The organism is Blautia argi (assembly GCF_003287895.1).
GTDB lineage: Bacteria > Bacillota > Clostridia > Lachnospirales > Lachnospiraceae > Blautia > Blautia argi.
Genome location: NZ_CP030280.1, coordinates 2,592,793 through 2,648,187, shown reverse-complemented (window position 1 = coordinate 2,648,187; position 55,395 = coordinate 2,592,793). Strand labels below are relative to the sequence as shown.

Sequence of the window (55,395 nt, the reverse complement as noted above, 5' to 3'; positions counted from 1 at the left end):
TTTATTAAGAAAATCTACGGTACTGTGGTAAAATCTTTGTGCTTCTCCATAGGTTGAACACATGATTTTAAAATCATCAGCGTAACGTACAATAAAACCGCTTTTCAGTTTGGTATATTTCTTTGCGTATTGAAGCCACCCATTTTTACTGCGGTTCTTCGGCTGGAATGTTTCCCACTGACTGCTTACCCACCAGTCTAATTCATTAAGGACTATGAGGGAGAGCAGTGGACTTAACAGACCGCCTTGTGGCGTTCCTTTTTCTGGGACACCCTCGCCGTCAATTTCGGCTTTCAGCATTTTGCTGATAATGCAAATCAATCTTTTATCCCGAATACCAAGTGTCCAGATTTGTTTTAATAGTTTTCCATGATTGACATTATCGAAAAATCCTTTAATGTCTACGTCAACACAGTAATGATATTTTGATAAATTTATCAGTGTCGTTACTCTGCTGACTGCATGGTGGGCACTTCGATTCGCACGGAATCCATAGGAATGATTATGGAACTTTGGTTCGCATATCGGCTCTAGGACTTGCAGGATACATTGTTGTACCAGCCTGTCCCAGATACACGGAATCCCCAATGGACGCATTTTATCGCTCCCAGCTTTTGGAATGAAAACACGTCTGACTGATTTGGGGCGGTAGTTGCTAAGGCTTTCCCGAACGGTAGCAACAATCTCAGCATTGCTGAGTTGTTTTATATCGTCTATCGTCATTCCATCCGTTCCAGCCGTTTTACTGCCACTGTTTGATTTCAGATTACGGTAAGCTAAACAAATATTTTGTTCCGAACCAATAATTTCAAGTAACTTATAAAAGTTATTACCGTTCTTGCTCTGTGCGTATAACTCGTCATAAATATGTTGCATATCATAATACTCGTTATAGCGGAGCTTGTTTTTCTTTAGCATGGTCTGTACCCTCCTTGTTTGCAGGAGCAAGTACATCTCTTAGTCTTACTCGAACCCATACCATTTTTCTTAGTAATTCTATTCTTCATATGACTAGTGGCTATCCCTCCACCGCTTGTTATCACGGTTTCATAGGTACTGTGCCACCACTCTCACTGACATTAACACACCTTATATCATTGCTAATCTCACAATAACTTTCTGATGTGAACACTTCACAGACAGTAAAATCTCCATGTTGTCAGCTTTCAACGTTCCAAACACACTATCTGTACATATATCCTTAGGTTTCCTCTATAAGCCTGCTACCTTGATAACGCCTTTAACGTTATATGGATTTTCATAAATGCGGAGTCTTACTCACCCACAGTAGCGACACTGTTTGTGTCACTGGACATTTCTATCCAGCCCCGATATAGACCTGTACATTCAAGGATTCGTCAGTAGACCTCTCATCTACATTCTAACCATAGATATTTTATAGACTTCCGGCATATAGGACACAACGCCCACCTCTGGGAATCTTTCGTCAGCATTATCTGTTACGGTGTCTGTCTGCCGACTTCACCGAGCTTCTGACAGAGCCTTGTTTACTCAAGTTTCTGCCAGTCGGAGTATTAAAGTAGCCTTTCAGGGCGTTACCCCGTCATTCGACTATTCGTGTGTTTAGTTCTCCAACACACATTAAATATTGATTTAATGAAGTGCTGTGCCTACTCTTTTCAAGTAGGAACGTTTCGCACCTGATTTTGGGTCTAAGATAACCGCTTGTCCCCCAAAAAGAACCGAATAATACACCAGAAGATTGTTGCAGAACGACTTCCCACCGCCAAGCGAACCGACAAAAGCAGACGCAAGGGCGTTGGTAACTGTACCTTTTATACCTTGACTGGCAAGGGACGGTTGCAGGTACACATTTCTTCCCGTATCAACGGAATAGCCTATATAGATACCCGTAGTTTCCCCTAACTGCTGGGTCGCACCAAAGCCAAGCCCTGCCAAGAAGTCTGATTTTACATACTGCACATAGTCATTGATATATCGCTTGCTGGCAGGAAGAAATTCAGAATGAAGCCCCAGCATATCCCCAGCAGGACGCACCAGCTTTACATTGAGGTCGTCGTAAAAGTCCTTGACTTCATCACAACGGCGTTTCAGCTCGTCAAGATCGGGTGCAGACACCCGTATCACGTAGCTTAACTTATACATACTTTCTTTGCTCTGGTCTAAGTCCGTTTCCAGCTCGTCCACGCTGTCTAATGCGTCCACCACATTTGAGCTTGTTTCACTTCCTGCTTGATAAGCGTGATTGTCAAGGTCTTTCAATTCCTTTTTCTTGTTGCGGACGGTTGTTAATGCTTTACGGTTCTCCACGATTTCTACATTCATACTCGTATCAACTGGGAATGTGAATTGCTGTTGCTGGAAATAGAAGATTTCACTTGACGGAAAATCAAGCTCGCCTACAATCGCATTGACGGTAAAATAGGACACATAGCTTTCCTTGTCCTCATGTTCCAAGCGTAAATACCGCTGGCTTTCTTCAATCACACATCTTGTCGGACGGATAAGGTCGTAGTATTTTATCAGCGTTTCTTTCTTCAATTTCTTCTTTGGTAACTGGTACTCATAATCTTCATAGGCGATACCGTCCCTGCCGTAAAGATGTTCCATGAGATACCCAAAATCGTCGATTTCCAAGCGACGCACCTTGAAACGACGTGAGATTTTATTTTCCAGTAACTTTTCCATTTTCATGTAGCGGTTGATTTCATCATTCGGCATGGAAACAAAGTCATTCATCAGCGTGTGGTTCACTTCATGGAGAAATTCCGTGAGCGTCAGCCACGCCGATTTTTTGATGTTCTTCAGATTGAGCTGTTCTTCCGTAACCATGAGCTTAAAGCCAAGAAAAAAGCGGTAGTCCACTTGATTGTCCCCAATCATAGATACTAACGCTTCGGTCTGTTCGTCTATCTTCTGGCAGGCAACTTCCTTTAATTTTCCCGTTACCAGTTTCTTTGACTGTTCCTGCATACTGCGGATTGAGCTTTCCGTCGCTATCTGCAAGGCATGAATTTTACCCTCACGGGACTGTGCGATAAGCTGTCGGAAACTGTCATGCACGATAAATTTCTGCTCTGCGGATAAGAAAGAATAGTTGTACGGTATCAATTCATAGTAAGCAAACACCTCATTGTCCTTGTTCCAGACAAGGTTATTGTCAATATATTTTATCGGGAACATAATTCACACTCCTTACTGCCGTGATTGTTTCATTCAATATCTGCTTATGCAGTTTTACGGCTTTTCCTGCATAAGTGATTTTCGGTCTTATCGCATAGGTTATCTGTGATTTCAAAAAGCTGTACGGCTTCTTTCCGTCAAAGGTCTTTTGCGACATAAACCAAGTGAGAGCAACGGGAATACCAAAGTATTTGAGAAATGCTCCCTCAATCATGGAAAGTGGGGGAATATCCCCAAACAGAATGATGATAAATTCCGTAATCACAAACCATGTAATCTGTGTAAAAGTAACGGGAAAGGGTAAGTTAAAGTCATTGATTGCATACAAGACTTTTTCCACGTTCCAGATACCCGTGTAGCTTTTAATCTTTTTCAAGTTCTTTCAGCTCCTTTCGTAAATTTCTAAATGGAAAAGGACAGCCATTTTCAGACTGTCCCTTAAAAGAGAAATATGCTGTCAGTAGCAACAATGCTTGTCGCTGATCTTCCAGCGTTAGTATGGTATCTCGCACATACCTCGGCTTGTTTCAATGAAGCAACCGCCCATATCCAAATCTCGCCCGTAGGCTTCATAGTCAATGTAGTTCTGCAAGCTGGGTGGAATATCCCCTAGTGCCTGCAATTCGTCTATGTAGTAGTAGGCAACATCTGTCATGGTTTCACAGTCGGGATAATAATAAATATCGTCCTTGTGTTCCACGACTTCTTCCAGCGTCCCAAAGTGGCTGATAAATTCGTCCAGACACTCTACGATATAGTCGGGAAGTTCCTCTATCATTTCATACATATCATTGAGTTCTTCAATGGAAACATACTCGCCAATCGCAATCGGGAAGTTGTCGGTATCATGGATTGCGTATTCCTCATACTGTTCATTTAAGCCGATTTTTTCTTTTACATCTTCCTCGTCAATGGGGAACGTGAACCAAGCACCGACTAAATAGCCCTCATTGTATTTGCCAAGATTAGCAATGTAAACCGCCATATCATCAATCATAAGCACCACCTCATTTCCTACTCTGACAGTTCAAAGATACCGTGTTCCGTTACTAAAAATTTCCCGTGTTCCTGCAAGTGAGAAGCATAGGCTTCAAAGTCAAAATAGTATTCTTGACAGTCCTCGGATAAATGTTTGAACGTCGGGTCATTCATCAGCTTTTGCCTTGCAACATCTATCATGCTTTTGCAGTCGGGATAAACCGTAATCACGTTCCTGCAAATATAAAGTGCTTCTAAATTTTCATACACCGCAAGAAGTGCTGTATATTCTTCCTGCATATCGCTTGAAAGCTGGCGGTACATAAAATCGAATTCGTTGAGCTGGTACACGCTTGTATGTTCGTGAACTTCATCAGCAAAAGGCAACCCCTTTTCGATAATACGGTAATCTTGACTTTCTGCACCGACACCTAGCTTTTCTTCAAACTCGGCAACGTCTATCGGCAGTTCAAACCAGTATGATACTGTTTCTTCGCCAGTTGTTCTTCCCGTTTCCACCAGCACCCTTGTTTCCTGCATTGTTCCTCACGTCCTTTCTGTTGTTTCATCACATCTTTTAAGGTCTGGTACGACATACCAAACACATACTTTGAAAAATCTTCTAACTGTCTTTCTTCATAGTCGGCAGGGTTCAGTCGTTTCATTTCATGCCACACCTTACGCTTGTAAGAGGGCAGGTCGGAAATGTATTCACAGCCGACGTTTGCCTGCATATCCTTAAAAATATCGTTCATTTCATCACTCCAATCTGAAATTTTAGGTAAGAAAAAAGCAGTCAATCCTAAGACTAACTGCTTTGTGTGTATAGATATAATTTGATTAAGTTTTAAAACCAGCTTATTTTTTCATCTCTAAATTGAGGGCTATCGCTGTGCTGATATGGATTGTAGTTATTCAAATTGCAACCATATTCTTTTAATGATTTGATTTTGTTATCTTCTGTCCATTCAATTAAGGAAATACCGTCAAATTCTTCAACACTTCCCGTATTCATTTCATTTTTAAAATACCATTCTACGACAGTTTGATTTTCTTTATGAAAGAACTGTTTAATATCCCAAATAATGACTTTACCACGAGTATTCCATTCATTAAACCAATGTTTTACTGTTTTAAGATTTTTATATTTAGGACACCAACTTTCCGTATAAACAACATCTTCTGTAAAAATTTTATCCATTCCTAAATCTTGCTGTTTAAGCCACATATCGAACCATAAGCGAATGATTTTTTCTCTCTCATTCATAATAAAACACCTCAATCCTAAGACCAATTACTTTGTAAATAATGAAGTTGAAAATTTATTTTATAGAATTTTTGCCATATAAAACTCATCAACAAAGGAACCAGCAACAAACATTGATTTTTTTCTTATTCCTTCAATTTTAAAACCATTTTTTTCATACAAATTTTTTGCAGTATTATTACAACATTCAACTGTCAGTTCCAAACGGACAATATTATTTGTTTTAGCCCATAAATCTAAATTATTAAAAAAAGTAGTTCCAATACCTTTTCCTCTATATTTTTTTAAGATACCTATAACAATATATGCAGTATGAAAATTTCTTTCAAATTTTCCTCTTTCTGCTCTAATATAACCAACTATTTTGTCATTTTCTGTTGCCACTTGCAAAAAATCAAAACCTTGAATTACATTGTCTTGAATATCTAATTTTAATTCTTGAATAGTAGTTTTCGCTTTTCTTTCATTTGGTTCGTACATCATGTAATCTGTTTCAGTATCTAAACGATTTAATAACTCCCAAAAATCTTTTATTCTATTGATTTCCAATTTGCTATAAATAATCATATTTTCAACCTCAAATCGTATTCACTTTATTTCATATTCTAAATTATACCATTCTCATATCAGCACAACAATAAAATTTTATGCACCGATAATCTTATTGAACAGCTCTAACAGTACATCTTTCACACCGCCAGCGTTGAATACCAAACCAACAGCAATCAAGGCAACTACCAAGAAGCCGATAAGTTTGGAAAACTCACGCTTGAACCCTAAGTAGATACCGATAACCACGATTGCCATAAGCACTAAGCTCTGTGCGTTTGATAAAAACCATTGATATAAATTTTGTCCGAAATTCATTTAATTGTCCTCACTTTCTTTTAATTGTTTCATTTCACAGTCAGCTTCTTTGCCGACATTCAAAATACACATCAAGACTACGCCGATACCCATTCCCATAGATACCAGCAGGAAGTCTTTTAATAATACCCACATTTTTTATCACTCCTAACTTTCTACTAAATCTTTTGCAGGGGTCGTCTGCTGTTTGATTATCATTTCATGCTTTTCTGTGAGCTTTGCCTGCTGTTCGATTGTTTCCATGTAATCTGTACCGTTTCCTTTATCAATCTTTTTCAGCATTTTCAAGGTCGGTGCTACCTGCCTTTGTACCCACCGCAATGTGCGGTCTAAGGTATAAGGCTCTGGCTTTGTCGTCAGCTTCAAACTCTGTCTGTTATCGCCGATAAACCAAGCCCAGCGGTCATTGAGTTTCCAGTCATTTTTTCGCTTGTCTGGTTCTTCATCAACAAACCGCACATACTGGTTGATGATAGAAAAGGCGGTCTGCTCTGCGTCATAATAGGTCAGCAAATCTCGTACTGCATAGTAAGCACGTTCATTGCGAAGCCGTATCTCAAAACGGTTGATAATGTCGGCTTCATCAAGTGGTGTCCCTAACTTGACATACTGCTCATAGTCCTTTTCATAGATACAGAAATACACATCTGATTTCAGCGAACCAAGATAAAGGGTACGTCCCATATATTCTCTGTCGTCCTCTCTGTGCTTGATAAGCTCGCCCGACTGATAAAACTTATAGCTTCTGGACTTTCCGATATATTCCCGTTTCCTGCATTTTTCCGCAAGCTCTGGAATATCCAAAATGCCCGTATGGTCGTTGATAGCAAGGTCAATACGCTTCATCACGCCACCGTCTATGAGTGCGTCCATGAGGAAGTCATACCAGCTTCTTTGCTGTGCCAGCAGGTAACTTTCAAACTGCCTGCAACCACGCCCCTTTAATTCTAAAAGGACACCTTTTTCTTCGTCAGCCGACGTATAGATAAAGATGTCCCCTAAAGAATAATGCTCCGTATAACTGTAATGTCCGTAATCTTCATGGAGCATATAATTGATATTCAGTTTTAATATATCTTTGATGATGTGCTGTATATCCAGCGTGGGAAAACGAATTTTCACATAATCAAACAGCATGGTAAGCGGTGCTTCTGGATTGAACCTTGCCAGTTCCTTATTCAAAGTTTCCAGAAGTTCTTTTGACGGCTTCATTTTTCCGCTTTCTATCTTGTTAAGATATTCTCTTGTGATACCAGAAACCACCGCCAGCCTGCCTTGTGAGATACCGTAAGCAATCCGTTTCTCCCGTAATTCTTTTATCCATTGTTCTTCATTCAGAACCATACCCCCAATCTGTAAAGTGTGAAGTTTTTTAAGACGACTTCACAGTCGATTTTTGCTAGGAAACCATGCCAGAAGCCTTATGTTTCCTATGTTTTTTGTCTTTTGTCCATTTGCAAACGTACCCCTCTGTTAGATACCGAGGGGTTTTACCTGCTGGCGTGGCTTACGCCACACCAGCAACGGCTAGTCCGTGCCGTCGCCTTTCGCTTCGCACGTCGCCGTCCCGTCCTGCCTTGCTTGTGCAAGAGAGCCGATAGTCTGCAAAAAATCATGTCCTTTCGGGACTAAAGGCGTGTAAAACTCACTGATAACGCTTGTTCCCACATCACAGTAGCCACGCCCCTTGATACGCTTCTGGAAAAACTGCTTTTTCACATCTGAACCGAACAGCATACCGTAGCCTAATTCGCTGATACGACCAAGCCCCACACGGAAATTGAAGTTATCTCTGATACCGTCCGAGAAATACTTTGCGTCTGGACGCTGGCAGGCAACGATAAGGAAATAACCTGCTTGTCGTCCTAACATAACGATTTTCTTTAACTGGCTAAGTAAGCCCACGCTTTCTTTCGTTCCCAGCATTTCAAAAAACGCCACATATTCATCAAAGATAAGAAAGCAGGGTGGCAGTCCCAGATAGGCGTAGTTTTCGCCCGTCTTATAGTCTGGGTGTCGCTTCATTTCCTCACTTCGCTGTATCATGCCCTCATAAAAAGCATTGACGCAATCAATCATTTCTTCTTTGGTGTGATACACATTTCCCATAACTGTCCCCAAGTCCGCAAGGTCAGCGTTCTTCGGGTCTAAGATGTAAAGGACAGCGTTGGTATGTAGTAAGGCTTCAATGAGCGTCAGCAGAAAATAGGTTTTACCGCCACCAGTTCCACCAGCAATCAGAGCGTGAGGGAGTGCGTCATATTCCCAGACAAGATTTTTCATCAGTCTAAGACAGCCGTTTTCTGCCCGTACTTCATCAATGGTAATGCGGTTCGCTATCATATCATAAAGCAGGGTATATTCGATATAGCCGTCATGCAGGGTCTTGTCGGTTAGCTCACAATACAAGCCACTTTCCAATTTATCCTCTAACCGTAAAAGCTGGTCTTGATATTTCCCCAGTGTAATTTCACAGCGGATATGAAGCAAGCCTTTTTCCATTTGATAGTAAATCTTTGGAAACCAGACGATTTTTTCCCTTGATCTGCTTTGCAGGTCAGTAAAAAAACCGCTGTCTTGTACGGTATCGGCTTCATACCACTTATTTTCCAGTATCATTCTTGCCAGCTTTTGACGGTGCAGGAGCTTCTTGAAATTGTCATAACAGAAGCGGTAATACAGAAAAGCGACCAATACACAAGCACCAGTCGCTATCAATATGGTTATGAAATTGTAAGGGGAGAGCGTGAAGCCGTTTTCTAACAAGCTGAAATGCTCCCAATCGGTACGCATGAGCTGTTTGCTATTCAGTAGCAGGAGAACCGCCACAAATACAAACAGAAGCGTCCCTATGGAAAAGTGGTAGACAAGGTGCTTGTCGCTGGCTCTGATACGGTGTCCTTTGTTCCAAATCATACGCATAAATAAATCACTCCTTTCTGGGTACTAAAAAAGCAGTCAATCCTAAGACTAACTGCTCACTTTATTATCATTTATTTAAAATCTTCAGAGTCTAACACTTTATATCCAGCCTTAATTAAAGCCTGTGCAAATAGACCTTGACCTTTTATCAATCTTCCCGTAAAACTTCCATCATAAATATTCTTTACTGCACAAGTTGGGCTTCTTGATTGCAGAATAACTAAATCTATTTGCATATTTCTTATTTCATTTAGAGCCAACTGTACTGCATGACGGTATTCATTATCAACAATATTTCCATTTGTGTCCACAACAACACCATTTACTATTTCTGCACTAGGACGTGGTGTAGGCATGTTTGCTAATAACTCTGGACAAATTTCGATAACCTCTTTATCTTTTAAAAACTCGACAACTTTTGTATTAAGATTATTCCCACCGTTGTATTTACAGTTTTTTCCCGTAATACATGAACTCACTAATACTTTCATAATATAAGCACCTCACAATTTATAAGAATTATATCATTCCGCTATATACCCCCACAACACTCAAAAATCATTTAACCCGAAGCCTAACTTCCTTGTATATACGGCTATGAAATTGTAAAACTGAAATTCATCATAATTTCTCCCCTAAAGCAAACTACCTTTTAACCCTTTTTTGAAAACCAATACAGCTCTTTCTGTCCCTAAAAATGACATAGTTATAAGCCGATAACTTTCTTTTTCCATTTCTGATATTTTTTTATTTATTTTATCAGTAACATTTTCAACGGTAATTTCTTCAATCAGTTCTGTTTTATACATCATGCTTCTGCCTCCATAAACTCAAGATTTATCTTATCTCATGTCTATATTATAGCAGTTACATATATCTGCTACAATGAAATTCTAAAGTGTTTGCGTCAATTCTTCGCCTGTCCCTGCGGGGCATGGTTCTATGGATTGACAAGCTCCATTTAATATGATTATTCATATTTTTTTCCAACGATATAGGTTACAACTAACAGTCCTATCAGTAGAATGACTATAGCTGGATATTTTACAGTATCCCATAATGAAACACCGCCAATTAAAAAACTGATATAGCAGATAATAGGGTATAGAATAGCAATCCCCAATGTAAATACTCTAAATACTGTTAATACATATCCCCAGTTTGCATTATTAAAGGATAACCCTGCCATGTGTATTCTAAAAATTCCTTGTGATACAAAATTAACTTTATCTGTATCATAATATGTTGGTAATAATTCTTTTGCAAAAATGCAAAGCCAACTTGCAAACAAAAGCATTAACAAAGATATATACAAACTATCTCCCATTTGTTCTATGGAAATTCCAGAAACGGTTAATAATATTGCTTCTACAATTACCACACCGATTGAGATAAGAAATGCAAATATCCAATTCTTTTTTCGTTGGCGAATTGTATTACGCAAAGATAAGTCTAACGAATTTACAACAAGGTTTTCCACTTCATCACTATTCAGTGTCTTTTCTTCTCTTAATTTTTCTCCTTTCAAGAGTTCTGTCACTGTTATTCCAAGCACATCAGCAATAGGAATAAGTAGTGTAACATTAGGCATACTGTTTCCGGTTTCCCTTAGTTAAAAATATTACTCTTGTTGATTACTCAACTTTTCCAATAAATCGGTAATATATCTCAATTTCCTGTATTCTTTCGTTATCCTCATTCGTTGTTGCTTCATGTATGAGGATTTTTTCTATCATGGCATTTAATAATGGTGCTGTCAGTTCCTTTGGTACGGAATATTCCTTGATTAACTCAATCCACTTTTCAGCACCTATCATATCCTGTTCCATTTTACTTAGTTCTTCTCTTAGGCTTGTTATCTGCTGTTCCAGTTCTATCTGTTCTTTTTGGTACTTGCTGGACAACATCACAAAATTTCGCTCTGTTATCTTCTCACAGGCTCTATCTTCATACATTTTCGCAAATAAACGGTCAATCTCATTTTGTCTGTTCTCGGCTTTCTTCAATGTACTTGCCTTTTTCTTCTTTTCCCGTATTCTCTCTGCATTGCCAGCTTTCTGTATCTTGTTCAATACCTTTTCTTCGTCCTGCTGTACTGCCTTAGCCCAATACTGCAAGCGTTCCAATACGGCTTGATACAGCACATCATAACGAATGTAGTGCATAGAACAATTACCTTTGCCAAACTGCCCGTAGTAACTGCAAGCATAATAACTGTAAGGCGTTTTATTTGTCTTATTCGTTCCAAATCTCATAGACCAACCACAATCCGCACACTTGACAAGCCCTGCAAAAATCGGCGTTGCCTTTTCCTTTGTCTGTCTGCGTCTTGATTTTATCTGCTCCTGCACACGATAGAACACTTCCTTGTCAATAATCGGCTCGTGAGTGTTTTCTACTCGAAACCATTCACTTTCGGGCTTACGCACTTTCTTTTTGCTCTTGAACGATACCGTAGACTGCATATTGTGAACACTGTTTCCGATATAAACCTCACTTTTCAATATCGCCTTGACATGAGCAATCGTCCACTCATAACGCTTACTTTCGGGTTTTCCCTCAAAGATATGTGCAAAAGTACCGTATCTTGTAAAATTTAGCCATGACGCTGTCGGAACTTTTTCTGCTCTTAACTGCTTTGTGATTTTTGCACTTCCGTAACCTTGATAGGCTAGGGAAAAGATTTTTTCAATAATCCATTTTGTTTCATCATCAACCAACAGTTTTCCTTTGATGTCAGGGTGTTTCTTATATCCTAACGGAGCATAAGCACCGTAATGAGCCCCCTCCGCAAACTTTGTCTTAAATGCTGATTTGACTTTACGGCTTGTATCTCTTGCCACCCATTCATTGATGATGTTCTTAAATGGTGCAATCTCACTTTCGCCTTTTTCGCTGTCTACACCGTCATCAATCGCTATGTAGCGGACATTATGACTAGGGAAATACAATTCTGTATATTGTCCTGTCATAATATAATTTCTGCCAAGACGGGAAAGGTCTTTCGTTACAACACAGTTGATTTTTCCTGCCTCTATATCCTCAATCATTCTTTGAAAACTCGGTCTGTCAAAATTTGTTCCCGACCAGCCGTCATCAATATATTCATCAATGACATTCAAATGATGTTCTTTTGCATATAAACGCAACATACTTCTCTGTGTGGTAATGCTGGAACTTTCGCCCTGTAATTCATCATCTCGGCTTAACCTAAGATAAAGTGCAGTATTGTAAATCTGTTGTTTCATTGTCAGTTATCCTCCTTTATAACTAACCCGTGTTTACAATACCTGCTTGCAAGTAAAGTATAACACGGGTACTTTTTGTCATTCAATCTATTTCTTACAACTGCACCGATTTTATGCGATTGTCTGCTTTGCTTTTTCCAGCATGACATCAGTTAGAAGTTCTTCCATTGTTTTGCCCTTTTCGGAAAAATGCTCTTTTACTACAATCTTTGTCTTTCCTCTGTTGCCAATGCCACACTTGCCATTTTTCTTTTGAATTGTTTTTACAGCATTATCAATAACACATACCCCCTTTCTGTAAAATCTTTCTAAGCAATTCAACGGCTTTTGTCATAGCCCACAGGAGTTCCACCTCTGCATAGTTCTTATGTAGCCGTACCCATTGCGTGCGACGCTCTTAATGCTCAAGCTGTGGCTGTACGGGAGTATCATTATCTGACAGTACAGGTCATGGCGATAAAAGAGGACAAATCTTTTACAAGAACACAAATAGGTTTTCGCTCGCTCTTGCAGGGGAAAGGTCGTGGCGTATTTGTTTCAACGGCTAGCTGTCTGTCAAACGTATTGAATTACTTTATTCAGTTGTCAAAGAACGATTGAAAGAAAAAAATCGTCTTTCCTATATATCGCGTTGGAAAAGAGGAGAAACGTAACCAAAATCCAAAACTTTTTCCATTATTAGTACAAATGGAACGGTTCATTTTGGCAATCAACGGTTGATTTTCTCCTTTTTCACTACTATCTGTACAGCAAACGTCCATTTGCTAAGTTTAAATGGAAAAATTTTAACTTCTTTTCATGCACCATATAGGGATAGAAAATGTCATTTTGCTAAGTTGATGATGAAAAAAGAATATTTTCCTTTTCACACCCTAACTACCCAAACCATACCGTTACTGCCAACAATAGAATGAAATATTTTCTTTGCACCATATAGGGAACGGAAACCTTAAATTGTTAAGTTGAGAACAAAGTATTTTCATCTTTTCACATCAACACTCAACTGCTAATGCCTGTTTGAATACAAAATGATGATGTTTTTCCTCTTTTCACAGAAGACTGTCCACTAATCACGAATTTCCGTCATTTTTTCAAAACTTTTTTCTTCTTTCACTTCATATAGGGACAGCAAGCCCCGATTTAATGACCTATTTTCAAAAAAAGTTTAGATTTCCTTTTCTCGCACCATATCTGTACGCAAGTAGCCATTTTGTTGCAGATTTAATAAAAAATTTATTTTTCTTCTTTCACTTCACATAGGGAATGAAAACAGCTCTTTGCTGACTAAATCTGAAATTTTTCAATTACATTAAAAAATACCGTCATTCTCTTGTGGAACAGCGGTATCTATACGTTCTTCTATGGTTGATTTCTCTAATTGTAATAAATGTTTATGCTTGTCTTTTAGTTCTGCCTGCTCAATCATATCTTTCAGTATCGTTGTACGATTTTCTCTGTCTAATGCCTGTACCATTTTTATGGTTGGTGCGACTTGTCTTTGTAGCCAATGCAACGCTTTTTGTAAAGTGTAAGGCTCTGGCTTTGTGGTTAAGCGTATCGGCTCTCTGTTTTCCCCTACAAACCATGCCCAATCATCATTTGTTATCCATTGACTTTTTGGCTTGTCGTCCTCTCTGTCAACAAAGCGGACATAATGATTGATGATAGAAAAAGCGGTGCGTTCAGCGTCCCGATAGGTCAGTAAATCTACAACCGCATAATAGGCTCGTTCGTTCTTCATGCGTATTTCAAAACGGTTCTTAATCTCCGTATCTTCAATTTCTGTGCCATTCTTGACATACTGCTCATAATTTTTCTGATAAGCACACATATATAATTCGCTACTTGTTGAACCGAGATATAAGGTTTCTCCTGTATTCTTTGGTAAATCGCTACCGCATTTTTCTGTACCGCTGTAATCTTTCTGCATACGGAAGTAGGAGATACATTCGCCAGCCTTGTATTTTTCCTTTAACTTTGGAATATCCAATATTCCTGCTTTATCATTGATAGCCAAATCAAGCCGTTTCATCACACCACCAGCCGTCATACAATCCAGCATGAAGTCATACCATGAGCGTTCCTGTGCCAGTAGATAACATTCCATTTGCCGACAGCCTTTGCCTTTCAGTTCCAATAAAACACCTAAATGCTCCTGCATGGAACACATGATATTGATGTCGCCAAGTACATATTTGCTTTCATATCCGTATTTTCCATAATCTTCATAAAGCATGTAATTAGATTTCAGTTGTAATACATCACGGATAATCGCCAATGCGTCCGTAGTAGGAAAGCGGACACGAAAGTAATCAATCAATAAGAATAGTGGTTCTTGCGGATTGAAACGCTCAATCTGTTTTTCTATGATTTCTCTTAATTCGTCATTCAATGGCTGTTTTCCTTTTTCAATGCGGTTGTAATATTCACGGCTGATACCACAGGCAACAGCAAGCCTTGTTTGTGTTACTCCGTATTCCTCACGCTTTTGTCTTAGTTCTTCAATAAAGTTTTTATCATTCATTCTTCAATTCCTCCAATCAAAAAAGGCAACTACCATAATTGATAATTGCCTGTCATTAAAAATCTGTATAGAAAAAGCAGTCAATCCTAAGACTAACTGCTTTGTGTGTATGGATATAAAATTGCTTCTAATCTTGAATAGGTATCCAAATTTCAATAACTGAATTATCACTATTCCAATGAAAACGATAATCGTATTTTTCAAAGTGTAGGATAATATCTTTTATAGGAATATACGATGTACTAGGAATAATTTCTTCATAAATCTTGCCATAAGTTTCATATATTTTATCCATAGCACCAATATGCTCCACAACCAAATATTTATAAGACGGTATTTCTTTATACAGAAAGCCCTCTGGGGTAATGGTTCTTTGGGGAATAGAACAGAAATAATAAAGTTTTCCATTTCTTCTTTCCATAAAAGCATATTTTACCCAATTTCCTGATTGTGAAAGATACGCTTTTTTCAAACTACTGTTAAACTTTCTCCAAAACTGTGTACTAATCTGAATATTCTTTTTTTGATAATTAGTCAGTTCTACTTCCTGCCCAATAACTGCAAATGCGTTTAATTCCTTTATAGAAAAATTTATCATTTTACCTTGTGAGAAGTGATAACGGTATAACTGTACGCATTTACCGTTATAATACAATTATCAATCGTTATATACCAGTTTTTTCCTTTTCTTGTGATTTCCGCATTAGAAAGGCTAATTTTTTCTTTGCACCATTCAATTACATTTTCTACATTCAAAGATAAGTTCTTTTTAATTCTAATAACGCCAAGTTCAGTTGTGTGAAGTCTTCCTAAGTTTTCCAGTAATTCATTTTCCATATTTTGATACCTCATTTTTCAGCAAATTTATTTGTATGTTTTATACCCCAATTATAACATTCTCATATCAGCACTACAATAAAAATAATTAAGCACCAATAATCTTATTGAACATCTCCAACCGTAAATCTTTCACACCATCAGTGATAAACACTGAGCTGACAGCAATTACGACAACTACCATAATTGCCTGCACTTAAATTTCTGCAAAAGAAAACGACAATCAATTTCTTATTTTTTGAAATCAACTGTCTTTCTCATATTTACTATTCAATTTTCATAGTGATATAGGTACAATTTATATCACTACTGTAAAAATGGGGTTTTGCCTTATAAATACAGCGTTTTCCGCTTGTTAGTGTATAGTGTTTCTTGTTTTTTGTGCCCCCCTTGTTAGATAACGGGGGCTTTGAACGGCTCGCAAGCTCGCCGAACCGCCGAAGCGAACCGCCCCCTTGCAAGCATGGCGGAAAAATCTTAAGGATTTTCCCGCCAACGTGGTCGGATCGCTCCGTCGGTTTAACAGCTTTTCTGTTTCTCTCTAGTTATCTACGCATATAAATCAAATCGGTTATTCCGTTATAAGTCTGTGTTTTACAAAGCCTTAACTTTATTTCCCTGTCTATGTTGCCCAAAAGACGAACCCCATTTCCTAACAGAGTAGGAATAACAGAAATGTAATATTTATCAATCATATTTTTGCTTACCAACTGCTGAACAAGATTTGCTCCGCCACAAATCCAAATATCCTTTCCTGCTTCTTGTTTTAGCCGTTCCAATAATAAAACAGGATTTTCACTTGTAAAATGAATTTGTTGGGAAGAATTGCACTCTTTATGTGTTAATACATAAGTTGTAAATTTATTATATACCCATTCTTGCGGAGAAAGTTCAGTAACAACCTGATGAGAAGTATTCCACCCCATTAAGACAGTATCTATATCTTTGGTAAATTCTGTATAAGTGTCGATGTTTTCATTGTCATTTCCATGACCATTTAGCCAAGCTACTCCACCATTACCGTCCGCAATATATCCGTCAAGGCTCATGGCAATAAATAAAACTACTTTTCTCATTTTTTCTCTTTTATAAATACAAACAGGAATTTATTTCTCTTTTTTACTCATAAGGGAACAACTGATTGCTACAAATAAACCCATTAAAATCCATGGAAATGCTGCTCTTATAAAATCACTAACCATACTTTATTCCTCCTTAAATTCCAATTTCCTTAGTTCTACAAACTGAAATTTTTGCCTATGAATGTATCTTGTTCTTTATACGCAAACAGGCTTCTGTGTGCATAATCCAATGTCTTGAAAACGGCATTTGAATTAGTCCACAAATATCTTTATTACACCAATAATCAATCAGCCAAATTGCTTTTTCATTGTCGTTTACTACATTCAACGATTCTAAGTATCCTTTTCTTTCTTTCGGTATTTTTCTTTTCAATTCATCATAAGATAACCGTTCAAGCATTTTCTCAGTGCTTTCCCATACTTCGAAAATATATAAATATAATTCTTCCAGATTAAGCTGTTTTGAAAAGTCTGCAATCTGCTGTTTCATGAGTTCATTTCCTGTTGTAATGATAGGTGAATTGATACGCTCTTGATAATTGCCTGCAAAAAATACTTGTTCATCTTCATTTATCACTGTATGCACAACTATATCTTCAATGCGGAAAATATGCCAAATAGAATAAGCAATCGTCTTACTATGATAACCATCAGCGTTTATGAAGGGGATTGAGTTAAAATCTTCTCTGCATAATTCTTCTTTGAAAGATACTAAGGTTTGTATTAACTGACTTCGTAAAGTAAGTAAAGTATCAATACCCCTCTTATAAGTATCTTTCTTTTTTATTTGTGCCTGCATTGTTTTATTAAGTTCAGACCATTCCTTATTCATATTCAATACTCTCTCAAATTCTGATTTTATCGCCCCATACAAATTATTTCGTAAACAATCGGCGTCAGGACAGAGGAAAAAGCAGACTACATTTAGAATGTATCTGCCCATTCCTCTGGACTGCACACCGATTTTTACCAATTGAACCAAATCGCTGCGCCACAGCCTTGGCAGGCCATCGCGCAGCGATTTGGTTCAACTGGAATTTGTCTTACAACAATTTATATATGCATAAAAAGCAATATATTTATGAAAACACCCTAAATCCAAAATTTACTCAATTCATTTTTTCCTTACATAAAATGTTCTCGTATATTTCACTTCCTCACCAAGTGTTTCCCCTATCAAAACTTCAAAATCATTGATATCAAATTCTGGAAAGAATGTATCTCCATCTTCAATATTTAAATCTACTTCTGTGATATACATTTTATCTACTATTTGCAAAGCTTCCTTAAATAGTCCATATCCACCAGATATGTATACATCTCGTCCTTTAGCCAATAATAATGCATCTTCTAATGATTTAACTGAAACTAAATTATCTCCTTGATACTCTGTTGTGGTGGAAACAACAATATTCATTCTATTAGGCAACGGATGACCGATTTCTTCATAAGACTTTCGCCCCATAATAACCACATTACCCGTTGTTAACTCTCTAAATTGCTTTTGTTCTCCCTTTATTTTCCATGGTATATTACCATTCTTGCCTATAACATTATTCTTTGACCTCGCAACAATCAAACCTATCATCTATTTCATCCTCCATAATATGATGTCGTACCTGTGATTCCATCAAGTGCACCACATCTTAACAAACTCAAAATTATCTCGAACTAACCAGCTCGACAAATTCCTTTTTTGTCTTCATCTGCATTATATCATATTGTTATAAGCATTGCCATTTCTTTTCTGCTTTTGAAAAGTTACTTATCAGCCTATGTTTTGTAAAGGGTGATATTCAGCATTTCTCACGCAACAAGCCCTTGACAAACCATAGACTAATAAGTTTTAAGGTAATCAAGCAGAAATGAAATAGTCTGCTGTTTCACGGCAACAAAAAAGAGATACCAACACACTTATGTAGTATCTCTTAGTCTAGTAGCAATATTCTTTTGTTTGCAAGCAGGTAAACATGGGCTGTTTCTTAATATCTTTTTGTTTGGGAAACACCACGCTCCCATTTACTAACCGTTTTATCGGAAACAAACAGCTTCTCAGCCAATTCCTTTTGTGTCATTTGTTTTTCTTTTCGTATCTCGGCTAAAAATTGTCCGAACTTTTCATTATTGATTTGATACATTTGTTGCCACCTCCTAGGCTTATTTTAACCATTTACGATAAGGTAGGCAATCTACTAACAGGAGAGTCCAGTTATTTCTCTAACCTTTGAGGAGAATTTTTATTTTTTCGGCTGTCCCTGCGGTGCATGGTTCTGTGGATTGCCTGCGTTTTGATTGCTTTTATTCTTCAACATAATATCCTCTGCCTTTACATACCAGTCCACATCTGCACCCGTATAGGTTTTTCGTGATACCGTATCGGCTACTGGATTGACAAGCTCCACGACTGCATTGTACTGAAATTCCCTTAACGGTACTTCTGGCGGTACAGATACGGGGATAATTCCACCGTGTAGACTGCACTTCAAATCATAGATACGCTTTTTAAGCTGGGTACTCGGTGTCCCGTCCTCATTCTGCAAGAACACATCACGCACCGCTGTAAATTTTAATTCTCCAAATGTTTTCTCTTTGTCAATAACAAAACCGTTTGATAATCTCATAAATTCTTCACTCCTTTACTTTTCTTCAACTGCTACAATATCGTTAGCAACTAACACATAATCGGTATGTCCCATATCCCCGATTGCGTAACCTCTGCCGTATAATTTCGGATTGACAAGTTTTACTTTCTGCTCATACTTGAAATGCTTTTCGCCAGCCTGCACGGGAATTTCTATCACAACATTTTCGCCTTTCTGTACGTCAGAATAAAGGTTATAGCTTCGTCTGGCTAAAACCCTGCGGTTATTTTTATCTCTTTCAAAGACTGGCTCGCTTTCGCCTGCAAATTCAAGAGTTCCAAAAGACTGTGCCATATCTGGCACGACATATTTCATTTCCATAGTGTTTTACCTCGTTTCTTTCTATTTTTGATAAGTTTATTGATTGTGATTTCTTATTCTGGCGGTTGGGTAAATACCAGCAATCCCCCAGATAGTAAAGGGTAAAATCAATGCATACGCACCCTTGACTATCTGTGTTCTTGCAGGTAAGTAGCAGACAAGCCAGAATAAGCAAAAGTCTGCCGTTTGACAGCTTCGGCGGAGAGCGTGATTTTTCTTTCATCATACCGTTACCGCCTTATGATTTCTTCATTTTACGGCGTTTATAGAAGAAGATACCTGCCAGCCCAGCACCAGAAGTCACAAGAAGTGCAAGCAGTCCGTAAAGGTTGGTGTTATCGCCCGTTTTGGGACTGTCGCTAGGTCTATTTGGCTTCTCTGGTGTCTGTGGTGTTTCGGGTTTCTCTGGGACTTCTGGCTTTTCCTTAAAAATAATCGTCTGTCCCTCGTCCTCAATGTCCTTATGTTCGGTAACTTTCTTCGGCTCGTCTGGATTGCTCAAATCATATAATTCTTCAAAAGTTACAAGCTGTTTGCCGTCAAGAGAAGTAGCGTCAAAGGTAAAGGCAACTTCCACTTTCATAGTTTCGCTGTCAGCGGTAAACATATAATCACTTTCCACACGCTTTCCATTGATAAGAAGCTCTGCATTTTCTTCTTTCAACATCTGCCAGCCCACAAGTTTGTACTGTGTACCGACTTCTAAGCCCTCTAAGGTTACGGTATCAATGATTGTAACGTCTTTTTCAGCTTCAATCTCTTTGTTGCCGTCCTTATCGGTAGCGGTAGTATGTATCTTGATGATACGCTCTGTGATAAGTACCGTTTGCCCGTCGTCCTCAATGTCCTTATGTTCTGCAACTTTCACGGGTTCGTCTGGATTGCTTAAATCATACAATTCTTCAAAGGTAACAAGGGTTTTGCCACCTAAAGCAGACGCATTGAATGTATAGGAAATTTCCACTTTCATTTCCTCATCATCAGCGACAAAGGTATAATCGTTTTCTACACGTTTCCCGTCAATGATAAGCTCGGCATTTTCTTCTTTTAACATCTGCCAACCTTTCAACTGATACTTTGTACCTTTTGTAAGTCCGTCTAATTTTACAGTATCAACGATTGTAACCTCTTTTCCTGCAAGGATAGTCTTTTCGCCGTCCTTGCTGGTCGCTGTGGTATGGATAGAAATTTCTTTTTCGTATTCATCAGTCAGCGTTCCTAAATCAATCACAAGGTTATTTCTTGATACCACGATTTCAAAAGGTGGGATAAGTTCAAAGCCTTTGTTGCTTTCAGAGCGTAATTCCTCGATGATGTAGGTATCATAAGGTAACGCACCCTTGCTGTCGTCTGGTTCAGAAGTCCCAAACCACACACCGTCCTCGCTGGTCTTGCCTGCGTTGGTATTATGCTTATGTGAAGCCCATTCAGCAGAAGTGGAGAACTGCCCGTTATCATCAGTTACCACTACATGATTTTCGCCCGTCGTCTTGCTTGTGATCCTAAACGGAACATCAGCAAGACGCTTGTGTGTGCCTGCACCGATTTTTACACCCTCAATATCCCCTCGCTTAATCTGATTGTAGATAGAATGGGCTTCGTCGGTTAAGTCCACGATTTTTCCATTTTCTGTGATTGTAAAATCAATCGTTTTTGCACCGTCAGTTAAGTAACCGTCGGGAGCTTCACTTTCAACGATACGGAATTTTCCATAAGGTAAGAGGTCAGCAGAAGTAGAAGCGACACCCTCAATATCTGTACGAATTGTCTTTACCACTTCATTTTTCTTGTATAGCTTTCCCTCAACTAAAACAGAATTATCATTTAAGGAAATGATGTCAAAGGCAGTATCTTTCAAAGTGGCACTTCCTTGTGGCTTTGTATCGCCCGTTTCTAAATCTCGTTTCTGAATTTTGACACCGCCACGGATAACCTTGTCTGATACGGAAAACTGGTTACTTCCAGATAGTACGGCAAGGTCGCCGTCCTCGGTAATCTGTGTTACATATAAGCCCTTAATCTGTTCGGACTTATCGCCAGCCTGCATATATGCACCGTCTAACAAGTAGCCGTTTGGAGCTTTTGTTTCTTCAACGGTTAGTGTCCCAAGTGGAAGAACCGCTTTACCGTCCTGCATATAGAAGCTGTCGCCAGATACCTTGTATGCGTCCGCTAATTTTGTGATGTAGTGGGTTGTCCCGTCGCTGTCTGTTTCAGCGATTGTCTTTGTAACCCATGTACGAGTAGTTTCGGCAGGAAGATTGTCTTTAGTATAGAAGCCTGCATAATACTTCCATGTAAATTCCGCACCTGCTAGAGAAGCGTTCCCTTGCGGATTGTCTTTCTGTGTTTCCATATCAATCTTGAAAAGCTCAATCAAAGTGTCTGTTACTTTCGGTGTATCTGATACTTTCAAGGTAGCTGTCTTTCCAGCTTCAACCTTTAAGGAATATACAGTTTTATCTACTTTATATCCTGCTGGTGCGGATAATTCCTTGATATAGACTGTGCCAGCTTTTACCTCTGCAACATCTGTATTGCCGTTTTCATCAGTCGTAAGGGTGGCAAGCTGTTTCGTGCAGTCCTTATATCAGAAAAGACACCATAGGTTGCACCTGCAATAGAGTAATTCCCGTTACTGTCTGTAATGCTGGTATTACTGGAAGTCTTTTGCAGTTTCGCATTTCCGACATTCAGCTTCGCCCAGAATTGTCCCAATTCCTGCCCCTCGCCAGAGTAGATATAACCGCCACATTCATAGCGTCCTTTATTTTCTTTGACAAAGGCTTTTGCACCAGCGAAAACTTCGTCCTGCGTTGCCTTTGGAATTTCATCATAAGAAGCTCGCACGTTATCACATTGCCAGCCAAGATGTACGCTTAATCTCTGCCAGACTACAAGCTGTCTTAAAAGGTAAGCGTGATTTTTGCCTATTCCGCTGTGGCTGTCTGTGTACTGTTTTACATATTCGATAGATAAGGCAACGTCGCTTATCTGGTCGATACTCATGCGTGAGCTTGCGTCAGCTCTGGTCTTGTAACCATTCTTAAAGTCTGTGTTAATGTCAATACAGTAAGCGTCCTCGCCCTCAACAGTTAAATGTCCCTCATTAAAGGTAGAACCAATCGAACCGTCATTCATTACTTTTTCAACGATACCGACACGCTCGTTTGACTCCGTCCAGTATTGCTTACTTTCTGCATGAACGGGTGTAGTCGGTAAAGCAGTAACGACAGTTGCAAGAGCTAAGAAGCCCGTACACAATCGTTTCCATGTCTTTTTCATAAATCTAATGCTCCTTTCATTTTGGGTAATAAAATAGCCGTCCAATAAGAACGGCTGGAAATAGAAAAGGAACGTCATTTTAGGCGTTCCATAGTCTATAAGTTATTCAATTTTTTCTTGTTTCAATACTGATGTGCTGTACCATATCTTTGCATATCTAGGAAAACTTGCGTATCAAGGCTCATTCGTTAGTAGTAAATAAGTAGTAAATTGATGTGTTTGTTTCCTTGAAAATGCTGATAGATACTGTGTTTTAGCGGATAATCAGATTTTTATTGTGTTTTTAAACTAAAAAAGAGTGTCTGTATCAAAGTCTACGAAGAAAAGCAGGCTGTTGCCTCGTAGGGTTTATGCAGCACTCTTTTTTATGGAAAGAAAACCATTTGCTGTACATTGACAAGGGGAAAAAGAATCCCTACAATGAAAAGAAAGCTTTGATATTGCGAAAAAAGAAAGGAAGGATACAAGATGAGAGATATTTTGGACGTTCATACCCATACCATTGCCAGCGGACATGCTTACAACACCATGCGGGAAATGGCGAAGGCAGCTTCAGAAAAGGGACTGGAACTTTTGGGTATTACAGAACATGCAGTTTCCATGCCGGGAACCTGCGGAGCCTTTTATTTTGAAAATCTGAAGATGGTAGAGAGGACCATGTACGGAATAGAACTTCTCTTAGGTGCAGAGGTGAATATTATGGATTACAGAGGTGCGGTAGATATGGCAGACAGCACGATGAAGAAAATGGATCTTGTTATTGCCAGTCTTCATATTCCCTGTATCACACCTGGAACCAGAGAGGAAAATACAAATGCTTATTTGGAGGCTATGAAAAATCCTTATGTCAATATTATCGGACACCCGGACGACGGCAGATACCCGGTGGATTATCTGGCTCTTGTGCAGGCTGCTAAAGAGCATGGAATTTTACTGGAGGTGAATAATAATTCTTTAGACCCCAGATGTACCAGGCAGGGGGGAGAAGAAAATGTGAGGACTATGCTGAAATACTGTCAGAAGTATAAAGTGCCAGTGGTAGCAAACAGCGATGCACATACAGATACTCTGGTGGGATTTCATAAGTATGCTTTTGAGATTTTTCAGGATATGGAGTTTCCGGATGAATTAATCGTAAACCGAGATGCAGCCGAATTGAAAAAATATGTCAATAAATACAAGAATTTATAAAAATTTTAGAAATATTCCTAAAAATATGGATTTGTATGGTTTACTTTAAGATTTTACTGTGCTAATATATAGGTGAAGAATGTGAGGTATAACTGATAAAGTATTAATGTGGAAAAGAATACTATGGTCGGCAATACCTTTCAGGGGTGCGATTACGAATGTAAGGAGATTATTTATTATGAGTAAAAAAATTCATACAGAAGCAGTAGATTCTCTGTTTGATGCAGTTTTAAGTTTAAAAAACAGAGAAGAATGTTATTTGTTTTTTGAGGATGTATGCACAGTAAATGAAATCTTATCTTTGTCCCAGCGCTTTGAAGTAGCGAAAATGCTGAAGGAAAAGCGAACTTATCTGGAAATTTCCGAAAAGACGGGCGCTTCTACAGCAACCATCAGTCGTGTCAACAGAAGCCTGAACTATGGAAACGATGGCTATGATATGGTATTTGACAGAATCGAAGAAGAAAAATGAAAATAAAAAGCCAGGATTCCTATCCGGTTGTATAAAAGAGGCTGCTGTATAAAAGAAATCTTCCAAAGATGGAGAGTTCTTTTATACAGCAGCCTCTTTTGAAATTTTTGCGCTAATGTTTTTTGTGCTTGTCGCTATCCTGAGAAGAGGGAGCCATCTGGTCAATCAGGTTTTCAATTACCTGTTTTTTCACATATACGTCAAAACTTAGCATACAGATGAAAGCAAACTTTTGCAAAAATTCCTGTTCTGCAGAATCGGTCTGGGAAAAAGAGGTTCCCGCTTTGTTGAATTTTCTGGTCACATCTTTTATGAGAGGTTCAATCTGTTCCAGCTCCAAATCCATAATTTCCTGATAGACCTCTGTCAGTTTCAGATTTCCTTCACCTGGGAAGAATTTTTCGGCAACAGGACCTAAAAGCACCTGAATATCGCTGATAGACATAATGTTTTTGAAATAATAAATAAAGGTCAGCATTAAAATATGCTCTTTGGAATATTTCTTCTTTACTGGTGGGGGCAGAAGATGATTTTTGGCATAGTTGTTAATCATGGTTTTGGTAAGAACCTTGTCTTCCGGGTAACGCTTGGAGGAGGAGAGATGTTCTTCCATAAAAGTTGTCACCTGATCCATATATAAAGGAATGCCGGGGATTTCCTCAAGCTTGATATAATCAATGCGGGAAATGCTGGCGAGAATGCTGTTTAAAATATCTTTTGTGTCTATTGTCATATGTTATCACCTCTGCTCTATATTATATGGTTTTGGAAACTATTTGTAAAGAGGGAAAATCATTTAATTACCATATGACGGAAAAACCCAGTAAAATCAAGGGCTCCAGGCACTTTTGCTTGTTTTTTGACGGAACGGAAAATACATAAAAAATCCCCTTTTTGTCCCCTTTTGTCCCCTTTTTGTCCCCTTTTTGTCCCCTTTTTTTAGCCTATTAAATGGATTTTTTTCATCTGTTCCTGTTCCTGCTCTTTCAACTTTTCCGTGACGTGCAGATAGACCCGTCTGGTAATTTCACTGTTTTCGTGTCCGAGCCTTCTGGATATGGCATCGGTACTCATTCCATTTGCCATTAAAAGTGACGCATGTGTATGGCGCAGCACATGAGGAGTGATTTTGCGACCGAGCGATTTCATAGAGGTTTGCTTCAGGACGTTGCAATAAACAAGATAGGATACATAATCACCCTTGGTATTGCAGAGAAAAAGCTTTGTCCGGTATCCACGAAAAAGTCCCTCCTGTTTTATGAAAAGCATGATGTCACGGCAAATCTTCTCAAGCTCTGGCTGTATGTATACATCTCTTACAGACGAAAGCGTCTTGGGGGTGTCTATGCTCTTAAATGCGGGGAAAATAGTCTTTGTAATGTGGATAACATGCCTTGAAAAATCGATGTCTTGTGACTCCAGTGCTAAAGCCTCTCCAATTCTTAGACCAGATAACGTCAAAAAGCGCGTAAGTAATTCCCACTTTCTGCTTTTAAATCCCTTTAAAAGGATATCCAGTTCGTTTGGTTCCAGGAACTTATCCTCTATTTTTTCTCGCTGCGTTTTATCTTTGAAAAGCTTAAACTTTGAAACGAAAGAAATATCGGCAAGGTAGTCGTTATCATATCCCCAGTGGAAAATAGCAACCATTCGGTTTCGGATATTGTTGAGATATCCATTTGGCTTTCCTGTACGAACCAGCGTTTCTCTGAGAAAAATAGGAGTGATATTGGAAACCTTTATATCCTTATCAAAGATTTTCAAAATGGCATTGCAAAGGTAATAAGTGGAGCGGTAAGAGGAAGCTTTCAAAATCAATTCCTGATGACGGAGATACTCTTCGACAAGCTCCCCTAAGGTAATGTTAGAGTTTTGTTTTGGGGCAGACTGTTTTTCTTCAATCATTCGTACCAAAATCGAAGCGGCGTTTTTTCGGGTGGCAGCAGTATTTTTAGGAAGAGTAACTGACACCCTTTTTTTCTTTCCTGTCATGTAATCCATGTACTGTTCCGTGAATTTAAATTTTCCTGATTTCGTTTCTTCAATCCACATTTTCATCTTCCTTTCATTTTGTGCAGAAAAAATAGGTACAAAAATAACAGCCAGCTGAAACAAACGTTCCGCTTGCAGGCTGTATCCGAAGATGATACAATATATTTGCTTGAAAACAGTATATCTTCGGGTATATAGCAAACCGTCTGGTGCGCCAACACTGGGCGGTTTTCACATTTGACAAATACATTCCCTTGACATATAATATACTTAACAAGGGAGCCGGAAGGTGACTGCACTTCACCCGTCCCGGCGAATAAGCTTTAAACTATTAAGGAATAGCCGTCTACTTTTCTCAGGAGCAGGACGGCTATTTCTTATGTGTAAGATTCAGAATTGCAACAATCAGTAGAGCAACGCTTACGATTAGGCTTAATTCCTCGTATGTACTCATAATAATCACCGCCTTCCGTAAGGTCTCGGAATAGGTGAGAGCACGTCCCCCAGCTCCCTGGGTAAGCATATTATATTGTCAAGGTGGACTCTACTAAGTAGTTTTGCTTAGCGAAATTACTGTGGTACAGCAGAACTCATATAAGCATCTGTGATTTGCTGAGACTGTTCCATATATACGTTAGTGAGCTTTCCGGCCCACTCTTCATAAACAGAAGACTCATCTCCATTTTTTAACATTAAACTAGCCATTTTTTCAATGCCTTCATTACTGATTTCGGCAAGTTTGCTTATTTTGGCATTAGAAATTTCGGCTAAAGCATTGATATCTCCAGACTTAGAGGCAGCTTCTGTATTGTATTCTTCTATAAGTCCAGGCGTAGCTTCCTGTATCTTTTTTGTGTATTCATCTAAAATTTCTTGATATATAGTATCTGCAACGGCTTCTGAGGTTACTGCATCTACAGCGTCCGCAGCATCTCCCAAAACTTCGTTATCAGTAGTATTATTTTCAGAATGAAGTTCTGTATCCACATCTGATTTTTCAGAGAAATTTGTTTCAGCTTCTTTTGTAGATTTTTCATCAGCTAATGGAGGAAAACTGATTGAGTTTATAATTTCTTCAAAATCTTTCATATGGCTAATGTATGGGGCATCAGTGATAAAATCGGAGTATATAAAACAGTACAGTAAATCACCATAAGTAAACACATAGCTTTTTCCATCAACATGTTCTTGGGATATTATTCCATTAAATTCAAAAACTAAAGCATCTACGCCAGCTATATCCGTAGTGTATCTATCTAGTTCCTGGAATTCATCTATTTCTGAACTAAAACCATCAATATAATTATTTTGCTTATCATGTTTAGTTACTTGGAATGGAGATGCATCCGTACTTACATAAAGCATTCCGTTTTCTGGATAATAATAATTTCCATTATCTGCATTTGAACAATCCCAGGAAAGCGGTACTTGATAAGAAATAGCAAATAAGTTCTCGTGACTATTAGAATCAGTATCAAACTCATGGGAATATGATATGTTTTCGCTTGCCTTTGTAGAAGATACTTCTCTTTCGGCGTTCCTGCACCCTGAAAAAGCCAGTGCTGTTGTAATCATTACACATAGATAAAATTTCTTTTTCATAATCTATTTCCCTTATAAATATTAATGTTAAATTCTAAATGCAATTTAATCAATAGTTTTAAAATCCATAATCTTTTCGTTATATCCGGCAAGTCTTGCCAACTGCTTTTTGGTAAAGCCTGGATTTTCGTAAATGAGTGAATCAGGGATAAGCAGTTCTGCAGCAAATGTATTTGCCTCCCGTTCTATCCATGCAGTAGACAAAAAAGTCTTGTTACGAATAAAATAACAATTTTCTGTTCTGTGTAAAATAGCGTGTCCAAGTTCGTGAGCCATAACAAATGATTTCTCGTTTTCAGATAATTCATCGTTTAAAAAGATACATCGATGCTTCTTTAAGTATAAGTAGCAGCCACTGTAATGCCCCATGGGACCAATTATGTATTCAATTTTTAATGCGTCCGCTATTTTGAATGGATTTTGGGTATTGTATTTTTTTATAAGATGCAAAGCTATCTTTTTAATATCTCTATTCAATATATAGCACCTACTTCTTATTTTTGTTTGGGTTGTACAATTCTTTGTTTATCTTTTTAAGTCTGGTGAGCATCGCTTCAAGCTGTGCAGCGAACAATTCTCTATCGTCTTCAGGAATATCGTTTCCGTCAAAACTCGCAGGACCAGATTCTTGAGAGTTTAATTTATCCATAATAGATTCCAGATCTTTAGCAATGTCTTTTTTGTCTTTAGTGTTTAATTCAGAAGATGTTTCTTTAGGCAAAACATTTTCTTGACCTGTTGTTAAATAATTTACTGTTACCCCGAAGTAATCGGCTATTTTTTGCAATCTTTCTAAAGTTGTATTTCCGGTTCTGAGTTTTCCGATAGAACCTCGACCAAATCCTAATTCTCTTTCTAACGCAGTAATGGCAAGATTGCGATTTTTGCATAATTCTGAAATTACATCATACGTCGCCATAGTTTTTCCTTTCTAAGATGTAGAAAAAAATCTACATAAAGTATTGACAACGTAGAAAATAATCGTTATAATACAGCTATGAGGTAGAAAAAGTTCTACAAAAATGCTGAATAAATATGAAAAAGTTCTACGTCGTTTGTGGTTATTCTGATTATAGAATATTTTCTATATAAAGTCAATAGAAATAGAACATTTTCGCTTCATGATATTTGCTGTATTGAAAACAAAAAACTGTAAGGAGGACCATTCCCTACAGTTCTTGTCTAAATTTTTTTACCCTATGTACTTTGCAGGTTTTCACCACACAAGATGGTCCCAAGCGCTTCTATCAAGCACTGTGTCACTTTCGCAGTTTTAGTTCTGCAAGATGCCTTACCGCTGACACATTACGAGGAGTACTTAGCATAGTGCGGTAGTTATATCAGATACCGACTGAAGCATTTTTAAATGTGGTTCGCGCCACAGTTGACGCTATGCTAGTAATCTACCTTAACCCAGTTTTAGGTGCTTTGGTGCCACCTTGGCGACCTCACATTAAGGGAACAGGCAATTTCAAAAACTCGGTCAAAAGACCAACCCCTTTCATTGCCTTGTAGGCATAGGGAAATAATAGCATGAAAATAGAAAATTTTCAATATAGCATAATTTTATAGAAGGAGGAAATTATGATTTTAAAAAAAATTGAGAAGATTGCCAAGGATAACAATATTTCTATTGGAACACTTGAAAAAAAACTTGGATTTGGAAATGCAACAATACGCAGTTGGGACAAGTGTTCTCCATCGGTAGAAAAGTTGAAAAAAGTAGCGGATTACTTCGGTGTAAGTATTGAGTATTTCCTAGAGTAGAAAGCGGGGTGAGGAAGATGGAGGAGGACATAAATACAGTATTGGATGAAGAACTGAATAATTGCATTCAAAAACTTAGAGATGCAACATTCGGATATGAAGTCAGGACGTTTATCACAGAATACGAAGAACTGATGTTAAGAAAGTCAAGTATGATAACTCAGAAATTTGTAAGAGATACTGGACTAATCCAGAGAACAACGAGTGAAGAGTTTATGAGGTACAAAAGAAAATTACAACATTTAATTGTTCTCCAGATCGTACAGGGAATTTCCATTATCCTATTAGCTATGTCTGTAATAATGCAATGATAGAAACAATCAAAGCAGCTAAAGAGATAAATGTTGGAATTAAGAATTTTAATAATTCTACATATTTTGTATGTTTAGCTTTTAACAACATGGAGTCATGTTCTTTTAAAGAGGCACGCCCAAGCTCTGTGATTGTCATTTGTGCATCAGAATTCAACTTGATTAATCCATGTTTCTCTAATTCTTCTATACGGCCGTCTATAGTAGGGTCAGTAAAGAAAAAGGAAGCTGGCGTTCTTCCTGGATTTTGTAAGATTAATTCAAGAGTTTGAAATTCATCTTCGGTGATATTTTCAAAAAGTGACTTCATAAAAATTCTCCTTTCATAATACTCGGCATGGCAGTGCCTGTATCTACAGTATAGGAGAAGAACCAGAAAAACTCAAGAAAGGAGGTTGATAGCATGACAGTTATGCAGATTATGTACGGCAATCCGGTTATGACAGTAAAAGGGATTTCAGAACAGTTCCATATCAGTGATCGGACAGCCAGAAAACATATGAAAGAAATCGAAGAAAACCATGAACGCTATGGCGATTATGCAGTAATGGGGGAAGGTACACTGAAGAGAGTGAATTTCCTTGCCTTCTCCGACTACTGGAAATGGAAAAAGATGCTGGCAGACAAAAACGCAAGAAAGCATGTGCCGGAATACAATCCACAGGAAATTGCAAAAGCCATGGGATTCTACGGGAAAGAAGATTTGTAGGAGCTTGCAGGTCATGGAGAGGCAGAAACGAAACAAAGCCTTTGCGTATTGATATCGACAAAGGCTTTGTAGGTATAATCTTTAGACACTTTGATTATACCATACGATTTCCGAATTGCAAGCGTATTTTTACATATTTTTACAAGATTATGTAAACCAATAGGCGGCAAAAACAAAAAAAGATAGAACAGGCTACAAAGGGCTGAAAACGGCTAAATAAGCCGTTTTACAACTCGATAAAGATATTAAAGTTAGGATAAAACGTATGGCTACAAAAAGAAATAAATACATCATGAAGCACGGAGATGTGATTGATATCGAGGAATACCATGACGGGAATTATGGGGCGAAGGGAATTAAAAGGACACCAAAGAAAAAGCTGACTAAAGAGGATGTGCAAAAGGTCAATGACCAGAATAAAACAAAGAAATGCCGGCAAAGGCTTTTACAGTATTTCTCCTTCGGTGATTGCTTCGCTACATGGACCTATGGGATGAAAAACAGACCTCCTACCATGGAGGAGGCATTGAAGGATTTTCAAAAGGCAATAGGAAAGGTTCGGGCACAGTACAAGAAAAGAGGGCAGGAACTTTTCTGGATCCGGAACATCGAAAGGGGAACAAAGGGAGGTTGGCATATTCACCTGGTAGTAAACGAAATTGGAGATACTGCCAGTATCCTGCAAAAGGCATGGAAGAAAGGCGGCACCTGGTTCACGGAAATCCGGAAAAGCAAATTTTATGACGAGGATTTCACCAAGCTTGCCAATTACATGACAAAAAGCGAACGTACCGTGGAGTTAAAGGTGGACGGAACCCAGGCAAAGCCCAGGATAAAAGAAGCGAGCTACAACATATCCCGGAACATGCCCCTGCCGGAACCGGAAAAGCAGACCTTGGTACACTGGCCAAAAGAACCCAAACCAAAGAAAGGGTATTACATAGCCAAAATCCATGAAGGCATCAATCCGGTAACCGGATACAGCTACCGGAGATACACATTAATCCGTCTAGGTAAAGACCTGGAAGAAAACAAGAACCGGAAACAGAGATTCCGGAAGAAAAGGAGGCGAAAGCGTGAGCAGATTTGATTCTTTACAGGAAGATATGAAAGGGATATCCGAAGCAGTAAAAAATGTGAAAAGTAAATATGGGATTACCAGCCTGGGCTTTGAAAGCTGTAATGGCGTAGAGAGATTCTGGACTTCCTGCGGAGGGAAGAACGACCTCGCCGGAGGCAGACAGGGAAAACATGGCAGGGATCCGGACGGGAATTTTGAAAAATTATAGGAGGAATCAAAATGTTGAACTTTGTTATTTTCGCATGGGAGCTGTTAGGGGTATCCTTCCAGGCGCTCCTGCTCTATGCTTTTGTCTACACAGTAGTTGCAGAGGGGAGGGACAGATACCGGAAATGGAGGAACAAGCGAAAAAAGTAAGCCTGTACCTGGAATGCAGCACCACAGCGTTGGGAAAAAAAGAGCGCATGTGCGGCTACGTTTTAGAGTACATCACGGAAAAAGGCCCTGCAACCCTGGTAAATTACCGGGAAGGCTGCGGTACCTACAACCGGGAGTTCCTTCTTGGGCTTGCTGAAGCACTGGAACGAATCAAGACGCCCTGTGAGCTCCGCATATACGGACAGAACCGCTTTGTCCTGTGTATGCTCCGGGACAGGCTGGCAGACTGGGCGGCAGAAGACTTTATGTCTAATGGCAAACCAATAGTAAACCGGGAGGAGTGGCGCCGGATATGGGAACAGATACAAAAACATCAGGTCAACATAGAACTGGGTGAGCATGCTTATTCCCGGTGGCTGCTGACAGAAATGGAGGAAAAATGCAGGAATTACCAAAGAACAAAGTGTTAAGCAGTTTAAAGGACATAGACAGAAGGGTTGTCCCTCTGCCTATGGTGGTTATCTATAAAAACCCAACGGATTTCCCGAAAGGCTGCGTTGCAAGGGTATTTGACGCTAAAACCGGAAGGCCGACCTCACTGTGTATTCTGCGGAAGACCGTGCAGGAGTGCCGCGAAGACGTGGAAAAGAGTGGATTCCGGGTAAAATTCCCGAGGGCAGCCGTAGACGATAAGTGCATCGTAGAAAGCTGGGTGTAGGCATGAAAAAACAGAAAAGCATCTTGCAGAACCAGAGTAAAAAGCAGTGTTACCTCTGCATGGTCTTATACGGGGACTACAGCTACAAATACGTGGAAGACCACCACATCTTTTTCGGCACATCAAACCGAAAAAACAGTGAGAAGCACGGCTTTAAGGTGAATCTCTGTCTGGGACACCACCGGGAGAGTAATGAAGCGGTACACAACAACCGGGAAACAGACCTGCTCCTGAAAAAAATGTGCCAGGAGGAGTATGAAAAGACCCATACCCGGCAGGAATTTGTCCAAATCATAGGGAAATCCTATTTAGGTGGGGAATTTGTCCGTACTTGATTTACCAGTACGGAGGGGCATTTTGAACCCCTGATTTTGAAAAAGAGGACGAAAAAATGGGATAGAATCCCCACTTTCCACAATTTTTCTGTGGACAGAAACCCGTCAGTACTGATAAACGTTAAACGAAAGACGGTGGGGGACTTTTTGGAAAAGAAAGGAAAAACCATGAATAAAGTAATTTTAATGGGACGCTTAACCCGTGACCCGGACGTACGTTATACCCAAGGTGAGAACCCAATGGCGATTGCCAGATATACATTAGCAGTAGACCGCCGGTTTAAAAGGGAGGGAGAAGCCACCGCAGACTTTATCAGCTGCGTGGCTTTCGGAAAACAGGCAGAATTTGCCGAGAAATACTTCCGTCAGGGAATCCGGATTGTGATAACCGGACGTATCCAGACCGGAAGTTATACCAATCGGGACGGGAACAAGGTATATACCACAGACGTAGTGGTAGAAGAACAGGAATTTGCCGAAAGCAAAAATGCCCAGAATGGTGCAGAAGGAAGCAGCAATACACAGAGCAACACGGCAGCAGGACAGCCAACGGTAGACCCAGACGGCTTCATGAACATTCCGGACGGAATCGATGAAGAGTTGCCATTCAGCTAAACAATACAAGGAGGAAGCCATGAACAAGAAAGAAGAAAAGTGGAGAAATGAGGGCGCAGCTTACGCCCTCCGGGTAGCAAAGGAAAAAGGCGTGGACTACCTGGAACAGGACTTGAGAAGACGGGGGGCATTAGGAATCTCCGTTATCCTGCCGGAAAAGGCAGTAGAAGAGCTTTATGACATGTTAGCAAAAAGAATTATGAACACCATGAAAACCGTTGCCATGTGGGTACTCTACGCAGAGCATGGCTGGCGTTCCGTCCGTTTACAACGGTTTGAGAAACAAATGGACAAGCACAGCGAAGACTGTATGAGTTATGACCGGTTCGGAAACGCCTATGTGACCTTATCCGACATGGCAAAGACTATGCAGGAAACCTGCGGCATACACCCGGACATGGAAACACTGGAATTGATAGAAGAGGAAAACAAGCGGGAGCAGGGAAGGTTTGTATCTCTAGCAGCAGTCATTGAGGTGCTGGAAGAAACCGGACATCAGGATATCGCAGACGCCCTGACCCGGAAGATTGAGAACGCATAGGAGAGGATTATGGGAAGAAACAATTTTACAGCTTTTATCTACGGCAGACAAAGCGGGAGATGCGTAGGCAGCAGGAAACCAAAGAAACAGATAGTCAGAAACGCAAAGAAGAGGAGATGAGCATATGTTTTTAAAGATGAATGCATTTAAAGCCCTGACAAAAAAAGCATATAACACTACGGGGCTTACTGTAGGCAATGACGGCGAGGGTATTTATCTTATGGGAGGATACTGGAGCATTTGGCTGGAAAGGACCATGATGCCGAAGAAAGCCAAGGCAGCCATTATTGAACTGATTGGTTCCATACCGGCGCCGGGAAGGGCAGCGGCATTTTATAAAAGCGATGACACAAACTGGGAAGAGCGGGATTTGCTTCCGGAAGAGGTTTACAGACCGGATACTACATACTTCAAGACAGCTTACAAAGACACCGACATCCGTATCCGCACATACAGAAGAGAACTGGCAGTCCTGCAGAACCGGAGCACCATGGAGTGCGTCATACTCCCGGAACATATCGTAAGTATGATAAACAGCGGCAGCAGGGAAAAAGAAGAGGGTCCTGTAAGCCTGCCGCTGGGAAATAACAGGTATTCAATCTGGTGGCAGAACGAAGCCTGTACCTTAAAATGCGATATTGCCATTGCAGAGGGAGATCCAAAAGAAGAGTTTATCCTTCAGGAGCTTGAAAAATGGGATTTTACAGAAAAGAGGAAAGTGACATGTTGACAGCTTTACTTACCATAGCATTTTTGGAAGCTGTTGCCGGAATGGCAGCAGTCTTCCTGACAAAAGAATTTGCCCTAATCAGAATCTTGGACTGGACGGAGGATAAGGGAGTCATCGGCACGGCAGCAGGCCTGTGTTTTGCATTTTTATTATTACCGTATCTTATGGCAGAGGTGATATTTGCACTGATATGGACGGCTGTTACGGAGAGGAGGGAAAAGAAACGTGGGAACAGACACACTGGAAGGAAAATGATTGATGAGCAGCCAACAGCGTATGAAGCTAATGATTGGATTCCACGCAGTAAGCGTCTGCCAGAGCAGGAAAGATGGGTTTTAGCAACTGTAATGCATTCAGCATGGGTTTCTGATTATGACAGCAAATGGGTTAAAAAAGAAGAAAAAATCCATCATCAAAAGAGTTTCGGAACTTATCTTGCGCATGTGAATACATTTGGAAAATGGATATTTTTAGATGAGGGTTATGAAACGACATGCGAAAAAGAAGTCGGGAATGACCATGGGAGAGTCTATGATGTTGCAGTAGCCTGGCAGCCGCTTCCAGAACCATATAGAGCAGCAGACAGTAAACCAGACTGGAAAGAACATATGCTAAATACGTTTCTGGCAGGGCATTAAGGAGGTACGGAATGGAAAATGGAATAAAACTTAAAAGCTACCAAATCAATTTTAGAAAATAAAAAAAGAAGATATACGAAGAAGGAAAAACGTTAGGATTGGAATTTGAGGAAGTAAAAGCTGATATTTAGTGGAGGAAGAAAATGAAAGCATCAAAAGAAATAGCTGAAAAAGCAGAGAGATACGAACAATTAAAAGCAGAAATCGACAAGCTTTATGAAGAACTTGAAGAATTTGCGAATGAAAATGGACTTGAAGATGTTTGGGTAACTGGTTTTGGAGTATCTCAAGAACCGGAAGGTGAAGAACGGTTAAATGGGGAGTTCTGCGACCAATGTATACGTGGAGAAGACTCTGGTGACGGAACTTATTACTATCCGATTGAAGGAAGCACACAATATTTATGGGTCGGATATTCATTTTGAGATTTAGTGGAGGTGCAAAATGGAAAAAATACATATAACCTTGGAACTGTTCTTCGAAATCAAAAACGCTGAACTTTACGGTGGAGAGGGAACTACCGGATACGCGCAATTAATATCAAATTTGCGCATGGAAAGCATGAAAGATTTTGATTTACAAGAGTACGCAAAAACCAATATAGAAGGGTTTGCTAAAGCTTGCGAAATTGAAGTAGAAGACGTGCGGATTATCCCGCGAGAAGAATATAAAGAAAACACAGAGGAAGGAGAACCATGAACTGTAACAACTGTAATAAATGTAAAACAGACCTGCAAACAGGAGATTGCTACTGTCAGCACCGGGGATATTTAATAACTCCCCGGGAAGACCAGATGGCAGCAGGACGTTTCCGGGAGCATATCAGTAACCGGTTTAATAAAAAGGAGTAGACAAATGACGAGAGGAACGATGTTAAAAATTATAAAAAATATCCATTCGGACGAGTACGACCCAGAGGACAAGCTTACCGCAATACAGGAGGTGACTCAGGGGATGCATATTAAAAACATCACAAAGGCAGACATGCTGGAATCGCTACGGTGGATTGTGGAGGAGTATCTGTAGACTATGGAAGATAGATGCGTATGTTGCGGGGAAACAATCCCAGAAGGGCAGCAGGTGTGCAAAAACTGTATGAAAGGAGAAAGTGGCATGATGAAAAACGGCTCAGGAGTTCCGGATCCAACCCCAACACAGGCTATGTGGGGAATCCGCCAGGAAGAAAAGACCAGGGCGCTGGAAAGAAAGCACGGAGTATATCGCGGGGAAATCTACAAAATGCTAGTAAAACGTCCTTCAAATGACCCCAAAAGCGAAAAGTGGGAAAAGAAATACAAAAAAATGAAAGTGGTAGGTGTATCTCCTCACATAGTCACTCTGCAAGACAGCAGAGGATTCCGGGAGAGCTTCCGCTGGCATGAGTTCCTTCAGAAACGGAGGTGATACCATTGCAGAAAAGATTGAGAGATATGACGTGGGAAGACTACGGGATATCGGAAAACCGATACAAGGAATTAAAAGCCTTCTGCCTGCAATACGACGAAAAGAAAAGCAAGATAAAATACGGTATATCCGCTATGCAGTATGATGGACAGCCGAAAGCTCATAATACAGGTAGCCAGGTGGAAAATCAGGCAATAGCAAATGACATATACAAAAGGGATTGTGCGTTAATCGAAGAGGCTGCTATACGGGCAAATCCGGAGATTTGGAGGTACATACTTAAATCGGTTACACTGGGGCTTTCGTATGAATTTATAGAGTATGACGACGAACAGGGGAAAATCCCCATGTGCAGAAGAGATTTCTACGGAACAAGAAAAAAGTTCTATGCAATTTTAAACGATTTAAAATTGGACCACAAATTGACCGACATTCCGTGATATTATGATAGAGGGAAAAGTTGCAAGAGATATGCATAACGGATTCCTCCTTTGTATTATTGTAACGGCAGCAGGGTGTCACAGCCCTGTTGCCGTATAAAATAAATAAAAATATATGGGCATCTGATTTTAGCTGATGCCTTTTATAAATAAAGATAATTCAACAATTTGTTGAATTATTAAAATTATAGAATAATTAATAAAATAAGAGTTGACATATTAAACAGAAAAATATATAATACAAATGTATCAAGGGGAAACCAATGAAAGGACGGGAGTGCTATGTTAACTAATTTTGGCAAGGAGTTAAGGAAACTTCGGATAGACCATGATGAATTATTAAAAGATATGGCTTCTAATTTAGGTGTTACCGTGGCATATTTATCCGCAGTGGAAAATGGTAAAAGAGAGGTTCCGGATACATGGATAGATGTGTTGGGAGAAAAATATCAGTTATCTTCAGATGAACTGGCAATTTTGCAATCGTTAGCTTATGAAGGAAAAAGTTCCTTAAAAATTGATTTGAGTAAAATTGAATCGGAGGAAAGAGAGTTAGCGTTGGCTTTTGCAAGAAGTTTTAAGAGTTTGTCAGATGAAGAAATGAAAGAAATACGTAAAATACTAGGCAGATAGGAGTGAATCTATGGGGTATATGGCAAAACCTAAATCACGAGACGATATAAGAAATACAAGCAGGCTTATCAGAAAGATTCAGAGTGCTGAGAAAGAATTGTATTTTCCAATTGTGGATTTTTTGGAAAAGACATTACCAAGGATTATACCTGGATTTACATTTCGTGTAGGTGAAGTGGAAGAGATGGGCGAGTGTCATGGATTAACATTTCCAGAAAGAAATGAAATTATGATAAGAAGTGATGTGTATCTGAGGGCTTGTGAAGGTAGTGGCAGGGATAGATTGACAATGGCACATGAATTATACCACTACTTGGAACATTCAAAAGAGACGGTAGTGTTTGCCAGAACGGGTACAAAAAATATACCACCGTATAAAGATCCTGAATGGCAAGCGGATGCGTTTGGTGGAGAATTATTAGTTCCTTATGATTTAGCAAAAGATTTGACTATAGATGAAATTGCTGAATATTGTGGAGTTTCGCTGGCAGCAGCAAAAGTTCAGTACAGACAAATTCATAAATGATGTTAAGGAGAAATCCTTTACATAGAAAAAACCAAGCACACAAGATGCTTGGCTACTAGTTGAAAGTATGAATACAGTCAACAAGGTTTAATTTAATTCGCAACTAAATTATAACACTGTAATCGTACTTTCGCAAGTAGAAATTGCGAAAGGAGATGATTGAATGTATATTTTCCGTGCTTGGATTACGGCAAAAGATGGAACTAAAGTTTATGCAAAAGATCATGGGAAAAAAGCATTTAGATTTTGGGTAGGTCCTGGACCAAAACCAACTAAAAAAGCTAATTGATGATTTGCAAAAGACGTATTTTCTTGTTGAATATGTCTTTTTGTATTAATAATAAAATTGGAAGGAGCAAAGGTTGAGTATTTCAATAATATATTGGTGTGTTGTAATCACTATACTGATATTTGTATTTAGAAAAATAGGAGAATAATGGATAGAAGATAATAAAAATCTGAAAAAAGAATCTATAGACAAATTATACTCTATAAAAAGTATGGGAGAAGGTTTAGAAAAGGTATTAGGTGTTGTTTATATCCCGTATTTGATTACTATGGTAAATGAACAAGATATTATAGTAAATATAGTAGTTATAATATCAGGATTTTTTTTGGGTGGTATTACTACATGCAAAAATAGCAAAATGCGAAAAAATAATTAGAAAAAAAGAAAATTAAAAAATCAGAAGGCACCCATCCCGGGTGTCTTTTTTAATCCCCATAAGGACCTTTAACTCAGCAGGTTAGAGTACCCGGCTCATAACCGGGCAGCCCTGGGTTCGAACCCCAGAGGATCCATTTACAAAACAAACGAAGAGAGGTGGTGATGTTTGGGTGGAGAAGTAAAGGCAACAAATGCAGAACTTGCCTATCAGGATTACCTAAATGGCATGAAGTACAAAGAAATAGCCGAGAAATACGGTGTAACAATAAATACAGTAAAGTCCTGGAAGACCAGATACAAGTGGTCGAAGGAAGGTGGAAAAAGTGTGCACACAAAAAAGAAAAAGGTGTGCACACAAAAAAACAATGAAAATAGCATCAAAAAAGAAGCCATTGCAGAAGCGGTTGAGCAGGTGATAGAAAATACTGAACTTACCGATAAGCAAAGGCTTTTTTGTTTATATTATGTAAAATGTTTTAATGCTACAAAGGCATATCAGAAAGCGTTTCAAGTTGATTACGCAACAGCTTGCGGAAATGCATCAAATCTATTGAAAAGTATTGAAATTAAAAGTGAAATCCTCAGGCTAAAACAGAACCGTCTAAACCAGGAAATGTTAGATGAATCTGACATCTTTCAGAAATACATGGATATAGCCTTTTCAGATGTAACAGATTTCGTAGAATTTGGCCAGGAAGATGTCCCAGTGATGGCAGTATACGGACCAGTGCAGGTAAAAGATGAGGAAACAGGAGAAAAGAAAACCCTTACAAAAAGAGTGAATGTTGTTCGCTTCAAAGATTCCTCAGAAGTAGATGGAACCCTGATTGCAGAAGTAAAACAGGGAAAAGATGGCGCAAGCATTAAATTGCCGGACAGAATGAAAGCCCTGGAATGGCTTACAGAGCATATGGATATGGCAACAAAAGAGCAGCAGATCAGAATAAGGCGTGCAGAATTTGCTATGAACCAGGAACTTGGAAACCATGATGAGGATAACGAGAACATTACCTCCTTCCTGAAAGCCATGAATCCAACCCAGGAAGACATAGATAATTTGTTCAGCAAAAAGGAGGAGCAAGATGCCGAAGAAAAAGAAAAGACCAGCGAGATTTGATTTTAAGCCCTTCTCTGAGCAGCAAAGGCGCTTGATACATTGGTGGCGTCCAATGGCGATGTCCAGTGAGAATGATATTGTTATTGCAGACGGGGCAATCCGTTCCGGAAAAACCATTGCAATGATTATTGGCTTCCTCACATGGTCCCAGGAGATGTTTTCCGGGCAGTCCTTTATCCTGGCCGGAAAGACCATGGGTGCGCTAAAGAAAAACGTGGTACGTCCTATGCTGCAGATGCTAGAAGCGTGGGGCTGGCCTTATGAATATGTCCGTTCCGGCACAGATGCAAGGATTGAAATAGGGACAAATACCTATTACCTGTATGGAGCTAGTACAGAAGCTAGCCAGGATGCTTTACAGGGACTTACAGCAGCAGGAGCTTACGCAGATGAGGCGGCACTATTCCCACAGAATTTCATAGACCAGATGATGGGGCGCTGCTCTGTAGAAGGTTCCAAAGTGTGGATGAACTGCAACCCAGAGAATCCTCACAACTATATCAATGAAGAGTTCATCAGAAAGGCAAAAGAAAAAAGAGTTTACCATCTGCATTTCATGATGGAGGATAATCTTACATTATCTCAGAAGAAAATCGAAGAGTATAAGCGGAAGTGGCCACACAGCAGTGTGTTCTATAAACGCTTTATCTTAGGTTTGTGGGTGGCAGCAGAAGGTTTAATTTATCAGCAGTTTGCAGATAATGTGAAAGATTATTTGATAACAAGTGAATGGCTTGAGGAGAATCCAATTTCATATGCAGTTATCGGAGTCGATTTCGGAGGGACGAAGTCGGCTCATTCTTTTACCCTGACAGGATTCACAAGAGGATACAAGCAGGTGGTTGTTCTGGACGAGTATTATTGCAAAAAACGTATTAATCCCAAACAGCTTCAGGAGGATTTTATAGACTTTGTAAAACGTGCCCAGAGCAGATTTAAAGTCTATGAGGCTTACTGCGACAGTGCAGAGCAGACTTTGATTGCCGGGCTTGAAATGGCATGCATAGACGCCCATGTATCCATAGAGATTAAAAATGCAATCAAAGGCCCTATCAATGACAGGATTGCTTTCTATAACAGCTTGATTGCCCAGCACCGCTGGAAGATTATGAAGCATTGCGAGCATATCAAAGAAGCGTTTGAAAATGCGGTATATGACGATACAAAGAAAAACGAAGATGTCCGGCTGGATGACGGGCTTATGAACGTGGATTCCCTGGATTCCACAGAATACAGCACAGAAAGCGTCCAGGAAGATATTTTATATATAGCAGCGTAGAGGTGAAGGAATGAGTAATGTAATACGCCAATATCTGGAATCACAGCAGTATAACACAGTTCCAGATGAAACCTACAGCCATATTGATGAATGGCTGGAATGGTACCAGAATGATGTGAAAAAATTTCATCACTATAAGGTTTACAATGGGGCAGTTACGACGGAACAGGAACGCTTCCGCCTGGGAATGGCAAAGACTATTTGTGAGGATTGGGCGAATCTCCTGTTAAATGAAAAAGTATCCATAAAGGCGGGAGATTACAGCACACGGCTGGAAGAGGTTCTGGCTTCTAATAAGTTCCGGGTCAATGGAAATCGTTTGATTGAATTGGCGTTTGCTTTGGGAACCGGCGCCTTTGTGGAATACATGGGCGGAGATGATGAGATTATCATTGATTATATCCGGGCAGACATGATTTATCCGCTGTCCTGGGATAACGGGGAAATAACAGAGTGCGCCTTTGGCAGCACCAGAGTTGTAGACGGAAAGGAAAGAGTGTATCTGCAGATACACAGATTCGGGAATCCGGAAGAGGGAGAAACTGCAGATAGCTATTATTTGGAGAACAAATATCTTGATGCAGAATCCGGAAAAGAGATAGAACCGCCTGAGGACATCATACCGCTTATCAATACAGGCAGCAGGATTCCTCTTTTTCAGATTTTGACGCCAAACATCTATAACAACATAGATATGGACAGTCCTCTGGGTGTTTCTGTCTTTTCTAATGCCATAAGTCAATTAAAAGGCTGTGACGTTGTGTATGACAGCTACATAAACGAATTTATCCTCGGAAGGAAAAGAATTTTGGTACCCATTGCCATGGCGAAAATTCAAATGGAGAAGGAAGGTATCAGGCAGCCAACCTTTGACTCAAAGGAAACTGTATATTATATGATGCCGGGTGACCGGGAAAGTGACATGAAGCTGACAGAGGTAGATATGTCTATCCGTGCCCAGGAGCATGAACTTGGAATCCAGAGGAGCATAGACCTTTTAAGCTTTAAATGTGGAATGGGAACCGGAAGATACCGGTTTGAGAACGGTGGCGTAAAAACTGCCACAGAGGTTATTTCAGATAAATCTGATTTATACCAGAACAGGCAGAAACACAACCTTCTGGTGAATGATGCCATACAGTCCGTTGTCCGGGCGGTTTCCTTTTTGGATACAGGAACAGTTGTGGAAGCTACGATAGACTTTGATGATTCTATCATTGAGGATTCCAATGCTACGATAGACAAGAACATTAAGCTGGTCAACGGTGGGCTACGTTCTAAGTTATCGGCAATCATGGAAATCAATAAATGTGATGAAAAAGAAGCCCAGAAGGAGCTGGAGAGGATTGCAGGAGATAATCAGATTGATGTGGATAATGTCAATTGGACAGATGTGGAGGGTGAAAATGAATCAGAATCGGAACATCGTGAAGAAAATGAAGAAACCTCCAAAGAAGAGAAAAACAGTAGGGATTCTGATGAAAAGGTTTCTGGGAAAGATAAAGCGTAGGTGGTTTAAATGCTAACAAGGGGAGAAAGGCAGGAAATATCTGATTTTGGCACTTCAGTCTATGAAGATATGGAAACCCTCATTATGCAGAACATTATCCGGCACATACAGAACTACGACCAGCCAATAGACTCAGATACCTGGTTAATGCAGAAAATGGCCGAAATAGGAAAATTGAATGAAGAGAATATTAAAATCATTGCAAAAGCTGCAGGGCTTGGAGCTACAACGGTAGAGCGTATGCTGCAGGAAGTAGTAGATATTGTGATGGAGAGAGTAGAACCAGGGCTGACCGAGTTGGAACGTCAAGGGATTGTGAAGGGTACAGTTCCTGTAAAAGAGAGTAAGAATGTTCGAGAAGCTGTAAAAGCAGTCAGAAGCCAGGCGATAGACTCTTTAAATCTTTGCAATACAACCATGCTGTATAAAGCGAGAGATGTATATAAAAAGCTGGTGCAGTCTGCGGTAGATAAAGCAGAAGAAATTACCAATAAGCAAGAATTTCTTGATGTTCTGGGGAAGCATGTAAATGCAGAAGCTATAGGAGCAGAATCCAGGCAGCAGGCAATCAGGGAAGTTATCAAGGAATTTAACCAAAAAGGAATCCCAGCTTTTGTGGACAAAAAAGGCAGGGAGTGGACCCCGGAAGCGTATGTTTCTATGACGCTTCGTGCGACTGCTGGAAATGTCGCCAATAAAGCAACTTTTGCCAGAATGGACGATAGAGGCTTAAATCTGGTACAGATGAGCAGTCACCCTGGAGCCAGACCTAAATGTTCAAAAGACCAAGGGAAGATATTTGACCGGAATAATGGAAGTGGATATACAACCGATTTGCATAACAAAAAGGTGAGATATTATCCTTTGAAAGACTCATCTTATGGAGAACCAGATGGAATCCTTGGTATTAATTGCGGACATCACCCAGTACCTTTTATACCCGGCATATCCAGAAAACGCTATTTCCCTACGGAAGATTTTGAAGAGAACGATAAACTATATAAAAAGATGCAGATTCAAAGGAGTATTGAAAGGGATATCCGGAAACAAAAAAGAGAATGTATGCTTTATGATGAGATAGGAGATAAAGAAGCTTTTGAGGCGGCATCTGTAAAATTAAAGCAAAAAGAAGCACACATGAAAGAATACCTACAGAAAAATCCTAAATTAGTACGGAGGAAAGACAGAGAGCAGGTTATCGGGTTTGACCGGAGTAACAGTGCCAAAGCGGTAGCTGCAAAGAAAGCCTATACAAAAGCAATGGAAACTGATACAATACCAGTAAAGGATATTAAGATTCCAAAGAGTGTTGGGGCAAAATTCAAAAATTATAAGGTTGTAGATAAAACAACAGGTGTAGAATATGAATTTGCTCCGGGAACCAGAATACAAAACGGAGAAGTTTTTGCCGGAAAGGGTACGAAGCATCCGCTTCATGAAGGAGTTGCAGAAGGCTTATCGAAAGAATTTGGCGGAACACCATCAAAATGGCAACATGCAAAAGGCTTTGGCATATTACAGGACGAAGAAACGGGAGAGGAATTATCGGCAGAAGTACACTGGTTCCAGGAAGAAACCGTTGGGAAGGTTAAGTTTAAGGTAAAGAGGTGGCTGGATGATGAAGGTTAAATTCATTGGAAAGACTGAATTTTTAGTTTTAACAAACGGGAAAATATATGATGTGATGTCTGTAGAGAAAGGTTTTTACAGAATCGTAGATGACTCAGGAGAGGATTATTTGTATCCTCCAAAATATTTTGAAGTTGTAGAAGAATAACCACCAGTCGTAATGGCCGGTGGTATTTTTATATCCATTTTCAGGAAAGGGGTGGTACAGCTTTGATTGTAGTAAATATTACACCAACTGGTCTTACAGTAGACGGCCATGCAGGTTATGCAAAAACTGGAAATGATATCATTTGTGCAGCGGTTTCTGTTCTGACACAGAATCTGGTAAATTCCGTAGAAGCGCTTACGGAGGATAAAGTTCTTTGCTACATGGAAAACGGGCACATGGATATAAAATGGGAGAATCTTTCAGAACAGGGAAAGCTGCTGGTGGATTCTTTTTTTATTGGCATTTGTGGAATATCAAACACATATGGCGAGAACTACGTGCAGGTATGCATGGGTGCCGACGGGCGTTAAACGGAGAAATGGAGGATAAAATGAAGTACAAAAATTTAAAGGAAAAGTATAATGCCTGGAATTTGCAGCTTTTTGCAGATGAAGGTGGAGAAGATGACGCAGACGAAGATGGCGGAGAAGATGAACCGGAGGAAGACGAGGGAGAAGACCCGGAAGAGAAGAGATTCTCACAGAAAGAGGTTGATGAAACCGTAAAGAAAAGACTTGCCAGAGAAAGACGGAAATGGCAGAGAGAACGGGAGAAAAGAACCCAGAATGAAAACTCTGAGAGCGCAGATGAAAAAACGCAGGAGGCAGAATCAAAAGCTTCTAAGTTGGAGGTAAAGGTAGCCTGTTTTGAAGCTGATGTTGCCAAAGATTCCGTAGACGATGTGGCAGCTCTTGCACACGCTTACATGGAGGCAGATGATAGCCTTGACCTGGAAGATGCCATTGAAAAAGTGGTGAAAAAGTATCCGCACTTCAAAAAAGGCGGCTCTTCCGAAGAATCAGAAGATGAAACAAGAGGGAAATCATGGGGAGAAAGACAGAGGGGAAAGAGAACCACAGTTTCCGGAGTGGAAGCTGCTTTCCTTAAGAAAAATCCGGGACTTAAAATTTAGGAGGTAGAACATGAAATTTAAAATCTTATTATTACAGTTATTTGCACATGAACACCAGGAAAGATGGTCTAAGCTGGTGCTGGCCAAACTCAGAAATGAACTGGTGTTAAAAGACGGGGTAGTATTTAACAACGATTACGAAGGCTCACCGGCAGCAGGGATTGTAAAAATCCCGGTAAGAGATGAGGAGGTAAAGGTCAGCGACTATGACAAAGCCAATGGAATTGACGGCACGCATGGTTCCACTGCTTACACAAATATGCCGATTACCAAGGATAAGGCAGTAAATGAAATCATTGACGGATACGATGCAGAAGCAGTTCCGGATAATCTGGTGGCAGACCGTCTGGATTCTGCGGCTTACAGTATGGCAAAACAGATTGATGCTGACGGTGGCACTACTTTATTGGCAGCAGCAACAACAGACAATGAAACCGCATTAACCAAAGACAATATCTATGAAAAGATTGTAGATATCCGTACCAGAATGAACAAGGCGAATATCCCAAACGATGGAAAACGTTATCTGCTGGCTCTTCCTGACGCAATGGCTTTGATTTTAAAATCTCCGGAATTTATCTCAGCCTCTTCTCTGGGTGATGAAGGTAAAAGTCACCGGAGCAGTTGGAAAGATTGCCGGATTTTTGGTCATTGAGTGGAATGACACCACTGCAAACCTGCAGCTTTTAGCCGGACACCCCCGTTTTGCTACCAGAGCCATGGATTTTGCAGTAGATATCCATTTGCAGGATTTAAGCGGTTCTGGCAAGTATATCGGGGCTTCTGCGGTGCAGGGACGTAAGGTGTATGATCATAAGGTTTTACGATCTGTTGCAATCCGCGCTGTATATTCCCCGAATGGCTTAGTTCTTGGCGCTGCACAGGGCACAACTGCAGGAAAGACCAAGCTTACAGTAGTGTCCGGCAATTCCGGAACCACTTATGCATACAAAAAGAATCCGGCAGAAAGAGTGACCTATGGAACAACTAAAACGACATATGCCGGAACAGATTTAACCAGTGGAACTACAGAAATCGACGTAAAAGAGGGAGATATCCTGGAAGTTGTAAATCTGGTAAGCTCCAAGGTAACAGCCGTAGGATATTATACCGTTAAAGCAGGGGACATCAAAACTGCGTAAGAGGGAAGCAAAATGCTTTATGTAGATGAAGAATTTTACTTAAATATTTTTCGTGGGGAACCAGTCCAGGAGGCTGATTTCCCTGCCCTTGAAGAAAGGGCTGCTGAGCTGATAGAAGAGATGTGCAGGTACCGGATAAACCCTGAAAACTTCACAAGCTACAGCGAAAGGATACAGATGCTTATCAAAAAAGCTGTCTGTGCAGAAATAGAGTACCTGGACGCTAACGGAGGTTCTGAGATGGACAATGGGGCTGACCTGCAAAGCGCCGGACTGGGAAAATTCAGTTTTACAAAGACTTCTTCAGAAGGTAGCAGCGAGCAGAGCCTTTATGCACCAAGAGCAAGGAGGCTTCTGGCGCCTACTGGGCTTTTATACAGGGGAGGCGGAAGCGTATGAGGGCGATACCGAAAAGTTTCCTGATACATGAAGCCATACTGTTGCAGGAAGTTCCAGGAGAATGGGGAGCGGAGAGCCTTGAAATAATTGCTGAACTGAAACGTATCCGCATAGAACCGTCCAGTAAGCTTGTACGGGATAAAAATAATGTGGAATGGCAGCTTTTGGCGGTCATGTTTTTTGATTGCAGGAATAGTTCTCCAAGGGACTTTGAGTTCAAAGAAGACCAGATAGTGGATTTTCACGGGCTGAAACACAGGATTGTTTCCATAGAACCATTATATGATAATAAAAAACTTCATCATTGTGAGATAGGAATGGTGCGATATGCCGGCAAAAGTGATAATCAAAATAGACAAGGCGGCAGAGGCGGCGAACATCAAAATGGCTGGCGATGAGGCATTAAGTGATGTCAGAGATGATATCATTGATGACATCAACCAATATGTTCCGGTGCAAGGCGGAAAACCTCAAAATGGAGGTGGAGGAGGACTACAAAGCTCTGCCAGAATGCACTCTGACCAAACTGCCCATAAAGGAAAACTTACTATCCGTTGGGATACTCCTTATGCCCAGTATCAAAACAAGGGCGAAGTCATGAAAGGAAGGCCAGGACCTACCCGTACTTATGGGCCGGAGAAGCTAAAATACACCAGCGAAGCTGCGAAAGCAGAATGGGAAAAATATGCAGAACAAAAACATGGAGAAGATTGGGTTCTTGCAGTGGGAAAAGGAATAGAACAAAGATTGGGGTGATGAAATGGAACCGTTGGAAGAGCTTATGTTGAATATAAAGAAAAAATGTGGGGAAGACCTGAAAGAAGAACTCAATCTGGCAGAACTTCCGGAAAAGGGAGGCTTATATGCAGAACTTGGGGCAGCCACGGAAAAGAGGTATATTCGCATGTCAATCAGGGAAATACATGCCCCTGTTCTGCTTATGTGCAAAGGCACTGATGAGCCGGAAAGTATCCGTGTATTGAGCAGGATATGCGATTATATGAAAAAAAACAAGCAAAAACTGAAAGGGCTCACCTACAGAGTAAAAGGAATAAGTGTACAGTCTGGTCCTCATAAGACAGGAAGAATGGAAGATGGACAGGTTGTTTATTCCAGCATTATCAACTTTGAAATTTATTGAGAGGAGAAAACAGAATGAAATTAAAAGAATTAATGGGAAACTACAAACCAGAAACGGATTATGAAGGATTTGCAACTAATGACGATTACGTTCTGGCAATCGATGCGGGAGAATCAACCTCTGAAAATGACTTTGAGGTTGTAGAACTTGGGGTTTCCGGGTTGGATTCCCAGATGAACCCGATTACACAGGATAAAACCTATATCCGTGCCGGACAGTCCACCATGAAAACAGGAACCCAGAGAAGCTTTAAGGTGTCCGGCGATAGATATATCGGGGATAAGGCTCAGGATTTCATGCTGGCTCACAATATGAAATATGGAACCGGAAACGGCGTTGTGACAGATTACGTTTATTTTTGCCTGCTGAATGGAAAAGGCGAAAAGGGAAAGGTGTCCATTATTGTAAATAGTGATGGCTCTGGCAATGCTGGAGAATCCTCTGCGGTCGATATTGAACTGAAAAAATCCGGTTCTTTACCTACAGAATATACATACACTCCGGATAATGCAAGAGCAGCCGTCAGAGCTAATGCAAAGGAGTAGGAGAGGCATATGAAAGTAAAATTATTAGGCGTAACGCTGAACATGAACGTAGAAGAACTTGCAAATCCGGATATTGCTAAAAAGTATGAAGACGGAATCGCAAGAGCCTTAATTGAGATTGTAGATGCAGGAGAAGAAACGGTAGGGTCAGAAGGAATCCGGAAACAGTGCCAGGCAGTGATTGATACATTTGAAGACATGTTTGGAGAAGAGGATACCAAAAAAGTACTGGGGGAAAGGACTAATATTTTCCGGTGTTTAGATGCCTTTGACGAATATGTTAGTCTGTACTCCGATGTGGTAACACCGGCTATTAATGAACGGGCAGAAAAGTACAGAAGAGCCCGTCTGAATGAACGCTAATATTATCCTGAACCGGCTTCCGGACAGAGTAGAAATTGGAGGTAAGGAATATCAGATACGTTCTGATTTCCGAACCTCTATTTTGTTTGAAGCTATGATTCGGAGTACATTGAATGACAAAGAGAAATTAATACAGATGCTACACATGTATTATCCTGTTATTCCACAGGAAACGGGAGAAGCAATTAAGAAAGCTGTATGGTTCTATAACTGCGGAAGAGAGCCGCAGAAAGAGCAATGTGAAAAAAACCACACCAAACAGGAGTTTAAAAGACATAAAACTTCTTATAGCTTTGAACAGGACGCACCTTATATTTATGCCGATTTTTTGAGGGAATATAAAATAAATCTTCGGAGGATTGAGAGTGAGGAACTTCATTGGTGGGAATTCAACGCTTTGTTTGATTCTCTTTCAGAAAATAGCAAGATTAAGAAGATTATGTACTGGAGGACCTGTGACACAGCAGGAATGAGCAGGAAAGAGGTACAGCGCATCAATGAACTTCGGAAATACTACAAACTAGAAGATGAATTGTCATGCAGCGCAAAGATTTCTCTTGCTCAAAGAAATCAGCGCATGAAGGACTATGTGCAGAAGCGCTTCCAGGAGGTGAACAGACGTGTCGAAACATAAAGTAGAAATAGATGTTTCTTTGAACATGGACGGGCTTTCGAAGGATTTTGATGCCTTAGAGAAAAAAGCAAAGGCTGGGACGAAAACAACGGTTTCGGCAGTTAGTCAGCTGGCATCTGTTATGGAGGAAACCGGAGCAGCTACAAAAGGAGCCGGACAGGATTTTGAAAAAGTATCCGATGATATGAAAAAAGCGTCTAAGGAAACTTCTGAGGAGATAGAAGACCTAAAGAAGGCCATAGACAACACAAAAGATAGCACAGAGGGGTTAAAAGATTCTGAAAGGGAATTTGGAAGGCAGTCCAGGGAAACAGGAAAAAACCAGGAGGAATTGGGGGAAAAGACAGAAGAAACCAGACAGAAATTAGAACAGTCAAGAGAAAGCTTCCTGTCATGGGGGAATGTGGCAAAAACGGCAGTGAAAGGCGCGACGGTAGTCACAGGGATTTTATTCGCTGCCATGGGAACCGCAGCTGGTGTTTCTGCCAAATTCGGAACAGAATATAAGCAAGCCTCAAATACTATACAGACTTCTACGGGAGCGACTAAAGAAGAGATGGAAGGGCTCTCGGAGGTTATGAAAAATGTCTATACCGGAAATTTCGGAGAGGACATGAACGAGGTTGCGCAAGCAGTTGCTACTGTGAAAAAAAGTCTTGGGGGTACAGACCAGGAAATTCAAAAGGCTACAGAGGCTGCTTTTGGTTTCCGTGATACCTTTGGCTATGATATCTCTGAATCTACAAGAGCTGCAAGCATGCTTATGAAAACCTTTGGTACAGATGCGGAACATGCTTATGATTTAATGGCGAAAGGCGCACAGAAGGGGTTAGACTTTTCGGGAGAAATGCTGGATTCTATCATAGAATATGCACCGCAGTTTTCTAAAGCCGGACTGTCAGCAGAGCAGATGTTCAATATCATGGCATCAGGATACGAAGCAGGAGCCTGGAATCTGGATAAGGTAGGAGATGCCGTAAAGGAATTAAATATCCGTCTGGTAGATGGTTCTAAGACAACCGCAGAAGGCTTGGAAATGATTGGCATGAACGCAGACGAAGTTGCAAAGAAAATGTCAGAAGGCGGAGAAACGGCTACCGAAACTTACAAGCAGGTTGTAAAAGGTCTTGCCGAAATGGACGATAAGCAGGCTCAGAACATTGCAGGCGTAAATCTTTTTGGAACCATGTGGGAAGATCTTGGTCCTGGTGTGGTTGAGCAGCTTGCTGTGATGGAAGGGGCATATGATGACGTAAAAGGCACCATGGAAGAAATTAACCGAGTAAAGTATGATGATGTCGGAAGTGCCCTGGAAGCTTTGAAAAGGAAAGCGGAGGTTTCTCTCTTACTTCCTATTTCGGAAAATATCATGCCTGCAATTTCTAATGCTACAGAAGCAGCAATTGGATACATTGATGAGCTGGCAAATGCGTATGAAACCCAAGGAGTCAAAGGGTTAGTAGAAGAGGCTGGAGAAATTTTTGCTGATATAGCTACGAATGCTGCCGAACAGGCGCCGGAAATGGTAGATGTGGCGGTGAACTTTATAGATAATACAGTAAAAGGATTACAGAAGAATAAAAGAAAGCTTGCCAATGCAGGGAAAGAACTTACAAAAGCTTTGTGCGGTGCAGTTGTGAATTTACTTCCAAAAGAACTTCAGGAGCCTGTAGAAGATGCCATGGACAGTCTGGTAGACAGCATTACCGGGGGCGGTATCCGAAACGGGGTAAAGACCTTTTCTAATATTTTTGAGAATGGGTTTGAGGTAGTGGCCAAAGTAACAAAAACGGTATTGCCACCATTTATAAAAATAGTAGATAAGACAGCTGATAACCTGGATATCTTAATTCCTCTGGTGGCAGCAGGAGCCGCCGCATTTGAGGGGTACAAGGTAGTAGACGGTGTGACAGGTTCAATCAAAGCGTCTGCGAAGGCAGTTGAACTGTTGGCAGAAGCAGAAAAGACGGGAACGGTTGCACAGTTGGCCTCTACAGGGGCTGTGAAAGCAAAAGATATAGCCGTAGCGCTTCTTACCGGCAAGATTAAACTGGCAACCGTAGCACAAACAGCCTGGAACGCTATTATGGCAGCGAATCCTATAGGGCTTGTGATTACGGCGGTCGGAGCGTTGGTGGCTGGATTGACAGTTTATAAACTGGCTACAGATGATTCCAAAGAATCCCAATACGCCTTAACCGAAGAACAGAAGAAAGCCAACAAAGAAATCCATAAACAGTATGAGGCTTACAAGGAACTGGATTCTGCAAGAAAAGAATCAATGGAAAGCATCGATGCCGAATATGGTTATCTTACAGAGTTAAACGATGAGCTGAAAGGGTTGATAGATTCCAACGGACAGGTAAAAGCCGGATATGAAGACAGGGCAAATTTTATTGTCAATCAGTTGTCGGAGGCTCTTGGCATTGAAAAAGAAAAAGTCTGGGAAATCATTCAGGCCAATGGAAGTTTGGGCGATTCCATAGACCAGATTATCGAAAAGAAAAAAGCAGAAGCCCTTTTGACTGCCAATGAAGAGGCATATGCAGAAGCAATTAAGCAGAAAGACAGTGCGCTTAAAAGCTACACGGACAAGTTATCTGAATACGAAGCAGCACAGAAAAAATACAACGATGCACAGGAAGCGGCAACAAAAGCTCAGGAAGAGTACCAGGAGATTTTAAAGAATTCACCGGAAGCCGCAGCTGCTCATCAACTTGCCAGCCGGGAAATTTATGAGGCTGCAGATGAGGCAAAGGCGGCATATGATGAAACAAAGAAAACTCTTAAAGAAGCAGAAGAAACTTATGTTGGATATAATGCGACAATTCAGAATTATGAAGGTTTATCCAGTGCAATTATTTCCGGCGATGCCGCAAAGATTAATGAAGCAATGCAGAATATCCAGAATAGCTTTATCACTGCTGAAACCGGGACAGAAAAAAGCCTTAAAAAACAAGTCAAAAATACGGAAGACCATTATAAGGCTATGAAAAAGGCTGTAGAAGACGGGACTCCGGGTGTTACGCAGGAGATGGTAGATTCTGCAAAACATATGGTGGATAAGTCTAAGGCAGAACTGGACAAGCTTCAGCAGAAGGCAAAGGAATCCACTGAAAAAGCCGGAAACAGCGCCGCACAGGGAATTGCAGGAACAACCCCTCATATGATAGAGGTTATGGAAAACCTGGCACAGTCGGCAATGGATACATTAGATTCAAAATCTGGAGAATTTGAGAAGACGGGAGAAGATTCTGGAGAAGCCGTGAATCAGGGGTTATCCAGTAAGAAAGCTGATATTGATAAGACCTCAAAGGAGATTGCAGATTCTTCCAATAAACAGCTTGGCAGCGCAGATACTAAAAAAACTGGCGAGAGAAAAACTGATGAATACGATAATGGGGTTGCCAGTAATAAAGGAAAGATTGAGCGGACTTCGAAAAATATTGCCGATTCCTCTAACGAAAAGCTTGGCTCTGCAGATACTCAGGGCACAGGAAGCCGAAAAACCAAAGAGTATGATTTAGGAGTTGGAAGCAATAAAAGCAGCATAGACCTTACATCAAAGGCTATTGCCGATTCCTCTGATAGCTTACTCGGAAGTGCAGATACAGGATATACCGGGCGAAGAAAAGGTTCTGAGTATGATAATGGGTTGGGAAGTAATCGCTGGGGCATAGATTCCACTTCCCGATGGCTTTCAGATACAGCAAATGCAGGAATGGGTTCTTCTAATACAAGGGCTACAGGTGAGAGTCAAGGCGGAGAGTACGTTTCCGGTGTAGAAAGCAACGATCGGGGAGCAAATGCGGCGGGAGCGTCATTGGCGGAAAATGCCGATTCCGGCGCACGGTCTTATGACGGTTATGGACCCGGTTCGGATTTTGGTTCAGGCTTCACTTCAGGAATAAGAGATTGGTTTTCAGACGCTGTAGATGCAGCAACAAGTTTGGCTTCAAAAGCCTTCAATGCGGCAAAAAGATGGTTGGATGAACATTCTCCATCAAGAAAGACGAGAAAAGTAGGACAGTATTTTAGTGAAGGCTTTGCTCTGGGCATTGAAGATAAAGAAAAAATGGCTGAGAAGGCTTCTGAAAATCTTGCGAAAGCGGCTCTTGATTCTGTGGAATTTCCGGAATTTAACCTTGGAATGAATTCAGAAGAAATACAAGAAGCTGTGGGATTTATAAATGAAGCAGTTTCCAGGCGGGGAGAGATTTTCGCAAGGACGGCATTTGCGGTGAATGCAGAAAAATATGAAAAACAGCAAAGTGACAGGCTGTCAGACAGAGAAATCCAGGCAATCGGAAAAGCTGTCGCTGATGTTGTGAATGACCGCATGGAAGAATTTAAGTTTGTGGTAGGCACCCGGGAATTTGGACGAGCAGTAAGGGAGGTTAAGAAGTGAGGATTTATTATAAAACTGGAACAGGCAGTGAGATTATAAATTTAGACCAGCCCCCTTACTGGATGCAGACAGGGGATTTCTTGGATTATGTCTGGGAGTATGAAATATCAGGTAGGCATATCGGGAAACTACGAAAAACAGTCCAGGAAAAAGAATTTACCATTACTGTTTTCGGAAAGACAGAGGAAGAATACGCCCATAATATAAATACGCTGCATCAGGCTTTTGAAAGAGATGTTTTGAAGAATACCCCAGGAAGGCTTTATTTTGGAGAGTATT

At 40.2% G+C, this 55,395-nt stretch carries 71 protein-coding genes, 1 tRNA gene and 4 pseudogenes (2 of these 76 cut by a window edge); 43 read left to right on the top strand and 33 right to left on the bottom strand.

What is annotated here, in order from left to right; all coding sequences use genetic code 11:
* The 27 genes and pseudogenes from ltrA to DQQ01_RS12760 form a co-directional block, all read right to left on the bottom strand.
* Positions 1-918 carry the 5' portion of a group II intron reverse transcriptase/maturase gene (gene ltrA, locus DQQ01_RS12895; RefSeq protein ID WP_002298631.1) on the bottom strand. 909 nt of this gene lie to the left of the window's left edge, so only the first 918 of its 1,827 coding nucleotides appear in the window; it begins with the start codon at positions 916-918; the stop codon falls past the left edge of the window.
* A gap of 744 nt (positions 919-1,662) precedes the next feature.
* A pseudogene (locus tag DQQ01_RS12890) lies at positions 1,663-3,165 on the bottom strand (ATP-binding protein); the annotation flags it as partial.
* Positions 3,143-3,541 carry a conjugal transfer protein gene (locus DQQ01_RS12885; RefSeq protein WP_111920363.1) on the bottom strand — a complete coding sequence of 133 codons (399 nt, stop codon included), beginning with the start codon at positions 3,539-3,541 and terminating at the stop codon, positions 3,143-3,145. The gene DQQ01_RS12885 and the pseudogene DQQ01_RS12890, both read right to left, overlap by 23 nt.
* 117 nt (positions 3,542-3,658) lie before the next feature.
* Positions 3,659-4,162 carry an antirestriction protein ArdA gene (locus DQQ01_RS12880; protein WP_111920362.1) on the bottom strand — a complete coding sequence of 168 codons (504 nt, stop codon included), beginning with the start codon at positions 4,160-4,162 and terminating at the stop codon, positions 3,659-3,661.
* 17 nt (positions 4,163-4,179) lie between these two features.
* On the bottom strand, positions 4,180-4,683 hold the full coding sequence (locus DQQ01_RS12875; protein WP_111920361.1) for an antirestriction protein ArdA: 504 nt from the start codon (positions 4,681-4,683) through the stop codon (positions 4,180-4,182).
* Positions 4,602-4,898, bottom strand: coding sequence for a conjugal transfer protein (locus DQQ01_RS12870; protein WP_111920946.1), 297 nt, complete (start codon positions 4,896-4,898; stop codon positions 4,602-4,604). The genes DQQ01_RS12875 and DQQ01_RS12870 overlap by 82 nt, the downstream gene beginning before the upstream one ends.
* Positions 4,899-4,990: 92 nt before the next feature.
* Positions 4,991-5,410 (bottom strand): nuclear transport factor 2 family protein, encoded by a 420-nt coding sequence (locus DQQ01_RS12865; RefSeq protein WP_002322990.1) that lies wholly within the window; start codon positions 5,408-5,410, stop codon positions 4,991-4,993.
* Positions 5,411-5,470: 60 nt separating this feature from the next.
* Positions 5,471-5,977, bottom strand: a complete 507-nt coding sequence (locus DQQ01_RS12860) for a GNAT family N-acetyltransferase (protein ID WP_002322989.1) — start codon at positions 5,975-5,977, stop codon at positions 5,471-5,473.
* A 78-nt stretch (positions 5,978-6,055) separates the two neighbouring features.
* Complete coding sequence (locus tag DQQ01_RS12855; protein WP_002323342.1) at positions 6,056-6,277, bottom strand: hypothetical protein; 222 nt, start codon at positions 6,275-6,277, stop codon at positions 6,056-6,058.
* A complete protein-coding gene (locus DQQ01_RS12850) occupies positions 6,278-6,412 on the bottom strand; it encodes a DUF3789 domain-containing protein (protein WP_002322987.1) in 135 nt (44 codons plus the stop codon).
* Between the two features lie 12 nt (positions 6,413-6,424).
* A complete protein-coding gene (gene mobT / locus DQQ01_RS12845) occupies positions 6,425-7,621 on the bottom strand; it encodes a MobT family relaxase (protein ID WP_002322986.1) in 1,197 nt (398 codons plus the stop codon).
* 183 nt (positions 7,622-7,804) lie between these two features.
* Positions 7,805-9,199 (bottom strand): FtsK/SpoIIIE domain-containing protein, encoded by a 1,395-nt coding sequence (locus DQQ01_RS12840; protein ID WP_111920360.1) that lies wholly within the window; start codon positions 9,197-9,199, stop codon positions 7,805-7,807.
* Positions 9,200-9,270: 71 nt separating this feature from the next.
* Positions 9,271-9,690, bottom strand: coding sequence for a 2-thiouracil desulfurase family protein (locus DQQ01_RS12835; RefSeq protein ID WP_111920359.1), 420 nt, complete (start codon positions 9,688-9,690; stop codon positions 9,271-9,273).
* A 144-nt stretch (positions 9,691-9,834) separates the two neighbouring features.
* Positions 9,835-10,011 (bottom strand): hypothetical protein, encoded by a 177-nt coding sequence (locus DQQ01_RS16105; protein WP_165483721.1) that lies wholly within the window; start codon positions 10,009-10,011, stop codon positions 9,835-9,837.
* 158 nt (positions 10,012-10,169) lie between these two features.
* Complete coding sequence (locus DQQ01_RS12830) at positions 10,170-10,790, bottom strand: XRE family transcriptional regulator (protein WP_242980384.1); 621 nt, start codon at positions 10,788-10,790, stop codon at positions 10,170-10,172.
* A gap of 43 nt (positions 10,791-10,833) precedes the next feature.
* Positions 10,834-12,447 carry a recombinase family protein gene (locus tag DQQ01_RS12825; protein ID WP_002323152.1) on the bottom strand — a complete coding sequence of 538 codons (1,614 nt, stop codon included), beginning with the start codon at positions 12,445-12,447 and terminating at the stop codon, positions 10,834-10,836.
* A gap of 111 nt (positions 12,448-12,558) precedes the next feature.
* Positions 12,559-12,768, bottom strand: a complete 210-nt coding sequence (locus tag DQQ01_RS12820) for a hypothetical protein (protein ID WP_002303258.1) — start codon at positions 12,766-12,768, stop codon at positions 12,559-12,561.
* A 988-nt stretch (positions 12,769-13,756) separates the two neighbouring features.
* Positions 13,757-14,971 (bottom strand): XRE family transcriptional regulator, encoded by a 1,215-nt coding sequence (locus DQQ01_RS12810; protein ID WP_002323151.1) that lies wholly within the window; start codon positions 14,969-14,971, stop codon positions 13,757-13,759.
* Between the two features lie 127 nt (positions 14,972-15,098).
* On the bottom strand, positions 15,099-15,569 hold the full coding sequence (locus DQQ01_RS12805) for a GyrI-like domain-containing protein (RefSeq protein ID WP_002303261.1): 471 nt from the start codon (positions 15,567-15,569) through the stop codon (positions 15,099-15,101).
* The gene (locus DQQ01_RS12800; RefSeq protein ID WP_002587847.1) at positions 15,566-15,808 is read right to left on the bottom strand and encodes a DUF3781 domain-containing protein; all 243 of its coding nucleotides are present in this window, start codon (positions 15,806-15,808) and stop codon (positions 15,566-15,568) included. The genes DQQ01_RS12805 and DQQ01_RS12800 overlap by 4 nt, the downstream gene beginning before the upstream one ends.
* Positions 15,809-16,353: 545 nt before the next feature.
* On the bottom strand, positions 16,354-16,884 hold the full coding sequence (locus tag DQQ01_RS12795; RefSeq protein ID WP_002303421.1) for a dihydrofolate reductase family protein: 531 nt from the start codon (positions 16,882-16,884) through the stop codon (positions 16,354-16,356).
* 181 nt (positions 16,885-17,065) lie between these two features.
* Complete coding sequence (locus DQQ01_RS12790) at positions 17,066-17,722, bottom strand: hypothetical protein (RefSeq protein ID WP_002303420.1); 657 nt, start codon at positions 17,720-17,722, stop codon at positions 17,066-17,068.
* 260 nt (positions 17,723-17,982) lie between these two features.
* Positions 17,983-18,478 (bottom strand): annotated as a pseudogene (dfrF, locus tag DQQ01_RS12785) (trimethoprim-resistant dihydrofolate reductase DfrF).
* A gap of 412 nt (positions 18,479-18,890) precedes the next feature.
* Positions 18,891-19,028, bottom strand: a pseudogene (locus DQQ01_RS12780) (helix-turn-helix domain-containing protein); the annotation flags it as partial.
* A 99-nt stretch (positions 19,029-19,127) separates the two neighbouring features.
* Positions 19,128-19,511 (bottom strand): YdcP family protein, encoded by a 384-nt coding sequence (locus tag DQQ01_RS12775; protein ID WP_111920357.1) that lies wholly within the window; start codon positions 19,509-19,511, stop codon positions 19,128-19,130.
* A gap of 15 nt (positions 19,512-19,526) precedes the next feature.
* Complete coding sequence (locus DQQ01_RS12770) at positions 19,527-19,853, bottom strand: YdcP family protein (protein WP_111920356.1); 327 nt, start codon at positions 19,851-19,853, stop codon at positions 19,527-19,529.
* Between the two features lie 238 nt (positions 19,854-20,091).
* Positions 20,092-23,138 (bottom strand): annotated as a pseudogene (locus DQQ01_RS12760) (SrtB-anchored collagen-binding adhesin).
* A 468-nt stretch (positions 23,139-23,606) separates the two neighbouring features.
* Here DQQ01_RS12760 and DQQ01_RS12755 point away from each other — a divergent pair.
* Together DQQ01_RS12755 and DQQ01_RS12750 are read left to right on the top strand one after the other, a co-directional pair.
* Positions 23,607-24,329 carry a phosphatase gene (locus DQQ01_RS12755; protein ID WP_111920354.1) on the top strand — a complete coding sequence of 241 codons (723 nt, stop codon included), beginning with the start codon at positions 23,607-23,609 and terminating at the stop codon, positions 24,327-24,329.
* 178 nt (positions 24,330-24,507) lie between these two features.
* Entirely contained in the window at positions 24,508-24,801 is a 294-nt protein-coding gene (locus DQQ01_RS12750) for a YerC/YecD family TrpR-related protein (RefSeq protein ID WP_111920353.1), read from the top strand.
* Between the two features lie 112 nt (positions 24,802-24,913).
* Here the strand turns inward: DQQ01_RS12750 and DQQ01_RS12745 are convergent, their stop codons facing one another.
* The 5 genes from DQQ01_RS12745 to DQQ01_RS12725 all read right to left on the bottom strand — a co-directional run bounded on the left by DQQ01_RS12745 (position 24,914) and on the right by DQQ01_RS12725 (position 29,314).
* On the bottom strand, positions 24,914-25,534 hold the full coding sequence (locus tag DQQ01_RS12745) for a DUF1836 domain-containing protein (protein WP_111920352.1): 621 nt from the start codon (positions 25,532-25,534) through the stop codon (positions 24,914-24,916).
* Between the two features lie 206 nt (positions 25,535-25,740).
* On the bottom strand, positions 25,741-26,853 hold the full coding sequence (locus DQQ01_RS12740; RefSeq protein WP_162624319.1) for a tyrosine-type recombinase/integrase: 1,113 nt from the start codon (positions 26,851-26,853) through the stop codon (positions 25,741-25,743).
* A gap of 510 nt (positions 26,854-27,363) precedes the next feature.
* The gene (locus DQQ01_RS12735) at positions 27,364-28,395 is read right to left on the bottom strand and encodes a hypothetical protein (RefSeq protein ID WP_111920350.1); all 1,032 of its coding nucleotides are present in this window, start codon (positions 28,393-28,395) and stop codon (positions 27,364-27,366) included.
* 45 nt (positions 28,396-28,440) lie between these two features.
* Positions 28,441-28,872 (bottom strand): ImmA/IrrE family metallo-endopeptidase, encoded by a 432-nt coding sequence (locus DQQ01_RS12730; RefSeq protein WP_242980383.1) that lies wholly within the window; start codon positions 28,870-28,872, stop codon positions 28,441-28,443.
* A gap of 10 nt (positions 28,873-28,882) precedes the next feature.
* Positions 28,883-29,314, bottom strand: a complete 432-nt coding sequence (locus DQQ01_RS12725; protein WP_111920348.1) for a helix-turn-helix domain-containing protein — start codon at positions 29,312-29,314, stop codon at positions 28,883-28,885.
* 665 nt (positions 29,315-29,979) lie between these two features.
* Here DQQ01_RS12725 and DQQ01_RS12720 point away from each other — a divergent pair.
* Both DQQ01_RS12720 and DQQ01_RS12715 read left to right on the top strand, forming a co-directional pair.
* The gene (locus DQQ01_RS12720; RefSeq protein ID WP_111920347.1) at positions 29,980-30,162 is read left to right on the top strand and encodes a helix-turn-helix domain-containing protein; all 183 of its coding nucleotides are present in this window, start codon (positions 29,980-29,982) and stop codon (positions 30,160-30,162) included.
* A gap of 17 nt (positions 30,163-30,179) precedes the next feature.
* Entirely contained in the window at positions 30,180-30,473 is a 294-nt protein-coding gene (locus DQQ01_RS12715) for a hypothetical protein (protein ID WP_111920346.1), read from the top strand.
* On the opposite strand, the gene DQQ01_RS12710 is transcribed toward DQQ01_RS12715, so the two are convergent.
* The gene (locus tag DQQ01_RS12710) at positions 30,451-30,783 is read right to left on the bottom strand and encodes a hypothetical protein (RefSeq protein WP_111920345.1); all 333 of its coding nucleotides are present in this window, start codon (positions 30,781-30,783) and stop codon (positions 30,451-30,453) included. The two genes, DQQ01_RS12715 and DQQ01_RS12710, sit on opposite strands and share 23 nt — an antisense overlap.
* 93 nt (positions 30,784-30,876) lie before the next feature.
* On the opposite strand from DQQ01_RS12710, the gene DQQ01_RS12705 reads away from it, so the two are divergent.
* The 39 genes from DQQ01_RS12705 to DQQ01_RS12545 all read left to right on the top strand — a co-directional run.
* Positions 30,877-31,182 carry a hypothetical protein gene (locus DQQ01_RS12705; RefSeq protein ID WP_111920344.1) on the top strand — a complete coding sequence of 102 codons (306 nt, stop codon included), beginning with the start codon at positions 30,877-30,879 and terminating at the stop codon, positions 31,180-31,182.
* Positions 31,183-31,447: 265 nt separating this feature from the next.
* Positions 31,448-32,272: a rolling circle replication-associated protein gene (locus DQQ01_RS12700; protein ID WP_242980380.1), complete on the top strand. Its 825-nt coding sequence runs from the start codon at positions 31,448-31,450 to the stop codon at positions 32,270-32,272.
* Positions 32,259-32,471 carry a hypothetical protein gene (locus DQQ01_RS12695; RefSeq protein WP_111920343.1) on the top strand — a complete coding sequence of 71 codons (213 nt, stop codon included), beginning with the start codon at positions 32,259-32,261 and terminating at the stop codon, positions 32,469-32,471. Before DQQ01_RS12700 ends, DQQ01_RS12695 begins: the two co-directional genes overlap by 14 nt.
* A gap of 11 nt (positions 32,472-32,482) precedes the next feature.
* Positions 32,483-32,620, top strand: coding sequence for a hypothetical protein (locus DQQ01_RS15950; RefSeq protein ID WP_162624318.1), 138 nt, complete (start codon positions 32,483-32,485; stop codon positions 32,618-32,620).
* Positions 32,596-33,051, top strand: coding sequence for an RNase H family protein (locus tag DQQ01_RS12690; protein WP_162624317.1), 456 nt, complete (start codon positions 32,596-32,598; stop codon positions 33,049-33,051). The genes DQQ01_RS15950 and DQQ01_RS12690 overlap by 25 nt, the downstream gene beginning before the upstream one ends.
* A complete protein-coding gene (locus DQQ01_RS12685; protein ID WP_111920341.1) occupies positions 33,021-33,299 on the top strand; it encodes a hypothetical protein in 279 nt (92 codons plus the stop codon). The genes DQQ01_RS12690 and DQQ01_RS12685 overlap by 31 nt, the downstream gene beginning before the upstream one ends.
* Before the next feature lie 2 nt (positions 33,300-33,301).
* Positions 33,302-33,634 (top strand): hypothetical protein, encoded by a 333-nt coding sequence (locus DQQ01_RS12680; RefSeq protein ID WP_111920340.1) that lies wholly within the window; start codon positions 33,302-33,304, stop codon positions 33,632-33,634.
* 168 nt (positions 33,635-33,802) lie between these two features.
* The gene (locus DQQ01_RS12675) at positions 33,803-34,249 is read left to right on the top strand and encodes a single-stranded DNA-binding protein (RefSeq protein ID WP_111920945.1); all 447 of its coding nucleotides are present in this window, start codon (positions 33,803-33,805) and stop codon (positions 34,247-34,249) included.
* A gap of 19 nt (positions 34,250-34,268) precedes the next feature.
* Positions 34,269-34,790: a hypothetical protein gene (locus tag DQQ01_RS12670; protein ID WP_111920339.1), complete on the top strand. Its 522-nt coding sequence runs from the start codon at positions 34,269-34,271 to the stop codon at positions 34,788-34,790.
* 124 nt (positions 34,791-34,914) lie between these two features.
* Entirely contained in the window at positions 34,915-35,520 is a 606-nt protein-coding gene (locus DQQ01_RS12665) for a hypothetical protein (RefSeq protein ID WP_111920338.1), read from the top strand.
* Positions 35,484-36,158, top strand: coding sequence for a hypothetical protein (locus DQQ01_RS12660; RefSeq protein ID WP_111920337.1), 675 nt, complete (start codon positions 35,484-35,486; stop codon positions 36,156-36,158). Before DQQ01_RS12665 ends, DQQ01_RS12660 begins: the two co-directional genes overlap by 37 nt.
* 143 nt (positions 36,159-36,301) lie before the next feature.
* A complete protein-coding gene (locus DQQ01_RS12655) occupies positions 36,302-36,583 on the top strand; it encodes a hypothetical protein (protein ID WP_111920336.1) in 282 nt (93 codons plus the stop codon).
* A gap of 19 nt (positions 36,584-36,602) precedes the next feature.
* Entirely contained in the window at positions 36,603-36,857 is a 255-nt protein-coding gene (locus tag DQQ01_RS12650) for a hypothetical protein (protein ID WP_111920335.1), read from the top strand.
* Positions 36,854-37,009, top strand: a complete 156-nt coding sequence (locus DQQ01_RS15945; protein WP_162624316.1) for a hypothetical protein — start codon at positions 36,854-36,856, stop codon at positions 37,007-37,009. Before DQQ01_RS12650 ends, DQQ01_RS15945 begins: the two co-directional genes overlap by 4 nt.
* Positions 37,010-37,013: 4 nt before the next feature.
* Positions 37,014-37,184, top strand: a complete 171-nt coding sequence (locus DQQ01_RS15940) for a hypothetical protein (protein ID WP_162624315.1) — start codon at positions 37,014-37,016, stop codon at positions 37,182-37,184.
* Positions 37,185-37,187: 3 nt separating this feature from the next.
* Complete coding sequence (locus DQQ01_RS12645; RefSeq protein ID WP_111920334.1) at positions 37,188-37,562, top strand: hypothetical protein; 375 nt, start codon at positions 37,188-37,190, stop codon at positions 37,560-37,562.
* A gap of 5 nt (positions 37,563-37,567) precedes the next feature.
* Positions 37,568-38,002: a hypothetical protein gene (locus DQQ01_RS12640; protein ID WP_111920333.1), complete on the top strand. Its 435-nt coding sequence runs from the start codon at positions 37,568-37,570 to the stop codon at positions 38,000-38,002.
* Positions 38,003-38,284: 282 nt separating this feature from the next.
* Positions 38,285-38,635, top strand: a complete 351-nt coding sequence (locus DQQ01_RS12635) for a helix-turn-helix domain-containing protein (RefSeq protein ID WP_111920332.1) — start codon at positions 38,285-38,287, stop codon at positions 38,633-38,635.
* A 10-nt stretch (positions 38,636-38,645) separates the two neighbouring features.
* Positions 38,646-39,161, top strand: a complete 516-nt coding sequence (locus tag DQQ01_RS12630; protein ID WP_111920331.1) for an ImmA/IrrE family metallo-endopeptidase — start codon at positions 38,646-38,648, stop codon at positions 39,159-39,161.
* 163 nt (positions 39,162-39,324) lie between these two features.
* The gene (locus DQQ01_RS16955) at positions 39,325-39,450 is read left to right on the top strand and encodes a hypothetical protein (RefSeq protein ID WP_278278146.1); all 126 of its coding nucleotides are present in this window, start codon (positions 39,325-39,327) and stop codon (positions 39,448-39,450) included.
* Between the two features lie 438 nt (positions 39,451-39,888).
* Positions 39,889-39,962: transfer RNA gene (locus DQQ01_RS12625), tRNA-Ile, on the top strand.
* 32 nt (positions 39,963-39,994) lie between these two features.
* Positions 39,995-40,945, top strand: coding sequence for a terminase small subunit (locus DQQ01_RS12620; RefSeq protein WP_242980378.1), 951 nt, complete (start codon positions 39,995-39,997; stop codon positions 40,943-40,945).
* Positions 40,911-42,224, top strand: coding sequence for a PBSX family phage terminase large subunit (locus DQQ01_RS12615; RefSeq protein ID WP_111920330.1), 1,314 nt, complete (start codon positions 40,911-40,913; stop codon positions 42,222-42,224). Before DQQ01_RS12620 ends, DQQ01_RS12615 begins: the two co-directional genes overlap by 35 nt.
* Positions 42,225-42,234: 10 nt before the next feature.
* Positions 42,235-43,734: a phage portal protein gene (locus DQQ01_RS12610; protein ID WP_111920329.1), complete on the top strand. Its 1,500-nt coding sequence runs from the start codon at positions 42,235-42,237 to the stop codon at positions 43,732-43,734.
* 9 nt (positions 43,735-43,743) lie between these two features.
* A complete protein-coding gene (locus tag DQQ01_RS12605) occupies positions 43,744-45,363 on the top strand; it encodes a phage minor capsid protein (RefSeq protein ID WP_111920328.1) in 1,620 nt (539 codons plus the stop codon).
* On the top strand, positions 45,350-45,511 hold the full coding sequence (locus DQQ01_RS15930) for a hypothetical protein (protein WP_162624203.1): 162 nt from the start codon (positions 45,350-45,352) through the stop codon (positions 45,509-45,511). Before DQQ01_RS12605 ends, DQQ01_RS15930 begins: the two co-directional genes overlap by 14 nt.
* 62 nt (positions 45,512-45,573) lie before the next feature.
* Positions 45,574-45,882, top strand: coding sequence for a ribosomal-processing cysteine protease Prp (locus DQQ01_RS12600; RefSeq protein WP_242980375.1), 309 nt, complete (start codon positions 45,574-45,576; stop codon positions 45,880-45,882).
* A gap of 20 nt (positions 45,883-45,902) precedes the next feature.
* Positions 45,903-46,484, top strand: coding sequence for a hypothetical protein (locus DQQ01_RS12595; protein WP_111920327.1), 582 nt, complete (start codon positions 45,903-45,905; stop codon positions 46,482-46,484).
* A 10-nt stretch (positions 46,485-46,494) separates the two neighbouring features.
* Positions 46,495-47,139, top strand: coding sequence for a phage major capsid protein (locus DQQ01_RS16690; protein ID WP_242980374.1), 645 nt, complete (start codon positions 46,495-46,497; stop codon positions 47,137-47,139).
* On the top strand, positions 47,084-47,626 hold the full coding sequence (locus DQQ01_RS16685; RefSeq protein ID WP_242980373.1) for a hypothetical protein: 543 nt from the start codon (positions 47,084-47,086) through the stop codon (positions 47,624-47,626). Before DQQ01_RS16690 ends, DQQ01_RS16685 begins: the two co-directional genes overlap by 56 nt.
* 12 nt (positions 47,627-47,638) lie before the next feature.
* Positions 47,639-48,025 (top strand): head-tail connector protein, encoded by a 387-nt coding sequence (locus DQQ01_RS12585; protein ID WP_111920326.1) that lies wholly within the window; start codon positions 47,639-47,641, stop codon positions 48,023-48,025.
* Positions 48,022-48,423 (top strand): putative minor capsid protein, encoded by a 402-nt coding sequence (locus tag DQQ01_RS12580; RefSeq protein ID WP_111920325.1) that lies wholly within the window; start codon positions 48,022-48,024, stop codon positions 48,421-48,423. The genes DQQ01_RS12585 and DQQ01_RS12580 overlap by 4 nt, the downstream gene beginning before the upstream one ends.
* Positions 48,353-48,781 carry a minor capsid protein gene (locus DQQ01_RS12575; RefSeq protein WP_111920324.1) on the top strand — a complete coding sequence of 143 codons (429 nt, stop codon included), beginning with the start codon at positions 48,353-48,355 and terminating at the stop codon, positions 48,779-48,781. The genes DQQ01_RS12580 and DQQ01_RS12575 overlap by 71 nt, the downstream gene beginning before the upstream one ends.
* A 4-nt stretch (positions 48,782-48,785) precedes the next feature.
* A complete protein-coding gene (locus DQQ01_RS12570; protein ID WP_111920323.1) occupies positions 48,786-49,166 on the top strand; it encodes a hypothetical protein in 381 nt (126 codons plus the stop codon).
* 14 nt (positions 49,167-49,180) lie between these two features.
* The gene (locus tag DQQ01_RS12565) at positions 49,181-49,711 is read left to right on the top strand and encodes a phage tail tube protein (RefSeq protein ID WP_111920322.1); all 531 of its coding nucleotides are present in this window, start codon (positions 49,181-49,183) and stop codon (positions 49,709-49,711) included.
* A gap of 9 nt (positions 49,712-49,720) precedes the next feature.
* Positions 49,721-50,074: a DUF6673 family protein gene (locus tag DQQ01_RS12560; protein ID WP_111920321.1), complete on the top strand. Its 354-nt coding sequence runs from the start codon at positions 49,721-49,723 to the stop codon at positions 50,072-50,074.
* Positions 50,064-50,708: a bacteriophage Gp15 family protein gene (locus tag DQQ01_RS12555; RefSeq protein ID WP_111920320.1), complete on the top strand. Its 645-nt coding sequence runs from the start codon at positions 50,064-50,066 to the stop codon at positions 50,706-50,708. The genes DQQ01_RS12560 and DQQ01_RS12555 overlap by 11 nt, the downstream gene beginning before the upstream one ends.
* Positions 50,695-55,116, top strand: a complete 4,422-nt coding sequence (locus DQQ01_RS12550; protein WP_111920319.1) for a phage tail tape measure protein — start codon at positions 50,695-50,697, stop codon at positions 55,114-55,116. The genes DQQ01_RS12555 and DQQ01_RS12550 overlap by 14 nt, the downstream gene beginning before the upstream one ends.
* A protein-coding gene (locus DQQ01_RS12545; protein WP_111920318.1) for a hypothetical protein crosses the window boundary here: on the top strand, positions 55,113-55,395 show its 5' end (the start). The gene runs 650 nt beyond the window's last position; the window shows 283 of its 933 coding nt (coding positions 1-283); it begins with the start codon at positions 55,113-55,115; its stop codon lies beyond the right edge, outside the window. Before DQQ01_RS12550 ends, DQQ01_RS12545 begins: the two co-directional genes overlap by 4 nt.

Bases quoted from the DNA above. Each gene is read 5' to 3' on its own strand.
- DQQ01_RS12880 (WP_111920362.1), bottom strand. From the start codon at position 4,162: ATGATTGATGATATGGCGGTTTACATTGCTAATCTTGGCAAATACAAT.
- DQQ01_RS12875 (WP_111920361.1), bottom strand. From the start codon at position 4,683: ATGCAGGAAACAAGGGTGCTGGTGGAAACGGGAAGAACAACTGGCGAA.
- DQQ01_RS12870 (WP_111920946.1), bottom strand. From the start codon at position 4,898: ATGAACGATATTTTTAAGGATATGCAGGCAAACGTCGGCTGTGAATAC.
- DQQ01_RS12865 (WP_002322990.1), bottom strand. From the start codon at position 5,410: ATGAATGAGAGAGAAAAAATCATTCGCTTATGGTTCGATATGTGGCTT.
- DQQ01_RS12860 (WP_002322989.1), bottom strand. From the start codon at position 5,977: ATGATTATTTATAGCAAATTGGAAATCAATAGAATAAAAGATTTTTGG.
- DQQ01_RS12855 (WP_002323342.1), bottom strand. From the start codon at position 6,277: ATGAATTTCGGACAAAATTTATATCAATGGTTTTTATCAAACGCACAG.
- DQQ01_RS12850 (WP_002322987.1), bottom strand. From the start codon at position 6,412: ATGTGGGTATTATTAAAAGACTTCCTGCTGGTATCTATGGGAATGGGT.
- mobT (WP_002322986.1), bottom strand. From the start codon at position 7,621: ATGGTTCTGAATGAAGAACAATGGATAAAAGAATTACGGGAGAAACGG.
- DQQ01_RS12840 (WP_111920360.1), bottom strand. From the start codon at position 9,199: ATGCGTATGATTTGGAACAAAGGACACCGTATCAGAGCCAGCGACAAG.
- DQQ01_RS12835 (WP_111920359.1), bottom strand. From the start codon at position 9,690: ATGAAAGTATTAGTGAGTTCATGTATTACGGGAAAAAACTGTAAATAC.
- DQQ01_RS16105 (WP_165483721.1), bottom strand. From the start codon at position 10,011: ATGATGTATAAAACAGAACTGATTGAAGAAATTACCGTTGAAAATGTT.
- DQQ01_RS12830 (WP_242980384.1), bottom strand. From the start codon at position 10,790: ATGCCTAATGTTACACTACTTATTCCTATTGCTGATGTGCTTGGAATA.
- DQQ01_RS12825 (WP_002323152.1), bottom strand. From the start codon at position 12,447: ATGAAACAACAGATTTACAATACTGCACTTTATCTTAGGTTAAGCCGA.
- DQQ01_RS12810 (WP_002323151.1), bottom strand. From the start codon at position 14,971: ATGAATGATAAAAACTTTATTGAAGAACTAAGACAAAAGCGTGAGGAA.
- DQQ01_RS12805 (WP_002303261.1), bottom strand. From the start codon at position 15,569: ATGATAAATTTTTCTATAAAGGAATTAAACGCATTTGCAGTTATTGGG.
- DQQ01_RS12800 (WP_002587847.1), bottom strand. From the start codon at position 15,808: ATGGAAAATGAATTACTGGAAAACTTAGGAAGACTTCACACAACTGAA.
- DQQ01_RS12795 (WP_002303421.1), bottom strand. From the start codon at position 16,884: ATGAGAAAAGTAGTTTTATTTATTGCCATGAGCCTTGACGGATATATT.
- DQQ01_RS12790 (WP_002303420.1), bottom strand. From the start codon at position 17,722: ATGAATAAGGAATGGTCTGAACTTAATAAAACAATGCAGGCACAAATA.
- DQQ01_RS12775 (WP_111920357.1), bottom strand. From the start codon at position 19,511: ATGAGATTATCAAACGGTTTTGTTATTGACAAAGAGAAAACATTTGGA.
- DQQ01_RS12770 (WP_111920356.1), bottom strand. From the start codon at position 19,853: ATGGAAATGAAATATGTCGTGCCAGATATGGCACAGTCTTTTGGAACT.
- DQQ01_RS12755 (WP_111920354.1), top strand. From the start codon at position 23,607: ATGAGAGATATTTTGGACGTTCATACCCATACCATTGCCAGCGGACAT.
- DQQ01_RS12750 (WP_111920353.1), top strand. From the start codon at position 24,508: ATGAGTAAAAAAATTCATACAGAAGCAGTAGATTCTCTGTTTGATGCA.
- DQQ01_RS12745 (WP_111920352.1), bottom strand. From the start codon at position 25,534: ATGACAATAGACACAAAAGATATTTTAAACAGCATTCTCGCCAGCATT.
- DQQ01_RS12740 (WP_162624319.1), bottom strand. From the start codon at position 26,853: ATGTGGATTGAAGAAACGAAATCAGGAAAATTTAAATTCACGGAACAG.
- DQQ01_RS12735 (WP_111920350.1), bottom strand. From the start codon at position 28,395: ATGAAAAAGAAATTTTATCTATGTGTAATGATTACAACAGCACTGGCT.
- DQQ01_RS12725 (WP_111920348.1), bottom strand. From the start codon at position 29,314: ATGGCGACGTATGATGTAATTTCAGAATTATGCAAAAATCGCAATCTT.
- DQQ01_RS12720 (WP_111920347.1), top strand. From the start codon at position 29,980: ATGATTTTAAAAAAAATTGAGAAGATTGCCAAGGATAACAATATTTCT.
- DQQ01_RS12715 (WP_111920346.1), top strand. From the start codon at position 30,180: ATGGAGGAGGACATAAATACAGTATTGGATGAAGAACTGAATAATTGC.
- DQQ01_RS12710 (WP_111920345.1), bottom strand. From the start codon at position 30,783: ATGAAGTCACTTTTTGAAAATATCACCGAAGATGAATTTCAAACTCTT.
- DQQ01_RS12705 (WP_111920344.1), top strand. From the start codon at position 30,877: ATGACAGTTATGCAGATTATGTACGGCAATCCGGTTATGACAGTAAAA.
- DQQ01_RS12700 (WP_242980380.1), top strand. From the start codon at position 31,448: ATGGCTACAAAAAGAAATAAATACATCATGAAGCACGGAGATGTGATT.
- DQQ01_RS15950 (WP_162624318.1), top strand. From the start codon at position 32,483: ATGTTGAACTTTGTTATTTTCGCATGGGAGCTGTTAGGGGTATCCTTC.
- DQQ01_RS12690 (WP_162624317.1), top strand. From the start codon at position 32,596: ATGGAGGAACAAGCGAAAAAAGTAAGCCTGTACCTGGAATGCAGCACC.
- DQQ01_RS12685 (WP_111920341.1), top strand. From the start codon at position 33,021: ATGCAGGAATTACCAAAGAACAAAGTGTTAAGCAGTTTAAAGGACATA.
- DQQ01_RS12680 (WP_111920340.1), top strand. From the start codon at position 33,302: ATGAAAAAACAGAAAAGCATCTTGCAGAACCAGAGTAAAAAGCAGTGT.
- DQQ01_RS12675 (WP_111920945.1), top strand. From the start codon at position 33,803: ATGAATAAAGTAATTTTAATGGGACGCTTAACCCGTGACCCGGACGTA.
- DQQ01_RS12670 (WP_111920339.1), top strand. From the start codon at position 34,269: ATGAACAAGAAAGAAGAAAAGTGGAGAAATGAGGGCGCAGCTTACGCC.
- DQQ01_RS12665 (WP_111920338.1), top strand. From the start codon at position 34,915: ATGTTTTTAAAGATGAATGCATTTAAAGCCCTGACAAAAAAAGCATAT.
- DQQ01_RS12660 (WP_111920337.1), top strand. From the start codon at position 35,484: ATGGGATTTTACAGAAAAGAGGAAAGTGACATGTTGACAGCTTTACTT.
- DQQ01_RS12655 (WP_111920336.1), top strand. From the start codon at position 36,302: ATGAAAGCATCAAAAGAAATAGCTGAAAAAGCAGAGAGATACGAACAA.
- DQQ01_RS12650 (WP_111920335.1), top strand. From the start codon at position 36,603: ATGGAAAAAATACATATAACCTTGGAACTGTTCTTCGAAATCAAAAAC.
- DQQ01_RS15945 (WP_162624316.1), top strand. From the start codon at position 36,854: ATGAACTGTAACAACTGTAATAAATGTAAAACAGACCTGCAAACAGGA.
- DQQ01_RS15940 (WP_162624315.1), top strand. From the start codon at position 37,014: ATGACGAGAGGAACGATGTTAAAAATTATAAAAAATATCCATTCGGAC.
- DQQ01_RS12645 (WP_111920334.1), top strand. From the start codon at position 37,188: ATGGAAGATAGATGCGTATGTTGCGGGGAAACAATCCCAGAAGGGCAG.
- DQQ01_RS12635 (WP_111920332.1), top strand. From the start codon at position 38,285: ATGTTAACTAATTTTGGCAAGGAGTTAAGGAAACTTCGGATAGACCAT.
- DQQ01_RS12630 (WP_111920331.1), top strand. From the start codon at position 38,646: ATGGGGTATATGGCAAAACCTAAATCACGAGACGATATAAGAAATACA.
- DQQ01_RS16955 (WP_278278146.1), top strand. From the start codon at position 39,325: ATGTATATTTTCCGTGCTTGGATTACGGCAAAAGATGGAACTAAAGTT.
- DQQ01_RS12615 (WP_111920330.1), top strand. From the start codon at position 40,911: ATGCCGAAGAAAAAGAAAAGACCAGCGAGATTTGATTTTAAGCCCTTC.
- DQQ01_RS12610 (WP_111920329.1), top strand. From the start codon at position 42,235: ATGAGTAATGTAATACGCCAATATCTGGAATCACAGCAGTATAACACA.
- DQQ01_RS12605 (WP_111920328.1), top strand. From the start codon at position 43,744: ATGCTAACAAGGGGAGAAAGGCAGGAAATATCTGATTTTGGCACTTCA.
- DQQ01_RS15930 (WP_162624203.1), top strand. From the start codon at position 45,350: ATGATGAAGGTTAAATTCATTGGAAAGACTGAATTTTTAGTTTTAACA.
- DQQ01_RS12595 (WP_111920327.1), top strand. From the start codon at position 45,903: ATGAAGTACAAAAATTTAAAGGAAAAGTATAATGCCTGGAATTTGCAG.
- DQQ01_RS16690 (WP_242980374.1), top strand. From the start codon at position 46,495: ATGAAATTTAAAATCTTATTATTACAGTTATTTGCACATGAACACCAG.
- DQQ01_RS16685 (WP_242980373.1), top strand. From the start codon at position 47,084: ATGAAGGTAAAAGTCACCGGAGCAGTTGGAAAGATTGCCGGATTTTTG.
- DQQ01_RS12585 (WP_111920326.1), top strand. From the start codon at position 47,639: ATGCTTTATGTAGATGAAGAATTTTACTTAAATATTTTTCGTGGGGAA.
- DQQ01_RS12580 (WP_111920325.1), top strand. From the start codon at position 48,022: ATGAGGGCGATACCGAAAAGTTTCCTGATACATGAAGCCATACTGTTG.
- DQQ01_RS12575 (WP_111920324.1), top strand. From the start codon at position 48,353: ATGCCGGCAAAAGTGATAATCAAAATAGACAAGGCGGCAGAGGCGGCG.
- DQQ01_RS12570 (WP_111920323.1), top strand. From the start codon at position 48,786: ATGGAACCGTTGGAAGAGCTTATGTTGAATATAAAGAAAAAATGTGGG.
- DQQ01_RS12565 (WP_111920322.1), top strand. From the start codon at position 49,181: ATGAAATTAAAAGAATTAATGGGAAACTACAAACCAGAAACGGATTAT.
- DQQ01_RS12560 (WP_111920321.1), top strand. From the start codon at position 49,721: ATGAAAGTAAAATTATTAGGCGTAACGCTGAACATGAACGTAGAAGAA.
- DQQ01_RS12555 (WP_111920320.1), top strand. From the start codon at position 50,064: ATGAACGCTAATATTATCCTGAACCGGCTTCCGGACAGAGTAGAAATT.